We start from the raw sequence: 57671 nt of genomic DNA, 5'->3' as shown, positions 1-57671 counted from the left end.
CCGGATCACATAATTCACACCGTCCCCCGTTCCGCTATTCTCATCATGGTCAGCGCCGACAGCTGCGCGCGTTCGGCGAGGCTGTCGACGATCAGAAATTCGTCCGAGCTATGGATCGCGCCGCCGCGCGGGCCCATCGTGTCGACCACCGGCACGCCGCACGCAGCGATATTGTTGCCGTCGCAGACGCCGCCGGTCGCCTTCCAGCGGATCGGTGGCAGGCCGAGCGCCGCGCCGCAATCGCGCACCAGCTCGAACAAGCGCGTCGCGGCCGCGTCGAGCGGCTTAGGCGGGCGATTGAAATTGCCGTGGATATGGCAATGCACGTCATGCTCGCGGGAGACTGCGGCGACCGCGTCGCGGAGCGCGGCTTCAGCCGCCGCCATCGCCTCGGGAGTCGAAGGGCGCAGGTTGACGCGCAGGATCGCAGAATCGGGCACGACATTGTTCGGGCCGCCGCCGTCGATCTTCGCGGGATTGACCTTGAGGTCGGGCGATTTCAGCGCGTTCAGCCGCAGCGCCAGATCGGCGGCGGCGATCAGCGCGTTGCGTCCGTCCTCGGGGTTGCGCCCGGCATGCGCCGACTGGCCATGCACGATCACCGAGAAATTGCCGCTGCCGGGCCGCGCGCCGGCAAGGCCCCCGTCGGGCAATGCAGGCTCGTAGGTCAGCGCGGCGGTCTTGCCCTTCGCAAGCTCGGCGATCAGCGCGGCCGAGGCGTGGCTGCCCGTCTCCTCGTCGCTGTTGATCATCACGTCATAGCCGATACGTGGCGCGAACGGCGAGGTTTCGAGCGCCTTAAGCGCCGCAAGGATCACCGAAATGCCCGCCTTCATGTCGGCGGTGCCGGGGCCGTTGAGCACGCCGGGCTCGAGCCATCGAAGCGTCTGGAACGGATGATCGGCGGGAAATACCGTGTCCATGTGGCCGGTCAGCAGCAGTTGCACCGGCGCGTCGGGCCGGACGCGCAGATGCAGATGGTCGCCGCGCTGCGTGGTCTTGATATTGCCCGCGGCATCGACGCTTTCGACCGGGTCGGGTGCGACGAGGCGGACGTCGCCGGGTAGCGCCGCAAAAGCATCGGCAAGCTGGCCCGCCACGGTCCTGAGTCCCGCAAGGTTGCCGGTGCCGCTGTTCACGGCTGCCCATTGCTCGACCTGCGCGAGCATCGGCGCATCGGCGGCCCGCTCGATCGTCGCGTTTTCGGTGGCGGTGAGGCTGGTCATCGCATGGCTATAGCCAGCCGAACCGGGCTTTGCGACCCCTTGTCATTGCCGGTCAAAGGGCACGCGCGAACCAGATGATGTGCCGCGGCCCCTTGCCGTTGCTGCGCGCCCGCACGACGACTTCCTCGACCGCGAAGCCCGATTCTTTCAGGCGGCGTGAAAATTTGGCGTCGGGCGCGGCAGACCAGATCGCCAACAGTCCGCGGGGCCGCAGCGCGGCCTTCGCGCGCGCAAGTCCGCCCATCGAATAGATGCGGTCGTTGCTCTCGCGCGTCAGACCGTCGGGGCCGTTGTCGACGTCGAGCAATATCGCGTCGAACGATTGCGCCGCGCCGCCGATCACGCCCGACACATCGGTGATGCGCAGCTCGACGCGTGGGTCGTCGAGCGCCCCGGCGGTCAGCTCGGCCATCGGCCCACGCGCCCAGTCGATAATCTCTGGCACCAGTTCGGCGACGGTGACGCGCGCGTCCGGGCCGAGCCGCGCCAGGGCCGCGCGCAGCGTAAAGCCCATGCCATAGCCGCCGATGAGCAGGTGCGGGGCCCCACCCTTTTCGGCGTCGCCGCGCAGCCGGTCGCAGCTCATTTCGGCAAGTGCTTCCTCGGAGCCGCTCATCCGGGTGCTCATCAGGTCGTTGCCATCGAGCGCGATCGTGAAATCCTTACCGCGCCGATAGAGATGGAGCGCGTCGCCGCCGGGGACGGGCGCTGTGCCGAGATGTTCGCGCGGTATCATGCCGGGGGCTATAGCGGTCGGCGCGGGTATTGGCACCCCATTGCCAAGCTGCCGCATTCGCGGCATAGGGCGGCGGCCCTTTCCTCCCCGGATTCCATTGCGCGATCGCGCTGACCAAAGGGTGCTTGAATGACTGATTTTCTCGACCGAAATGGCCTCTCTGTCGATTCGCGTCTGGTCGATTTCATCGAGACGAAGGCGCTGCCCGGCACCGGGCTCGATAGCGCCAAGTTCTGGCGCGATTTCGCGGATCTGCTCGGCCGGTTCGCGCCCGAGAATGCTGCGCTGCTCGCAAAGCGCGAGGATCTGCAGGCGAAGATCGACGCCTGGCACCGCGCGCGGGAAGGGCAGACGCACGACGCCGCCGCCTATCAGGCATTCCTGCGCGAGATCGGTTATCTCGTCCCCGAACCCGCGCCGTTCAAGGTCGGGACCGCCGACGTCGATCCCGAGATCGCGACGATGGCGGGGCCGCAGCTCGTCGTGCCCGCGCTCAACGCCCGCTTCGCCTTGAACGCCGCCAATGCGCGCTGGGGCAGCCTCTACGACGCCTTTTATGGCACCGACGCGCTCGACGCGGCGCCGGCGAAGCCGGGCGGGTATGACGCGACGCGCGGCGCGGCTGTGATCGCGCGCGCCAAGGCGTTTCTCGACGAGACCGTGCCGCTCGCATCGGGAAGCTGGGCCGAGTGGCAGGGCGGCCAGCTCACGCTGGCCGATCCGTCGCAATGGGTGGGCAGCAAGCCCGGCGGGATATTGCTTTGCCACAACGGCCTGCACATCGAGCTGGTGATCGATGAAGGCAGCGCGATCGGCAGGACCGACCCGGCGGGCATTGCCGATGTCATCCTCGAAGCCGCGCTGACGACGATCATCGACCTCGAAGACAGCGTTGCCGCAGTCGATGGTGAGGACAAAGTGCTCGGCTATACCAACTGGCTCGGCCTCATGCGCGGCGATCTCACCGAAAGCTTCGCCAAGGGTGGCAGCACCGTCACCCGCGCGATGGAGCCCGACCGCAGCTGGACCGCGCCCGATGGTACGGCGTTCACACTGCCGGGCCGCAGCGTGATGTTCGTGCGTAACGTCGGCCATCTGATGACGACGCCGATGATCCGCCTGCCGAACGGCGCCGAAGCGCCCGAGGGGCTGTGTGACGCGGTGATCACGAGCCTCTGCGCGCTCCACGATCTGCACAACCTCGGCAGCCGCAAGAACAGCCGCGCGGGCAGCATCTATATCGTCAAGCCCAAGCAGCACGGGCCCGAGGAATGCGGCTTTACGAACCGCCTGTTCGATGCGGTCGAGGATATGCTCGGCCTCGATGGCCACACGATCAAGGTCGGCGTGATGGACGAGGAACGTCGCACGAGCGCGAATCTCGCCGCGTGCATCGAGGCGGTGCGCGACCGCATCGTCTTCATCAACACCGGCTTCCTCGACCGCACCGGCGACGAAATCCACACCTCGATGCGTGCGGGACCGATGATCCCGAAGGGTGAGATGAAGGCGAGCGACTGGATCGCGTCCTACGAGGACCGCAACGTCCGCATCGGCCTTGCCTGCGGGCTTTCGGGCAAAGCGCAGATCGGCAAGGGCATGTGGGCGATGCCCGACCTCATGAAAGCGATGCTCGACGCGAAGATCGGTCACCCCAAATCGGGGGCGAACACTGCGTGGGTGCCGTCGCCGACCGCCGCGACGCTGCACGCGCTTCACTATCATATGGTCGATGTGTTCGCCCGCCAGCGCGAGATCGCGGGCGAGGCGGTGCCGTCGCTCGATCGGCTGCTGAACATTCCCGTCGCCACCGGGCGCAACTGGAGCGAGGCCGAGATCGCGCGCGAGCTCGACAATAATTGCCAGGGCATATTGGGCTATGTCGTGCGCTGGATCGATCAGGGTGTCGGCTGCTCGAAGGTGCCCGATATCGACGATATCGGCCTGATGGAGGACCGCGCAACGCTCCGTATTTCCAGCCAGGCGCTCGCCAACTGGCTGCTCCACGGTGTCTGCAGCGAAGCGCAGATCGATGCCGCGCTGGCGCGCATGGCGGCCAAGGTCGATGCACAGAATGCGGGCGATCCGCTGTACGAAAAGCTGACGCCCGACGGTATTGCGTACCGCGCCGCGCGCGCGCTGATCTTCGAGGGCGTGGCGCAGCCGTCGGGCTATACCGAGCCGTTGCTTCACAAATATCGGCAAGAGAAGAAGGCGGCCTGATCGAAAGCCGGTTGCCCGCCCGATCGGCGGCATGTAGAACATAGGTGGAACAAAAGGGAGTCCGCCATGTCCGCTGCCGTCGATGATGCCTATCGCCACTATGCCAAGGTCGGCAGGTTTGCGGGTCTGCGCGAAGCCGGCGGCGCGGCTCTCAAACTCTACCATCTGACCGCACCCGATGCGCCCGTTCCCGACGGCGTCGCGCGCCTGTGCGACGACTGGTTCGGCGGTAAGGCAGATGCGGCGGTCGAACCCGGCGATTGCGGCTTCGTGCTGCTCCATCGCTGCGGCGCCGATTTCTATTTCCTGCTCGTCTCGGTCTGGCGCGGGTCGAACGAGTTGTGGGAGGCGGTGTGGTATCGCCATGGCGACATGTCCGCCTTTGCGCCGTTCGATCCTGCCTATCCCGACGCGGCGGGGACGGTGCGGCCGACCTTTTGCGTCTGGGAGTTCGGAATCGTTGCGCACGAGGCGCTGGCCTGGGGCCGCTATCTCGCGTCGCCGCGCGACGCCGCCGCGCTCGCCGCATGGCGCGCCGACATATTTTCCGGAACCGTGTAGCGGCTGGCGCTGGAAAAGGCCGGGTCCTCGCCTATCTTGGCGGCGGAGAATGATATGCAGATCGCGGTCCTGACCTTCGACGGCTTCAACGAACTCGACTCCTTCGTCGCGGCCGCCATCCTCAATCGCCTGCGCCCGCGCGGCTGGGCGGCGCATATCACCGCGCCGAGTGCCGAGGTGACGTCGATGAACGGCGTGACCGTGGCGCGGCAGAAGCCGATCGCGTTCGCCGCCGAGGCCGACGCGGTGATCATCGGCAGCGGAACTCGTACCCGCGACTATGCCGCCGACCCCGAATTTCTCGACGCCATCCGCCTCGACCCCGCGCGCCAGCTGGTCGGGGCGCAATGTTCGGGAACGCTGTTGCTGGCGAAGCTCGGCCTGATCGGCGATCTGCCCGCCTGCACCGACCTGACCACCAAGCCCTGGGTGATCGAGGCCGGGGTCGAGGTGATCGACGCACCGTTCGTCGCGCACGGCAATGTCGCGACCGCGGGCGGCTGCCTTGCCTCGCAATATCTCGCGGCGTGGATGATCGCGCGGCTGGCTGGCGTCGAGGCGGTCGAGGAGGCGCTTCACTATGTCGCGCCGGTCGGCCAAAAGCGTCTCTATGTCGAACAGGCGATGGCGGCGGTGCGGCCGTTCCTGTCCGAAACGGTTGCGACGGCCGCCGCCTGAGCGCGATATAGGCTTGCCTTTCGGGCGCGGAGCCCGGACACAGACGCCTGCTCAGCAGGGGGGGGGGAAGGGCTTGTGGCCGCACCGTTCAATTTCGGGCAACTCAAATTCCTGAAGGCGCTGACCGAGGCGCTGTTCCATGGCGCCGAGATGAAAATCACGCCCGATCAGGTCGTCGCCAACATCAGCAGCCTGTTCGGCAAGGTCGGCGGGACCAAGCTCGACGAGATCCGCCTCTCGCTCACCGGGACCGAGATCGTGCTGGGGCCGATGTTCGCCGAGGTCGGCGTCGCAACGCGCGTCGAGCGGATCCGGAACCGCCTGCAGAACAGCCAGATCGACCTTTTCCAGGACATGGCGCGGCTGCGCGGTATCGTTTACGCCTGCTATTATGGTCACTGGATGCCGGGCGATCAGGATGCCAACCTGAATAACCCCGTCCACAAGCAGATCGGCTTCACCCTGCCGAAGCATCGCGTTCGCGGACCCGGCGAGCTGGAAATCAAGCGCGTCGAAGGCCGCGAGATCGACGATGCCTTTATATTGGATGCGGCGACGCTCGGCGATGAATATGACGTGATCGTCGTCGGTTCGGGCGCGGGCGGGTCGGTCGCCGCCTACAATGTCGCGGCGCGGGGCTATAAGGTGCTGATTGTCGAAGCGGGGCCCTTCTACCCCTCGCCGCGGATCGATCACCACGAACTCGACATGGTCGCGAACCTGTTCAAGCATGGCGCGCTCCAGACCTCGACCGATCGCGATTTCGTGGTGTTTCAGGGGCGCTGCGTCGGTGGGTCGTCGACGGTCAACAACGGTATCTGCCTGCGCGTCAATGAACCCGGGCGCACGCATCCCGACGCGGTCGATGTCCTCGACAAATGGGCCAGCATCGGCGCGCCGGTCGACAAGGCGGCGTTTCATGCGAGCTACGACGCGATCAGGGGGCGCCTCGGCATCGACACGGCCGAGCCGCGCAGCGGACGGCACAACGGGCCGCACCTGACGAACGGCTGGCACGCCTATGCCGCGACCTCGTCGGACCCCAGGGAAAAGCGCGCGGTCGCCGACTGGTTCGCGAAGAATTTCGGGCCGCCGAACACGCCCAATGCCTGCGCCTATTGCGGTTATTGCAACGCGGGCTGTCCCTATGGGCGGCGGATGGGGATGGCGCAGACCTATCTGCCCGATGCGTGCCGCGACCATGGCGCGCGCATCCTGCCGGGGACGAAGGCCGAGCGCATCGTCTGGCAGACGAGCATCGACGGACGCCGCGAGGCCGAGGCGGTGAAGCTGGTGCTGCCGGGCGGGTCCGAACGGCTCGTCCGCGCGCGCGTCGGGGTGGTCGTCGCCGCGGGGACGATCGCGTCGTCGAAATTCCTCGATCGCAGCGACATCAGCGGCACCGGTTATCAGGTGTCGCTCAACATCGCGTCGCCCGTCGTCGCGCTGATGCCGCCGGGCGTCGGCGGCAATGCGTGGGACGAGGACCAGATGACGAGCTATGTCGACTGCGGCGACTTCCTGCTCGAAAGCCATTTCCAGCCGCCGATGGCGATGGCGTCGCTGATGCCCGGCTGGTTCGGTGATCATGCGGCGCGGATGAAGAATTTCGGTCGCGTCCATTCGGCGGGCATCCTCTTTCCCGCCGACCGGCGCGGGCGGGTGACGGACGGCAAGCTCAAGTTCAAGCTGGATAAGGACGAAGACCTGCCGCTGCTCCGCCGCGCGATGGCGACGCTGACCAAGGTGCATTTCGCCGCGGGGGCGCTCGAATGCTATCCGGCGCTCACCAAAGGCCAGGTGGTGACACCCGACATGGATATCGACGATTTCTTCGAGGATGCGATCCGCGAAGCCGACGATGCGACGCTGTCGAGCAGCCACCCGCATGGGGGCAATGCGATCAACGAAGACCCGCAATATGGCGTCGTCGATCCCGAATGCCGCGTCCACGGGACGACCAATGTGCTGGTGACCGACGCCAGCGTCTTCCCGACCTGCATCCGCGTCAACGCGCAATGGACCACGATGGCGATGGCGCATTATGCGACCGCGCGGAGCGATCCCTTTCGGTAGGCGACCTAACACTATCCGTTCGTGTCGAGCGACGTCGAGACACCGTGAGGCCATGCGCCAACGATAGGCATCTCGACTTCGCTCGATGCGAGCGGGTAAGGGGAGCGCCCTATGACCTTCACCGTCGCCGCCTTCTATCGTTTCGCGCCGTTCGACGATCCCGCCGCGCTGCGCCAGCCGCTGCTCGACCTTTGCGCCGCGCGGGGGGTAAAGGGCACGCTGCTGCTCGCGCGCGAGGGCGTCAACGGCACGATCGCGGGCAGCGAAGCCGGCATCGCGGCGGTGATCGCCCATATCCGCGCGCTGCCCGGTTGCGCCGAACTCGACGTCAAATATTCGGCCGCCGCGGCGATGCCCTTCCAGCGGCTGAAGGTGCGGCTGAAGAAGGAAATCGTGACGATGAAAGTGCCCGGGGTCGACCCGGCGCGCGACGCCGGAACCTATATCGACCCTGCCGACTGGAACGCGGTCGTCGACGATCCGGGCACCGTGGTGATCGACACGCGCAATGCGTTCGAGGTCGGCTATGGCAGCTTCGACGGCGCGATCGATCCGGGGACCAAAAGCTTCGGCGATTTCCCCGACTGGTGGCGCGCCAACGCCGAGCGTTTCGCGGGCAAGCGCATCGCGATGTTCTGCACCGGCGGCATCCGCTGCGAGAAATCGACCGCTTTCCTGCGCAGCGAAGGCGTCGAGGACGTCGCGCACCTGAAGGGCGGAATTCTCGCCTATCTCGAGCAAGTGCCCGAAGCCGACAGCCGCTGGCACGGCAGTTGCTTCGTCTTCGACGAGCGCGTCAGCGTCGGCCACGGGCTGGTCGAGGTCGGCGAGAAGGAATAGCGCGGACCTTATGTCCTGGCCGCTTTGGCTGGACTCCAGGCCTTCGTCATCCCGGACTTGATCCGGGATCCACAGCAGCGCTCAAGTCATGGACCCCGGATCAAGTCCGGGGCGACGAAATATTGAATGTCCGCAACCGGCCGTCACCCCACCGTCAGCGTATAGGTCACGCGGTAGTCGCTGGCGTCGCCGTCCAGCGTCCGGGTGAAGGTGCCGGGCGTCGAACCCAGGTCGACGGTGCCGATATTGTCGCTGCCGCCGATGTCGTCGAATTCGCGGAGCTGAAAGCTCACCGGCTGTTCGAAGGTGAAATTCCGGTCGACGACCCAGCTCTCGCCCTTCTTGATCGAGAAAATCTCGCGCGACCCCTCGGGGAAACGCTCGCCGGTGTTGAAGCGCAGGAACAACTGGTCGGGCAGGCCGAGCCCGAGCCGCCCGGTCAGCTTCACCGCCTCGACGCGGATGTTCGAGAGCGTGTATTTCTTCGTCGCCGGAAGCGCCGCCGTCACCAGGGATTTTGCGGCGACCGGCGTGGCCCTGGGATTTTTCGCGAGGCGCGCGACGCTCTCGCCGGCCTGCGCCGCATATTTGCCCGACGGAAATTCGGCAAGATAGGCCTTAAACGCGCTGGCGCTGTTCTCGGCGACCGCGCCCTTCCACATCAGCTCTTCGAGCGCGGCGCGATTTCCTGTGGAAGCCTGACCCGCGCGCGGGACCAGATAGAAGGGCGTGCCGGTAATGCTGGCGCTGACGAACGGCCGCTGCCGGCCGCCGGTTGCGGCCAGCACATCGTCGCGGATCGCGCCGCCAAGCAATTGCACCGGCAGGTCGGGCTGCGGCAGGCGCTTCGCGAGCGAAGTCGCGAAGGGCGAGTTGCCGGCGGTGCCGTCGGCGGCGAGCTGGCCCGGCGCGGCGGCAAAGATCACGAGCACATCGTCGGCCTCGACGCCGGCGAGCCCCGTCTGCACCGCGCGCGTCCCCGATTTCCATGTGCGCCCGAAGGGGTTGTTGCGGCACGAATCGAGGATGACGATGCGGATCCGCGCGCCCGACACCGCTTCCATCATCCGGTCGAGGTTGATCGCCTCATAGGGCAGGTCGAGGTCGGATTTGAGCTGCGCGTCGGTCGGGATCAGCCAGTTCTTTCCCTGCGCCTCGATCCCGTGCCCGGCATAATAGACCATGGCGATCTCGGCCCCTTCGGCCTTGGTGCGAAAGTCGCGCATGACTTTCTGGAAATCGTTGACCGAAAGATTGGCCGCGACGGTCACATCGTCGAACCCCGCCTGCTTCGCCGACGCCGCGACCAGCTTGATGTCGTTCGGCGGGTTCGCGAGGCGGCTGGTGTTCGCATAATCGCCGTTGCCGATGACCAGCGCGACCTTTCGCGCCTCGGCGCCGGTCGGCGCGACCAGAAAGGCGGCGGAGAGAATGAAGAGCCACAAACGGATCATCGCGCTATCCTCCCGTCACGACGCGACGCGCGCGGCGCCATATTCGACCCAGCCAAAGGGGCGGGGCGTCTTGGGCATATAGGCCGCGCCCTGTCGGTCCACCGAAAAGCCGGCCTGTTCATACGCCTGCGATATCGGGCGGGTCAGGTGGCAATTGCCGCCGATGCGTTTCCACACCGGCTCGATCCGCCGCTGCCATTTGGCGACGCCGGCGTCGGGGGCGCCGCCATGCTCCAAGAACAGCGCTGTTCCGCCAGGTTTCAGCACGCGGCGGATTTCGCCGAGCACCGCCGCCTGATCGGCGACCGAGCAGAGGGTGAAGGTCGTCACCACCGTGTCGAAGCGCCCGCTCTCGAACGGCATCGCCTCGCCGATCCCGCCCTGGATGTCGGCTATCATCCCGCGCGCCGCCGCCGCCGCGCGGCTCATCGCGAGCAGTTCGGGCGAGGGATCGAGCCCGGTGAAGCTCGTCACCCGCGCGGGCTCGTAAAATTCCATGTTGATCCCGCCGCCGCAGCCGAGCTCGAGCACATCGCCCTGCGCGTGCGGCACGACCTTGCTCCGCGCCTTCATGATCTGCCCCTGCGAGCAGGCGCATTTGATCAGCCGCGGCACCCCATGACGTTCCCACCAGCTATTCATGGTCCTTCTCCTGGGCGATCCGGCCGGCGACGATGGCGAGCACATTATTCTGGATGTCGCCCAAAATCATCTCCCCCCACATCGCCGCATAGGCGTTGAGCGGCGTCGCGGCGCGATAGCGCGTCCACAACCGGATTTTCGTCCCGCCGTCTTGCATGGGAATCAGGTCATAACCCCCACTTTCGATCCAGAGATGGCGGCCGTGCGGGTCGATATGTTCGTCGGTGCGCAGGCGGATCGACGCGTCGGGAAATGAAAAACGCCATTGCAGCGCGCGATCGGGTTGCCAGCGCGTCACGATTTCCTGGAACCGCACCCCGCCCTCCCATTCTGCGTCGCGGACGGCACCTTCGCCCCGGCCGGTCAGCTTGGCGCCGGTTGGGCGGGGCAGGCCAAGAAGGCTCTGACTGAACGTCCAGACACCTTCAGCCGCGCCGATGTCGGGAATTGCAAGCAATTGCGGCCAGACCGCTTCCGGCGGCGCAGCGACGCTGATTTCACGAACGACCTGATAGCGAGCGGTCGGCGGCGCGACATGCTGATCGACGACCAAGGAAAGCAGCGGCAACAGCAAGAGCGCATTCGCACGAAAGATGCTGGAATCCACGCCATTGCTCTGTTTGCGATACTGATAGACCGGCCAGACGCCCAGCATTCCGAATAGAAGCCAAAGCGGCAACAGCATCAGGATGCAGACGATTCCTTCGCGAAATGCAACGGCGCCGATGACGGCGACGCCCACGCTCAACCAGACGGGCACGAGGGCGAAGGTGGAGCGCGGCCAGTTGCGTCCCATGCTGCCCACCCATGCGACGAAGGCCGACAGTGCGGCGGGCAGGATGACGAGAACCGTGTAGCCGATGGCCCCGGCGGTGCCCGCGGCGGCGGCGGTGTAGGAGCCAACGGCGACCGCGAAGGCAATCGCCAAGGCGGTTATCAGCACCCAGCGGTCGGGCCGCCTGCCCGCTCCCTCTCGCTGCTCGGATGAAATGTCCTTTTCCATGCTCCCCCTTGGCGCGGAAACTGACCCTTGCTAGCGCGGTTGGCAACACCCATCTGTGCGATCCCGCACAGGATTCGCCTCCGGACCCGAAAGACGATCATGCCCGCCACGCACCACACCAAAATGCTCATTCTCGGCTCCGGCCCTGCCGGCTTGTCGGCCGCCATTTACGCGGCGCGCGCGGGGATGAAGCCGATCGTCGTGCAGGGGCTGCAGCCCGGCGGTCAGCTGACGATCACCACCGACGTCGAGAACTATCCGGGCTTTGCCGAAGTGATCCAGGGCCCATGGCTGATGGAGCAGATGACCGCGCAGGCGACGCATGTCGGGACAGCCATGATCTGGGACACGATCGTCGACGTCGACCTGTCGCAGCGCCCGTTCAGGCTGACCGGCGACGGCGGCGATATCTATCTCGCGGAAACGCTCGTGATCGCGACCGGCGCGCAGGCTAAATGGCTGGGCGTCGAGGGTGAGCAGGAACTGGGCGGCAAGGGCGTCTCGGCCTGCGCGACGTGCGACGGCTTCTTCTATCGCGGCAAGAAGGTCGTCGTCATCGGCGGCGGCAACACCGCGGTCGAGGAAGCCCTTTATCTCACCAACCACAGCAACGATGTGACCCTGATCCACCGCCGCGACCACCTTCGCGCCGAGAAGATCCTGCAGGATCGCCTGTTCGCCAACCCGAAGATCAAGGTGCTGTGGAACAAGCGCGTCGACCGCTTTGTTTCGGGCGAGGGGGTGTCGGGTCTGGTCGGCGTCGACCTGATCGACACCGTCACCGGCGCGGCGAGCCACGAGCCGACCGACGGCGGCTTCGTCGCGATCGGCCACAGCCCGTCGACCGAGCTGTTCAAGGGCAAGCTGCCGCTCGACGACGACGGCTATCTGCAGGTGACGCCCGGCACGTCGTTGACCTCGATCCCCGGGGTCTTCGCTGCGGGCGACGTCACCGACAAGGTCTATCGTCAGGCGGTGACCGCCGCGGGCATGGGCTGCATGGCGGCGCTCGACGCCGAACGGTTTTTGGCCGAGGCCGAATATCACGCGATGGTGGATGCGTAGGCCGCGCGGCGGGTAACGACCGCAGGTGGACATTGACGGAATGGCTCTCTCCCCCGAAGGGGAGAGGGCTTTTGGTCCGCTCCCCAACCCGATGCTGCCGTCAGGCCAGCGCTTTCAATATCCGAGCAAAGAGCCAGTCGGCATCCTTGCCGGCAAAGCTGTGTGACGGGCTGGCGAGCTTTTCGACTCCGACGGTTGACGGGTTCGCCTCGATGGAGGCGAGTGACGGCGCCAGCGCGTCCATAAAGGCTTGCGCGGTGCGGTCGCCGGTAGCGAGCAGGATCGTTGCGGGGCAGGGCAGCTTGGCGATGTTGCTGGCGAGCCGGTCGGCGAGGCTGTCGGGTGCGGGCGGCTGCGGCGCCTGTTTCAGGGCGGAGAGGCCGCGAAACAATTTCCCTATGTCGATCTCGCCCTTCAGCAGGCGCAGCAGGCTTTTCGGATCTTTCAGCCGCGCCAGATAGCGCGCGCGGATCGCCGAAGCGGGCGGCAGCGCGGGTTCGCCGGCGTCCTCCTCGCCGTCTTCATAGGTCCACGGATTGGCAAGGATCAGGGCGTCCAGCGCCAGCGGCTGGTGCAGCAAGAGCGCGCTCGCCGCATCGCAATTGCCGAACGCGACAATGCGCGTCACATGGGGTGCGGCCTCGCGAAACGCCGCGATCGCGGCGGCGATGTCGGGCGCGCTGCTTGCATAGCCGCCGTTGTTCCCCTCGCTGTCGCCGATTCCGCGCCGGTCGAAGCGGAACACCGGATGCCCTACCGCCGCGATCCGCTGCGCCAGCATCGCCATGCCGCGATGCGCGCCGCTCCGTACCTCATTACCGCCCGAGACGATCAGCAGGCCGGTCGTGCCCGGCGCCTTGTCGATGGTCGCGGCGAGCGCTGCCCCTTCGCAGGCGAAACTCAGCTGATGCCGCATGTCTTGCTCCACGCGGCGACGTCGGCGGCGATCGCAGCCGCCATCGCCGCATCTTCGCCGGGCTCGGCGCGCAGCCACAGCGGCGTTCCCGCGACGCCGTCGGGGCCAAGGCCGATCGCGCGCAGCGGCGTGACCGGCTGCGCTTCGGCGGCGCCGAGCTGGGCGACCATCGCGGGCGACAGCGCATTGCCCGCGAGCAGCAGCGGCGCGTCCCTTGCCGCCGCCTGCAAGCTTTCCAGCGACGATTCGATCCCCGCCTCGCGATCCGCAGTCACGCGCGCGCGCAGCATCGTGCGCAGCAGCGACGCGCCGCCGACGGGGGCAAGCCGCCACCAGGCGACGGCCTCCGCGCGATGATCGATCAGCGCGCCGCCGCGAATCGAGGCGATCGCGACCGGTCCGTCGATTCCGGCCGCGACCTCCGCCAGCGCATCCCGCCAGCGTTCGAGATCGACGTCTTCCAGCGCGACCAGGCTTTCATTCTGGCCGGGGAGATCGGGCAGCACCGCCGCATATCCCTCCGCTGCCAGCGCGCGCATCGCGAGCGCTAGCGTCCGTCGCAGGCGGTTCGCCTCGTCAAACAGCGGCGGCACGAACAGGATGGTGGCACGGCTCGCGCCGGACGGAGCGATGCGGAACAGATGCTCTGCCATGCCCCCCGCGCCTGCCTCAACCGTTCACTTTGCACCGCGAAAAGGCGAGGAGATTGCCGTAGGTTTCGAAAATCTCGCCATCGATCTCGTCGTCGTCGATGATGATGCCGAGGCGGTCCTCCATCTCGGTCAGCACGGTCGCGACCGCCATCGAATCGAATTCGGGCAGCTCGCCGAACAGGCCGCTGGCGTCGGTCAGCGCCGCCGCCCGCTCTTCGCCGAGGCCGAGCACATCGGCGAGCAGCGCGCGAAGCGTGGCGTCGACGCCGGACGGTTCGAAGGTCGGTTCGGTCACGTATCTTTCCCCAGCATGGAACGCACAAAGGCTTTCGATGCCGGCCCCCATGCCGCGATGCGCGCCGGATTGAAAGCCTCGATCCGCCAAAGGGGCTCGTGCCGGTTCATCCAGTCGCGCTTGTAGGCGTCGTTTCCGGTGCCGAAATCGACGCGCTTCACGCCGTCGACCTCGATCACATGGCGGAAGAGCGCGGCCGAGAGCAGGGTGCCGGGCGACGCCTTCTGGCTGTCCTCGACATGCGCGAGCTTGTGGATGAAGGCGGTGCCGTCCTCGACCGTCCAGAACTGGGCGGCGACCGGCGCGCCGTCGATGCGGGCCAATCCCATCCGGAAGGTGCCGCGCGCGCTTTCGGCCTCGGCAAAGGCGCGCAGCAGCGCGGGATGGCCTTCTTCCGGTTTCCAGCTCGCGGCGTAAATCTCTTCATAGGCGGCCCAGCTTTCCGGATCGAAGCAGGTCAGCAACGCGATATCGACGATGCCCTTCTTCGCCTTGCGCTGGACGGTGCTGCGCAGCGCGCCGGGGCGGCTCGCCCACCAGCTGTCATGGTCCATATCGGAGAGGTCGAGCCAGTGGCGGTCACCCGCGGGGCGGGCGTCCACCCACCATCCGGCGGCGCGCAGCGCCGACTGGGTGGCGGTGCGATCACCGTCGCGAACGGGGTAGAGCGAAAGGCGCGCCGCCCGGTTGCGGATGTCGCGCAGAAGCGCGGTCAGAGCTACGCCCCGATCGCCGTCACCCTCGTAAAGCGGCCGGATCGCGAAGCTGTACCAGTTGGTCAGGCCCGCGAAATGACCCGATTTCTCGGCGCGCAGAGGAAGCCAGGCGGTGACGCCGCCGGCCGTCGCCTTTGCATCGTGCCGGCCCCCAGCGGCAAAGCCATGCGCCTCCAGCAGCGCGAACCATTCGGCACGGTCGAACGGCGATGCGCCATCCGCCGCGCGCGCTGCGGCGGGCAACGTCTTATCATTAGCGCGATCTTCACCGTTCCCTTGCATGCTGCGGCCCTCTATCAACTCTCTCCTAACAGCCGATGACCAAAGCCGAAAACCCACAGTCGTATCCGGTCGACCATCTCGCGCTTCGCGGCGCGGCGGATGCGCCTGCGCTGCTGACCGGCGACCGCGTGCTGAGCTTCGGCGAACTCGACGCGGGGGTCGGACGGCTCGCTTCCTGGCTGTTGGCCGAGGCCGGCGGTCCGGGCGAGCGCGTCGCGAGCTGGGGCGCGAAGTCGCGCGCGACCTGCCTGTTGCCGCTGGCGGCCGCACGCGCCGAGCTGATCCATGTGCCGGTCAACCCGCTGCTCAAGGGCGCGCAGGTCGCGCATATCCTGGCTGACAGCGGCGCGAAACTGCTCGTCACCAACCGATCGCGCGCCGACATGCTCGGCGACGGACTGCCCGATGATTGCGCGGTTCAGGATCTGAAGCTTGCCGAGGACGTCATCGATTCGGGCGGGGAGGGCCTGCCGCCGTCGATCGCCGAACCCGACGATCTGGCCGCGATCCTCTACACCAGCGGATCGACCGGACTGCCGAAGGGCGTGATGCTGAGCCATGCGAATCTGTGGCTGGGGGCCGAGAGCGTCGCGACCTATCTGAAGATCGTGCCCGGCGACCGCGTGCTGGCGGTGCTGCCGCTGAGTTTCGACTATGGTCAGAACCAGCTGTTTTCGAGCTGGTATGCGGGGGCTTCGGTGGCGCCGCTCGACTATCTGACCCCGCGCGATGTCGTGAAGGCGGTGGCGCGCCATGGCGTGACGACGCTGGCGGGGGTGCCGCCGCTCTGGGTGCAACTCGTCGAGAGCGACTGGCCTGCCGAGATCGCAGCGCTGCTCCGACGCCTGACCAACAGCGGCGGCGCGCTGACGCCCTCGCTGATCGACGCGATGCGCGCGACCTTTCCGAAGGCCGACATCTATCCGATGTACGGGCTGACCGAAGCCTTTCGTTCGACCTTCCTCGACCCCGCGCTCGTCGCGGCGCATCCGACCTCGATGGGCCGGGCGATTCCGCACGCTGAAATTCTGGTCTGCCGTCCCGACGGCAGCGTCGCGGCGGATGACGAGCCGGGCGAGCTTGTCCACGCCGGACCGCTGGTGGCGAAGGGCTATTGGCAGGACGAGGCGCGGACTGCCGAACGCTTCCGGCCGGCGCCTGCCGCGTCGCGATACGGCGGAACGGCGGTATGGTCCGGCGATACGGTACGGCGCGACAGCGATGGGTTGCTCACTTTCATCGGGCGCGACGATGCGATGATCAAGACCGCGGGCAATCGCGTCAGCCCGACCGAGGTCGAGGATGTCGCGGTGGCATCGGGCCTGATTTTCGAAGCCGTCGCGTTCGGCGTTCCCGATCCGCGGCTCGGCGCCGCGATCGTCCTGATCGTGCGCGGCAAAGACGGGCGCGAGAACGCGGCCGCGCTCTCGGCCTACCTCCGCCAGAACCTCCCCAATTTCATGCAGCCGCAGACGATCGAGTGGCGCGATGCGTTGCCGCGGAACCCCAACGGCAAGCTCGACCGCGTCGCGATCGCCGCCGACTGGGCGAAGGCGGTGGCGGCATGAAGCCCCACGGTCCGATCCCGCCCGGCTTTGCGGCCGACGCCGGGGGGATGCTGCTGATCGGTGGCGACCGCGCCGAGGCGCTCGCCGACGTCGCGGGCGACACCCCGCTCTTCGTCTATGACAGCGCGATGCTCGCCGCACGCGTCGCCGAATGGCGCGCCGCGATGCCGCCATCGGTCCAGCTTCACTATGCGATGAAGGCGAATCCCTATGCGCCGCTGCTCGCCTTCATGGCGCGGCTGGTCGATGGTTTCGACGTTGCGTCGGGGGGCGAACTCAAGGCCGCGCTCGCGAGCGGAATGGCGGCCGAGCACATCAGCTTCGCGGGGCCGGGAAAGCGCGACCGCGAACTCGAAGCCGCGATCGAGGCGGGCGCAACGCTCAACCTCGAATCCGCGGGCGAAGCCGAACGGGCGCTGTCGATCGCCGCGCGACTGGGCGTTGCGCCGCGGCTCGCGGTGCGCGTCAATCCCGACTTCGACCTCAAGGGATCGGGGATGAAGATGGGGGGCGGCGCCAAGCCCTTCGGGGTCGACGCCGACACCGTTCCCGCGCTCGTCCGCCACCTCATCGACGCCGGCGCCGACTGGCGGGGCTTTCATATTTTTACAGGATCGCAGGCACTTGATGCCAGTGCCATCGCCGAGACGCAGGCGCAGACCGTGGCGCTTGCCGGACGGCTGGCGGACGCGATCGGTGTCGCTCCGCCGCTTGTCAATCTCGGCGGCGGGATGGGCGTTCCCTATTTCCCCGGCGATGTGGCGGTCGACGTCGCGGCGGTCGGTGCCGCGCTCGGCGACACGCTTGCGACGCGCGACGCGGCGCTCGCGAACAGCCGGTTCGCGATGGAACTCGGGCGCTGGCTGGTGGCGGAGGCGGGCGTCTATCTGACGCGCGTGATCGACCGCAAGGCCAGCCATGGCGAGACCTTTCTCGTCACCGACGGCGGCCTCCACCACCAGCTCGCCGCGAGCGGCAATTTCGGCACCGTCATCCGCCGCAACTATCCGATAGGGGTAGCGAATCGCTTCGGCGCCGATCCCGAGGAGACCGTCTCGGTGGTCGGTTGCCTCTGCACCCCGCTCGACCGTCTGGGCGATCAGGTCGCGCTTCCGCGCGCGCAAGTCGGTGATCTGATTGTACTTTTCCTCGCCGGCGCTTATGGTGCGACGGCAAGTCCGGCGGGCTTTCTCGGTCAGGGACCGGCACGCGAAATGCTCGTATAGGGCCGTTTCTGTGCCGATACGGCACAGACTGTGGCAAACGCGGCTCGAACTTAGCGCAAGACTAACGGTATATTCACCCTTTCGAGCAATAGCGGAAGCTGACGCAATGGGTTTCTTTGCAGCCGTTTAGGGGCGGCAGAGGGCGCTCGGCCGCTCGAAAGGTGATTTGAATATGACGTCCTTCCCCTCGCTTTATGTCGCACGCCTTGCGCTGGTCGCGGGTATCGCCGCGACCGCCCTCGCGGGATGCATGGGCAGCACGGGGTCGGCGCCGCAGCTTCCCAGCGCCAATTTCGTCGCGAACCAGGAAGGGCCCGGCGAGGAATATATCATCGGGCCGCTCGACGAGCTGCAGATCTTCGTGTGGCGCAATCCCGAACTCGGCGGCAAGGTGCAGGTCCGCCCCGACGGCCGCATCACCACCCCGCTGATCACCGACATGCCCGCGGTCGGCAAGACGCCGACGATGCTGCAGCAGGATATCAAGCTGCAGCTCAGCCAATATATCACCGATCCGATCGTCAGCGTGATCGTCACCAGCTTCAACAGCACCTTCTCGCAGCAGGTGCGCGTCGTCGGCGCGACCGAGAAGCCGGCGTCGATCCCGTTCCGCGCCAACATGACCGTGCTCGACGCGATGATCGCGGTCGGCGGCCTCGGCGAATATGCGGCGGGCAACAAGGCGCGCCTCGTCCGCTATGACAAGGGTACCGGCAAGCAGGAGGAGTTCGGGCTCCGCCTCAACGACCTCATCAAGCGCGGCGACATCAAGGCGAACGTCCGCTTGCAACCGGGCGATGTGATCATCATCCCCGAAAGCATGTTCTGATCTTTGCCCCCACCGACATGATTGCCAAGGACTGACAGCGAGCGATGAACGGCCTATACGACGAAATCCGGGTGGCGGTGCACAGCGTCTGGACGCGCCGCTGGCTCGTGCTCGCGGTCGCCTGGGGCATCTGCATCCTCGGCTGGCTTGCGGTCGCGTCGATCCCCAACCGCTATGACAGCCGCGCGCGGCTGCTCGTCGAGGTCAACCAGATCCTGCCCGACGATGGCACCGGCGGCTCGTTCGGGGGCGGGCAGCAGATCGACCAGATCCGCGAGACGCTGACCAGCGCGCGCAACCTCGAAAAGGTTGCGGCGACGACCGGGCTGATCGGCGCCGATGCCGGCGAGCGCGACAAGGCGGGCGCGGTCGCGATGCTGCAGCAGAATATCAAGGTCGTGCCGCAGCAGCAGAATATCTTCGAGCTGACCTCTTCGGTCGGGATCGGCAGCCTGTCCGACGCCGACAATGCGAAGCTCGCGAGCGGAATACTCGACAGCCTGATCACCGTATTCCGCGACGATCAGTTGCGCGGTGGCCGCGTCAACACGCGCGAGGGCCTGAAATTCCTCGATTCGCAGATCGCCGACCGCGAAAAGGGCCTGCGCGAGATCGAGGCGCGTCGCGCCGCGTTCGAGGCGCAGAATATCGGCCTGATCCCGGGCGGCACCGGCTCGCCCGCGCAGCGCGTCGAGGCGGCGCGCGCCGAACTCGGCCAGATCGACAGCCAGCTCGTCTCGGCGCAGGCGCAGCTTGCAGCTGCGAACGGCCAGCTCGCATCGACCCCGCAGTCGGTCCCCGGCGCCGGCGGCGGCGTGGGCGGCAGCGTCGCGCGCCAGCAGCTTGCCGGGGCGCAGAACGAACTTTCCTCGATGCGCGCGCGCGGGCTCACCGATGCGCATCCCGACGTCATCGCGCTGAAGAGCCAGATCGCGTCGCTGAAGGCCATCGCCGACCGCGAAGGCAGCGGCGGTGGCGGCGGCGGGATGCAGAATCCCGCCTATGCCTCGCTCGCCGCGATGCGCGCCGAGCGCCAGGCGACGGTCAGCGCGCTGACCGCGCGCAAGTCGCAGCTGATGGGCGACATCGCGCGCATCACCTCGCAGCAGATCCAGAACCCCGGCGTCGCCGCCGAATATGACCGGATCAACGGCGAATATACCGCGACCAAGGCGCAATATGACAAGCTGCTCGCCCAGCGCGAGCAGGTGCGGCTGCGCGGCGATGCGCAGACCGAAACCGACGCGATCAAGATCGAACTGCTCGATCCGCCGTCGAAGCCGACCAGCCCCGCGGCGCCGAACCGGCCGCTGTTCCTGACGCTGGTGCTGCTGGCGGGGATCGGTGGCGGTATCGGCGCGGCCTTCGGCCTCGCGCAGGTCCGCCCGAGCTATGCCACCGCCGCGAAGCTCGAGCGCGCGAGCGGGCTGCCGGTGATCGGGTCGATTACCGAGGTGGTGACGCCCGACCGCCATGTCGAACGCCGGAAAAAGCTGGTGTGGCTCGCCAGCGGAGCGGGGGCGCTCGTCGGCCTCTACGCGCTGCTGCTGATCGCCGAATTCGTCCAGCGCGGCATGGTCGCGTGAGCGGGGAAGAGGACATGAACGACCAACGCCCCGTCAAGCGCCAGCCCTCGCTGCTCGAACGCGCCGCCGACATGTTCGGCCTCGATCCCGCGAAGAATGCGTCGACGATCGACGTGTCGAAGCTGCCGCCCGAGCCCGAGAAGCGCGCGCGCAAGGCGAAGGCCGAACCCGTCGCCGAAATATTGCCGCCGGACGTCGCGCCCGAACCCGCAATCGACGTGACGCCCGCTGTCGAGCCGGCGTCCGCCAAGCCCTCGCCGCGCAAACATGTCGCGAAGGCGGCGCCCGCGATCGAGCCCGCGCGCCACGGCCGCATCGACCGCGACCGGCTTGCCGCGCGCGGCATGGTCGTGCCCGGCGCCCCGGTGACCGGCATCGCCGAGGAATATCGCATCGTGAAGCGCGAGATCATCCGCAATTTCGCGGGGACCGCGAACCGCCCGGTCGTGCCGCGCGGCCACCGTGTGCTGATTGCCTCGGCGAACCCCGGCGAGGGCAAGACCTTCACCGCGGTCAACCTCGCGCTCAGCCTCGCGGTCGAGGCCGACCACGACGTGCTGCTGATCGACGCCGATATCGCGAAGCCGAGTGTGCTCGACGCGCTTGGCCTCGAAAATGGTCCGGGGCTGATGGACGCGCTCGCCGATCCGCATCTGCCGCTCGCCGACTGCCTGATCCAGACCGACATTCCGGGGCTGAAGGTCATGCCCGCGGGTACGCAGCATATGCACGATACCGAACTGCTCGCCTCGGCGCGGACCGAAGCGCTGCTCGCGCAGCTCGAACAGGGAGCGCCGGGCCGGATCGTCATCCTCGATTCGCCGCCGGTCCTAGCAGCGTCACCCGCGGCGGTGCTCGCCGGGCATGTCGGCCAGCTCATCATGGTCGTGCGCGCCGACCAGACGATGGAAAGCGCGCTGCGCGACGCGATCGGCCTGATGGGGGCGTGCCCGCACATCCAGCTCCTGCTCAACGGCGTGAAATTCTCGCCGGGCGGCCGCCGCTTCGGCACCTATTACGGCCAGGGAGGCGGTGCGTGATGTCTCCCCGTTTCACCCTGCGCACCGGGGCGGCGCTTGCCGCGCTGCTGCTCGCGGGAACCGCGACGAGCGCCGAGGCGCAATTCTCCGGCGATCCCGGCGCCGCGTCCGGCGATCCGGGCGCGAGCAGCGCGCCTTCGGCGTCCGAAACCGGCCGCAAGGCGAAGCGCGGCGAACGCAAGAAGCGCCAGCGGCAGGTCGACTTCAGCCCCTATCTCGAAGTCGATCAGGTGCTGACCGCCGACCTGAAGGGCGGCGACGGCGATGTCCTGACCTACACGACCGTCGCGGTCGGGGTCGACGCGGCGATCGTGACGCGCCGCGCCGAACTCGCGGGGACGATCCGCTACGAACATCGCTTCGGCGAAAGCGGCGGGCTCAGCGACGCCGATATCTTGAGCGGCCTCGTCCGCGGCCGGCTCGAAGCCGCGCAGGGGCTGAATCTGGAGGCCGGGGCGCTCGCGACGCGCGCTCGCGCCGACGGGCAGGGCGCCGACGGCGGCTTCTTCATCGGGGGCGGGACCAATGTCGCCGACCTCTATTCCTTCTACGCCGGGCCGACCTTCGCGCGGCGCATCGGCAATCTCGACGTCGGCGCCGGCTATCGCTTCGGCTACACCAAGGTCGAGGTCGACAATCCCGCGGTGCTCGCGCCCGGCGTCCAGCCGCGCGATGTCTTCGACCATTCGACCAACCATGTGGCGTGGGGCAGCATCGGCCAGCGGCCGGGCGACCTGCCGTTCGGCTGGCAGCTTTCGGGCGGCTGGGAACGCGAGGATGCGAGCCAGCTCGACCAGCGTTTCGACGGCAAATATGCGCGCGCCGACATCACGGTGCCGATCTCGCCGACCGTCGCGCTGCTCGGCGGCGTCGGTTACGAGGATGTCGAGATCGGCCAGCGCGACCCGGTGGTCGATGCGAACGGCGTGCCGGTGCTCGACGCGAACGGCCGCTATGTCACCGACACATCGAGCCCGCGCCAGCTGTCGTTCGACGTCGACGGGCTGATCTGGGATGCGGGCGTGATGTGGCAGCCGAGCCGCCGCACCTCGCTGACCGCGCGCGTCGGCCGCCGCTATGGCGATACGGTCTATACCGGCGGCTTCGCCTATCGCCCCGACCATGCGACCCTGGTCCAGGTCGGCGTCTATGACGGGCTGTCGAGCTTCGGCCGCGGGCTTTCGACGGGCCTTGCGGCGCTGCCGACGCAGTTCGACCCGACGCGCAACCCGGTGAGCGGCGAGGTCAACACCTGCGTCTTCGGCGAACAGACCGGCGGCTGCCTCAACAACCAGCTCGGCAATGCCGGCACCTTCCAGTATCGCAACCGCGGCGTGCAGGCGATCCTGAGTTCGAGCTACGGCCGCTGGAGCTATGGCGTCGGGGTCGGTTACGACCGCCGCCGCCTGCTCGTTCCGGCGGCGTCACCGCTCGCCTATCTCGATGGGACGAAGGACGAGAGCTATTATCTCTTCCTGACCGCGGGGCGCCAGCTCGATGTCGATTCGGATCTCAGCATTGCGGGCTATCTGAACTATTACGACAATGGCGCGCCGGGTGCGGGCGATGTCCAGTCGGCGGGAATTTCGGCAGCCTATTCGCGGCGCATCTGGCGTTCGCTGACGGGCAGCGCGGCGGCGGCGCTGAGCGCGTTCGACCAGGATGGCTTCAACAGCCGCCTGATCGGTTCGGCGCTGGTCGGCCTGCGGTACAATTTCTGATCGGGGAATTTCGATGTACGATCAATATTATGGTTTCACCGGTCGGCCCTTCCAGCTGACGCCCGATCCGGCTTTCTATTTCGAGAGCGGCACGCACCGCAAGGCGATGTCCTATCTCGGCTACGGCCTCGCGCAGGGCGAGGGGTTCATCGTCATCACCGGCGACGTCGGCGCCGGCAAGACGACGCTCGTCGGCCATTTGATGAACACGATCGATCCCAACCGCCTGACCGCGGTCAAGCTGGTGTCGACGCAGGTCGAGGGCGACGATCTGCTCCGCCTCGTCGCCGAACAGTTCGGCATCGAGTGGGAAGAGCAGAGCAAGGCGGAGCTTCTCCGCTCGATCGAGCAATATCTGCGCGAACAGGCGCGCGCCGGCCGCCGCACCTTGCTGATCGTCGACGAGGGGCAGAATCTTGCGATCTCGGCGCTCGAAGAGCTGCGCATGCTCTCGAACTTCCAGCTCGGCGACCATTCGCTGCTGCAGATCTTCCTGCTCGGCCAGCCCGAATTCCGCCAGACCCTGTTCCATACGCCCGCGCTCGAGCAGCTTCGCCAGCGGGTGATCGCGACGCACCACCTCGACCCGATGGAGCCCGAGGAGGTCGAACCCTATATCCTCCACCGCCTCAAGAAGGTCGGCTGGAGGGGCAATCCGAGCTTCGCGCCCGAGGCGTTCGAACTGATCTACGACTATAGCGACGGCGTGCCGCGCAAATTGAACGTGCTGGTGAGCCGCCTGCTGCTGTTCGGCGCGGTCGAGGAACTGCACCGCATTTCGGCGCAGCATGTCCGCAACGTGATCGGCGAGATCGAGGCCGACCGCGGGATCGACGAAGCAAGCCTCGCCCCGCTGCCGGTGGAGGAGGTTGTCGCGCACGCGGCCGCTGCCGCCGAGCCGCCGCAGGCGTGGTCCGACGCCGCGAACGACGGCCGCCCGCCCTTTGCCGCGCCCGCCGATTTCGCCGCCGCGCGGACGCTCGTCGCCGATCAGGCCGGGACGCCCGCCGCGGCCGACGACGTGACCGAGCTTGTTTCCGAACCCGTCGCTCAGGCCCCGGCCGCGCATGATGCGCAGATCGCTGCGTTGCAAAGCCAGATCGCCAGCCTCGAGGCGCGGCTCGTGGAGCAGGATGCGGCGCTGCGCCGCGTGCTCGACCTGCTCATCGAATGGGTCGAGCGCGATCCCGAAAATTCGCCCAACCCCACGAAGTCCGAAGTCTGGGCGGCGTGACGTTCCGTGCGTCATTCGCTAAGGGACTGATGAAGGTGAGGGACAATGCAGAACGGCCTGTCGGTCGATGTCGAGGACTGGTTCCAGGTCGGCGCCTTTGAGCGCACGATCGACCGTGCCGACTGGCCGACGCTCGAATGCCGGGTCGAGGCGAATTGCGATGCGGTGCTGCAGATTTTCGCCGAGGCGGGCGCGAAGGGCACTTTCTTCACGCTCGGCTGGGTCGCCGAACGCTATCCGGCGCTGATCCGGCGCATCGTCGCGGCGGGGCATGAACTTGCCAGCCACGGCTATGATCACAAGCGCGTCTTCTCGATGACGGCCGACGATTTCGCCGCCGACCTCACAAAGACGCGGGCGATCCTCGAAGATCTCGGCGGGGTCGCGATCCGCGGCTATCGCGCGCCGAGCTTCTCGGTCGATACGCGCACGCCGTGGGCGCATGCCGTGCTCGCCGAACAGGGCTATGCCTATTCGTCGAGCGTCGCACCCGTCGTCCACGACCATTATGGCTGGCCGCAGAGCCCGCGCCACGCCTGGCGCCCGCTCCCCGACAGCGAGCTTGTCGAATGGCCGGTGACGACCGCGCGCTTTGCCGGGCGCACGCTGGCGGCGGGTGGCGGCGGCTTCATGCGCCTGCTCCCCTATGGCTTCACGCGCTGGGCGATCGAGCGGATGAACGCCGAGGGGCATCCCGCGATCCTCTATTTCCACCCGTGGGAGATCGATCCCGGCCAGCCGCGCGTCGCCGATGCGCCGGTCAAGTCGAAGATCCGGCACTATACGGGTCTTTCCGGGATGGCCGGCAAGCTCAAGAAACTGCTCGCCGATTTCGAATGGACCCGCGCCGACGCGCTACTCCTCGCGCAGCAGGAGCGCGCGCAGCCGTGGCGCGCCGCCGCGTGAACGCGCCGATTCAGCCCCCGGTGCCGCTGACCGATGCCGACGCGTGGGACGCCTATGTCGCCGCGCATCCAGAGGCGACGCCCTTCCACAGCCGCGCGTGGTGCGAGGCGATCACGCGCGCGACCGGACACGTCTGCCACCTTCTGACCGCGCGCGGCGCCGACGGCGCGCTCACCGGAATCGTGCCGCTCCATCATGTCCGCTCGCCGCTCTTCGGGCAGGCGCTCGTCGGCAGCGGCTTTGCGGTCGACGGCGGTATATTGGCGGACAACGACGCGGTCGCCGCAACGCTCGCGCAGGGCGCGGCCGACATGGCGAAATCGCTCGGCGTTCCCTCGGTGGAGCTGCGCGGCGGGGCGCTTCCCGACGCTGACGGGTGGCACCGCGAGGAGGGTGTCTATGCCGGCTTCGTCCGCAACCTCGCCGCCGATGACGACGCCGAACTGCTCGCCGTTCCGCGCAAGCAGCGCGCCGAGGTGCGCAAGGCGCTCGAAAGCGAGCTGACGGTCACGACCGGCACCGATGCAGCCGAACGGCGCGACCATTATCGCATCTATGCGACGAGCGTCCGCAACCTTGGCACGCCGGTGTTCCCGAAGGCGCTGTTCGACGCGGTGCTCGACGCGTTCGGTGCGGACGCCGACATCCTGACGGTGCGTGCCAATGGCGCGCCGGTCGCGAGCGTGCTCAGCCTCTATTGGCGCGGTACGGTGATGCCCTATTGGGGGGGCGGCACCGCCGACGCGCGCAGGCTGCGCGCCAACGAGCTCATGTATTTCGCGCTGATGCGCCATGCGCGGGCGAAGGGTTGCACGCGCTTCGATTTCGGCCGCTCGAAACTCGGCACCGGGCCCTTCGCGTACAAGAAGAATTGGGGCTTCGAGCCCGAGCCGCTCGTCTATGCGCGCTGGCTCGCGCCCGGCGAGCGCCCGCGCGACACCAACCCGAACAGCGCCAAATACAGGCTACAGGTCGACCTCTGGAAGAAACTGCCGCTATGGGCGGCGAACCGCATCGGGCCGCTGATCGCGCGCGGGCTCGGGTAATGGCCGAGATCCTGTTTCTGGTCCACCGCGCGCCCTGGCCCCCCGACCGCGGCGACCGCATCCGCAGCTGGCATATGTTCGAGGCGCTGGCGAAGCTCGCGCCCGTCCATGTCGCTGCGCTCGCCGACACGGCCGAGGATGCCGCCGTCGCCGAGGCGAAACTCGCGCCGCTTTGCAGGAGCCTGTGCATCGAGGTGCGCGGTGTTTCGCGCCCCGTCGCGCTCGCGTCCGCGGTCCTGCGCGGCGAACCGGTGTCGAACCGCCTGTTTCGCAGCGCCGCGCTTGCCGAGCATGTCGGCGCGCTGCTCGCGATCGGCAAGGTGAGCCATATCGTCGCCTTTTCGGGGCAGATGGCGCAATATCTGCCCGCCGGGTTCGCGGGGCCGGTCGTCATGGATTTCGTCGACGTCGATTCGGCGAAGTTCGCCACTTATGCCGAGCAGGACAAACGCCAGCCGCTCCACTGGGTCCACGCGCGCGAGGCGCGGAGGCTCGGCGCCTTCGAAGACAAGGTCGCGCGCGCGGTCGATGCGAGCCTTTTCGTCAGCGAAGCCGAGGCGGCGCTGTTCCGCGCGCGCAGCGGGCTCGGCGCCGACACGGTGCATGCCGTCGGGAACGGCATCGACACCGGCCATTTCGATCCCGCGCTGTCGTTTGACCGCGTGGGCGAGGGCGACGGCCCGCTCGCGGTCTTCACCGGCCAGATGGACTATCGGCCGAACATCGACGCGGTGCGCTGGTTCGCGTCGGATATCCTGCCGCACATCCGCCAGCATCACGCGCAAGCGCGCTTCGCGATCGTCGGCCGCGCGCCGGCCGAAGAGGTGCGCGCGCTCGAAACGCTGCCCGGCGTGATCGTCACCGGCGAGGTGCCCGACGTCCGGCCGTGGCTCGCCGCCGCCGATGCGGTGGTCGCGCCGCTCCTCCTCGCGCGCGGGGTGCAGAACAAGCTGCTCGAGGCGATGGCGATGGCGCGGCCCGTGGTCGCGAGCGCGGCCGCCGCGACCGGGATCGACGCTGCGCCGGGCGAGCATCTGCTCGTCGCCGACGGTGCCGGTGCGATGGCCGACGCCGTCGTTCGCCTGTTCGACGACCCCGCCGCCGCCGCCGCGATGGGAAGGGCGGCGCGGGCGCAGATGATCGCGCGCTATGGCTGGGATGCGCAGCTCGCGCCGCTCGCGCGCCTGCTCGGGCTCGCGGCATGACGGCGCACACCATCGCCCGCCCGCGGGACTGGACGCGCTGGCAGCGGCACCTTGCCGCACTCGCGGGCGTGGCGGCGGCGATGCTCGCGGTCTTCCACCGCGACGCCGCCGATATGGCCGGCATCTGGTGGCACAGTTCGACCTTCACCCACTGCCTGCTGATGGTGCCGATGATCGGCTGGCTGGTGTCGCAGCGCACCGCGCTGCTGCGCCCGCTGACGCCCGCTTTCTGGTGGCCCGCGCTGGTCTGGATCGCGGGCGCGGGGCTGGTGTGGCTCGTCGGCGAGGCGGCGGGGGTCGGGCTGTTCCGGCAACTCGGCCTCGTGCTGATGCTGCAGGGCGCCGTGGCCGCGACATTGGGTGAGAAGCTGGTGCGCGGGCTGCTGTTTCCGCTCGCTTACGCACTGCTCCTCGTGCCGTTCGGCGAGGAGCTGGTGCCGCTGCTCCAGACGCTCACCGCGAAAATCTCGCTTGCGCTGCTGCATCTGTCGGGCCTTTCGGCCGAGATCGAGGGCGTGTTCATCACCACCCGCGCAGGCTTTTTCGAGGTGGCCGAGGCCTGTTCGGGGGTCAATTTCCTGATCGCGATGCTCGCCTATTCGGTGTTCGCCGCGCACCTCTGTTTCAAAAGCTGGACGCGGCGTATCATCTTCGTCGGCCTCGCGCTGGCCACGACGATCCTAGCCAACGCGCTGCGCGCTTATGGCACGATGGTCGCGGCCGAAATCTGGGGGATCGAGGCGGCGGGCGGGATCGATCATGTCTTTTATGGCTGGATCTTCTTCGGCCTGGTCATTTTGGTCGTGATGCTTGTTGCCCGCCGCTGGTTCGACCGGCCCGCGAACGATGTCGCGGTCGATGTGAGCGGGCTCGAAGGCGTGCTTCGCCGCGCCGGCAATGCTGCGGCTGTGCTGTGCGGGGCGATTGCCATTCCGTTGCTCTTCGTCGGCTGGGCGACGCTCGTCGGCGGGCGCACGGCAGAGTTGCCCGCAACGATTGCGGTCGCGACCCCGGCCGGATGGACCGCAGCCGCGCCCGAGCCTGTCGTCTGGGAGCCTCGCTTCGACGGCGCCGACCGGCGGGTCGTCGGCCATTTCGCCGATCGACAAGGCAACCGCGTCACGGTCGCGATCGGCGGCTATGAACGGCAGGGCGAAGGGCGCGAAGTCGTCGCCTTCGGGCAGGGCGCGATCGATCCCGACGGCAAATGGGCATGGAGCGCCGCGCTCCCCGCGGTCGACGGCGGCAAGACCGAACGCCTGCTCCACCCCGGCCCGCTGCTGCGCGATGCCTCTAGCTGGTATGTCGTGGGCGGCACTGCGACGGGCAGCGCGCGGACCGCAAAACTGGCCGGGCTGAAGGCGCGCCTGTTCGGCGGTGACCCCCGCGCGCTGTCGCTGATCGTCTCGGCCGAAGCGGCGCACGGCGGCCGCGATGCGATCGCCGCTTTCGTTTCCGCGTCGGGTGGAGCGCAGGCAATGGCTGACCGCGCGCTCGAAACGCGTTAAGACCGCTTTCTATATGTGCGGGATCGCAGGCATTTATCATACTGAGACGGCCAAGCCGGTCGATCCCTCGCGCCTGCGCGCGATGCTCCACCCGATGGCGCACCGCGGCCCCGACGGCAGCGGCACCTGGACCGCGCCCGGCGTCGGTTTCGGCCATCTGCGCCTGTCGATCATCGATATCGAAGGCAGCCCGCAGCCGATGGCGAGCGACGACGAGATCGTCACCATCACCTACAACGGCGAAATCTATAATTTCCGCGAGCTGCGCGCCGAGCTGGAGGATCGCGGCCACCGCTTCCGCACCAGCGGCGATACCGAGGTGATCCTCGCGGCCTGGCGGCAATGGGGCGTCGAATGCCTGTCGCGCCTGAACGGCATGTTCGCCTTCGCGATCCACGACCATGCGCGCGGCTGCCTGTTCCTCGCGCGCGACCGGCTGGGGGTGAAGCCGCTCCATCATGTCCGGCTGTCCGACGGTTCGCTTGCCTTTGCGTCGGAACTGAAGGGGTTGCTGCGCCATCCGTTGCTGCGGCAAGAGCCCAATCTTGCGGCGGTCGAGGACTTCCTCGCGCTGGGCTATGTCCCCGATGACAATTGCATCGTCGCGGGGGTCGAGAAATTGCCCGCGGGGCATTTTCTCCTCCTCGAACGCGGCAAGCCCTTTCCGGAGCCGCAGCGCTGGTGGGCGCCCGATTTCTCGAGGCGCGTCCGCGTCGGGGAAGCCGAGGCCGCCGAGCATCTCGTCCACCTGATGCGCGCCGCGGTCACCGACCGCATGGTGTCCGACGTGCCATTGGGCGCCTTTCTGTCGGGCGGCGTCGACAGCAGCGCGGTCGTCGCGCTGATGGCGGAGGCGAGCGCGCAGGCGGTCAAGACCTGCACGATCGGCTTCGACCAGGCGGCGCTCGACGAGACCGCTTATGCGCAAGCGATCGCCGAACGCTTCGCGACCGACCATCGGACGCGCACCGTCGCCGCGGCCGATTTCGCGCTCGTCGACAAGATCGCCGACATGTTCGACGAACCCTTCGCCGACGCCAGCGCGCTGCCGACCTACCGCGTCTGCGAACTCGCGCGCGAGCAGGTCACCGTCGCGCTCTCGGGCGACGGCGCCGACGAGGCGTTCGCGGGATACCGCCGCCTCGTCTTCCAGCATCAGGAGGAGCGGCTGCGCGGCCTCATCCCCGGCGTGTTGCGGCGCGGCCTACTCGGCCCGCTGTCGCGCGTCTGGCCGCAGATGGACTGGGCACCGCGCCCGCTGCGCGCGCGCGCGACGCTCGCCGGCCTGTCGAAGGGCGGGATCGAGGCTTATGCCGAGGCGGTCGGCGTGACCGGTCCCGCGCAGCGCGCGCGGCTCTACAACGACGCCGCGATCCATGCGCTCGGCGACCATATCGCCGAAGCGCGCTATTGGAAGGCGATGAGCGAGGCGCCCGCGCGCGAGGCGCTCGACCGCGCGCAATATGCCGACCTGATGATCTGGCTGCCGGGCGACATCCTCACCAAGACCGACCGGATGAGCATGGCGGTCAGCCTCGAGGCGCGCGAACCCCTGCTCGACTATCGTCTGATCGAATTCGCCGCGAGCCTGCCCGCGTCGATGCGGGTCAAGGGCGGGACGGGCAAGGCGATCCTCAAGCAGGCGATGGAACGCTATCTGCCGCACGACATCCTCTACCGGCCGAAGATGGGCTTCGTGACGCCAGTCACGCAATGGTTCCGCGGACCGCTCGCGGCGCAGGCAAAGGCGCTCGCGACCTCGGCGACGCTTGCGCGGTCGGGCTGGTTCGACATGGCCGAGATCGAGCGTGTCGTCGCCGCGCACCAGTCGGGCCGCCGCGATCATGGCCGGCTGATCTGGCAATTCTTCATGCTCGAAAAGTCGCTGGCGAAGCTGTTCGGTATCTGAACGCGCTGGCGTCTCGGTTGAGCGTTCCTCCCATCGTCACCCCGGACTTGATCCGGGGTCCATTCGAGCTCGTGCCTCAAACATGGATCCCGGATCGAGCCTGTCCTGAGCTTGTCGAAGGGTCCGGGATGACGAAGTTACAGACTTCGCGCTTGGACGAATTGCCACCTCCTCTTAACGCTTCGATGCTAGGATAACCGGCGATGACGGTCCATCCAGCCTTTCCGGTCAGTGCCACCGCAGCCGGGGATTCGGCGGCGCTCGCGGTGCGCATCGTCGACCCGCTGGCGCTGTCCGACGACCTCGCGGCAGCGTGGGACGGGTTGGCGGACGAGGCGAGCGAGCCCAATCCTTTCGTCGAGCGCTGGTGCCTGCAACCCGCGCTCCACCTGCTCGATCCCGCGCGCGAGGCGCGGCTGGTGATGGTGATGGGCGGCCGCGACGGTCCCCTGATCGGCGTGATGCCGCTCGCCTCGGCGGTCAAATACGGACCCTTGCCGCTGCGCCACGTCACCGGCTGGGCGCACCCCAATCACTTCCACGGGGCGCCGCTGGTGCGCGCGGGGATGGAGCATCTGTTCTGGTCGATCCTGCTTGGCTGGTGCGATGCGGCGAGCTGGGCGCACACGCTGATCCATGTGCCGCGTCTGACCGAGGACGGACCGCTGCACCGCGCGCTCGCCGACGTATCGCGCGATCGCGGCGCGGCGGCGGAGATCGTCCACCGCGAGGAGCGCGCGCTGCTCGAGAGCGACCTTTCGCCCGAAGCTTACTGGGACGTCGCGGTGCGCGCGAAAAAGCGCAAGGAGCTGCGCCGGCAGGCCAGCCGCCTTGGGGACGAGGGGCGCGTCTCCTTCCGCCGCTGGACCGGCGAAGAGCCGATCGAACAATGGATCGGCGCCTTTCTCGATCTGGAGGCGCGTGGATGGAAAGGCCGCGCGGGCTCGGCGCTCGCCAGCCACGGCGACACCGAGGCGTGGTTCCGCGCGATCGTCACCGCGGCCGCGGCGGCGGGCAAGCTCGACATGCGCGCGCTGGTGCTGAACGACCGGCCGCTCGCGATGCTCGTCAACTTCCTCGCCGTCCCCGGCGCCTTCTCCTTCAAGACCGCGTTCGACGAGGATTATTCCCGCTTCTCGCCCGGCGTCCTGCTCCAGCAGGCGAACCTCGACCTGCTGGGCGATCCGCGCATCGCATGGGTCGACAGCTGCGCGGCGCCCGATCACCCGATGATCGACAGCGTCTGGCGCGAACGGCGGCATCTCGTCTGGGTCAACGCGCCGCTGGGCGGCAGCGGCGACCGGCTGCGCTTCCACGCGCTCGCGAAGGCCGAACGACTATGGCGGCGTTGGAAACGCCCCGCTGCGAAGGTAGAAGACCAGCCATGACCGGCCAGCCCATCATCGACCAGCCCGCCAGCGACCGGCGCGTTTTTCCGGCGGAAACACTCGCGCGGATGGAGGCGCTCTATCCGGCGCAGGCGGGCTTGCTGCACCACCGCCTGCCCGAGCATCGCCTGCTGTCGCTCGACGCGCTTGCGGCGCTCGGCGAGAATCTGCCCGCGGGCCAGGTCGAATATAATCCGGGCGATGTGCCGATCGGGATCGCGCCCGAGGATGTGCCGTCGAACGGCCTGTCGATCGGTGAGACAATCCGTACCATCGACACCAACCGAAGCTGGGCGGTACTCAAGAATATCGAGACGGTGCCCGACTATCGTGCGCTGCTGATGGACCTGCTCGGCGAACTGGCGCCGGTGGTCGAGCCGCGCACCGGCGCGATGCTGACGCCGCAGGGCTTCGTCTTCATCTCGTCGCCGGGATCGATCACGCCGTTCCACTTCGACCCCGAGCATAATATCCTGCTCCAGCTGCGCGGGGCCAAGGTGATGCACGTCTGGCCCTCGGGCGACGAACGCTTCGCGCATCGCACCCAGCACGAGCGCTATCACACCGGCGGGCATCGCAACCTGCCGTGGCAGGATGAGTATCTCGGCGCCGCGCAGCAGGTGCCGCTCGGCCCCGGCGACGCGGTGCTGATGCCGGTGATGGCGCCGCATTTCGTCGCCAATGGCGACGCGCCCTCGATCTCGCTGTCGATCACCTGGCGCAGCGAATGGAGCTACCGCGAGTCCGAGGCGCACGCCGCCAACGCCGCGCTCCGCCGCATCGGCCTCGACCCGAAGATGCCGCCGCGCTGGCCGAGTTATGCGCGGGCCAAGACCGTCGGCTGGCGCGTCGCGCGAAAGCTGCGCATTGTGAACTAATTCCCGATTGCTCCCAAATCGCAGCGGCTTATTGTTCGGCCGCAGGGAATGGGGGAATGATGAGGGCATTGGGGTTCATGCTGCTTGCGCTGGCGGCAGCGATCATCCGTCCGGCGACGGCCGCCGCGCAGACGACGGCGGCGACACCTCCGGCACGGATCTCTACCGAGGAACTGGCGCGGCTTCCGGAAATATCGAACGCGGCCTTGTCGCCCGATGGCAAGTCGATCGCCTTTCTCGGCCGGATCAAGGGTCGGCAGGCAATCCTGTATCGCGCCGTCGACCAGGAGGCGATGTCGCGCGTCGACCTGCCCGAAAAGGTCGATTTTCGCTGGCTGCGGTGGGCGGGCAACGACAAGCTTCTGATCAGTATCGAACGCAGCTCGCGCTTCATGAATGTCGATGTGCGCCAGACGGTGTTGTTGCTCCACGACTTCGCCACGAAGACCAACAAGGCGCTCGGACGGGTCGGGCGTTCGCTGGAGGGTGACGACGTGCTCTTCATCGATCCCGACGGCCATTATCTGCTTCTGTCCATGCAGTCGGACATGTTCGATTATCCGTCGGTCTTTCGCGTGTCCCTTCCCGACGGGGCGATGACCGAACTCATCCGGCGGCGTGCGCCGATCTGGGAATGGTATGCCGACGATACCGGTATCGTCCGCGCCGGCGTCGGTTTCGAGGCCGGCAAGCTCAAATTCTACTACCGGCGCTCGGACGGCGAGAAATTCGATCTGATCGCGGCGGTGAAGCCGAGCGACGAGAACGCCTATTTCCAGATCGCAAAGATCGTCACGGGATCGGACGAAGGCTATGCGCTCAGCGACAAAAATGGCCGGCAGGCACTGTATCGCTTCAATTATCGCACGCGCGAACTCGGCGAGCTGGTCTATGGCAACGACCGTTACGACATCGACGATTATTGGCTGAACCTTGGTGGAACCGCGCTCGAGGGCGTGTCCTACACCGACGATCGCGATCGGGTCGAATGGTTCGATCCGGCGAACAAGAAGCTGCAGGGGCAGCTCGATCGGGCCATTCCCGGCCGCGAGGCGTGGGTTGCGTCGCGCAGTCGCGACGGCAAGCAGATGCTGGTCCTCGCGACAGCCCCCGACGAACCGGGCCTATATTATTTCCTCGACCGCGCCGCCGGTCAGATGTCGCCGATCGCCGCGATGCAGCGGGCGCTCGACCCGGAACGGCTCGCGGTGACCAGGGCGGTGCATTACGCTGCGCGCGACGGAACCGACATCCCCGCTTATCTGACGCTGCCGAAGGGGCGCGAGGCGAAGAATCTGCCCTTGATCGTCTATCCGCACGGCGGCCCCTATGGCGTGCGCGACAAGCTCGAATATGATCCGCAGGTCCAGTTTTTCGCGAACCGCGGCTATGCGGTGCTCCAGCCCAATTTCCGCGGATCGGGCGGTTATGGCACTGCGTTCGGCGATGCCGGCATCGGCCAGATCGGGCGCAAGATGCAGGACGATCTCGACGACGGGATGGACTGGCTGGTCAAGGAGGGCATCGTCGACAAGGGTCGGGTGTGCATCGTCGGGGCCTCCTATGGCGGCTATGCCGCAATGTGGGGCGCGATCCGCAATCCCGAACGCTATCGCTGCGCGGCGAGCCTGGCGGGGGTTGCCGATTTGAAGGCCATGCTCAAATATAACCGGCGCTATCTCGACAAGGAGGCGGGCAAGCGCTGGCGCGCCCGCGTCACCGGCGAACCCGAATTCGATCTCGCTTCGGTTTCGCCGACGCAGCAGGCCGCGCGCCTGCAGCGGCCGTTGCTGATCGCGCATGGCGAGGATGATGGCACGGTCCCGATCGGCCAGTCGCAGAATCTGATCGCGGCGCTGAAGGCCGCGGGGAACGGCAATTTCGAATATGTCGCCTATAAGGAAGAGGGCCACGGATTCTCGAATCCGGTGAACCTGAAAGACTGGTTCGACCGCCTCGATGCCTTCCTCGCGAAGCACAATCCGGCCGGATGACAGATTGCTTTCAATTGCCGTCATTTGGCGTTATGGGCCCGCATCCTGATATTTCGAGCCCATAGAGGATAGATGGCGAAAGAAGAACTTCTGGAAATGCGCGGCCAGGTGGTCGAACTGCTGCCCAACGCGATGTTTCGCGTCAAACTCGAAAATGACCACGAGATTCTCGGCCACACGGCCGGCAAGATGCGCAAGAATCGCATCCGCGTTCTGGTGGGCGACGAAGTGCTCGTCGAACTCACCCCCTATGACCTGACCAAGGGTCGGATCACCTATCGCTTCAAGTGAGCGGCGCGGCGACCTCTCCCGCGCTGGTACTGGCATCGACCTCACCGCGCCGGCGCGAACTGCTGGCGCGGATCGGCCTGACGCCGGCGCGCATCGCGGCCCCTGAAATCGACGAGACCCCGCTGAAGGGCGAGCTCCCGCGCACCTATGTCGCGCGGCTCGCCGAAGCGAAGGCGCTCGCGGTCGAACGCGCGGCGGGCGAAGTGGTGCTCGCGGGGGATACGACCGTCGCGGTCGGCCGCCGCATCCTCGAAAAGCCCGCCGACGAGGCCGATCTGCGGCGGATGCTGGGGCTGTTGTCGGGGCGGCGTCACCATGTCTGGTCGGGCGTGTGCGTCGTGGGCGCCGACGGCAAGCCGCGCGTCCGGGTTGCCGACACGATCGTCGCCTTCAAGGCGCTGAGCGCGGCCGAGATCGACTGGTATGTCGACAGCGGCGAGGGGATGGGCAAGGCGGGCGGCTATGCCATCCAGGGCAAGGCCGAGGTCTTCGTGCGTTTCCTGTCGGGCAGCCATTCGAACGTCGTCGGCTTGCCGTTGTTCGAGACGCGGTCGCTGTTGGCCGCCGCCGGGGTGCCGCTTGGCTGAGTGGCTGTACGAGGACGGCATCGGCGAGCGCCGCGCCGCGCTCGTCGAGGACGGAGAGATTATCGAAGCGCGGATCGAGCGCGACGGCGAAGGCCCGCGCGTCGGGGCGGTCGTTCAGGCGCGGCTGGTCGAGGCGGGGAGGGGCGCGCGCGTCACGCTCGACCTGCCGGGCGAACCGCAGGCGACACTGGCGTCGGTCCCGCCCGGAACCTCGATCGGCGCGCGCCTCAACGTCGAGATCGTTCGGATGGCGCTCAGCGAACGCGGGCGCGACAAGCCGGCGCGGGCGCGTATCACCGATGCGGCGCCAACCGACGGGCCCGACTTGCGCGCCCGGATCGCGGCGAGCGGATGGCCCGTTACCGAAGTGTCGCAAACCGGTCCCGACCGGCTGGAGGAGGCGGGCTGGTCCGAACTGATCGACCGGGTCCGCACCGGCCACGTCCCTTTTCCGGGCGGCGCGCTGTGGGTCGATGCGACCCCCGCAATGCTGTTGATCGACATCGACGGCGAGAGCGATGCATTTGTGCTGGCGAAGGCGGGGGGCGCCGCGGCGCTGCGCCTCGTCCGCTGCTGCGATGTCGGCGGATCGATCGGCATCGATTTCCCGTCGCTCGCCGGCCGCGCCGAGCGGCAGGCGATCGACGCGCTGGTCGACGAACTATTGCCGCAGCCTTTCGAGCGTACCGCGATCAACGGCTTCGGCTTTTTGCAGATCATCCGCCGCCGCGAACGGCCGTCGCTGATCGAGCAGGTGCGATTCGATCCCGTCGCGACCGACGCCGCGCTGCTGCTGCGCCAGGCCGAACGCGCGCGGGGCGTCGGCGCGCTGCAACTCGCCGCGCGCCCCGCCGTTGCCGACCATATCGCCGCGCACCCGCGATGGATCGCCGAGCTGCAACGCCGCACCGGTCGCCCGATCGAGCTGGCGCGCGACGTTCAGGTGAAAGGAGTCGGCCATGCCCAGTGAAACCCCCGCAAAATCCGGCAAATGCCCGCTCTGCGGCAAGCCGCGCGTCCAGCAATATCGCCCCTTCTGCAGCCGCGGCTGCCGCGACCGCGATCTCAACCAATGGTTCAACGAGGGCTATCGCGTTCCCGCGCACGAGGGGCCCGACGGCAATACCGACGACGGGAAATTCGGCGGCGACTGAGGCGCGATTTTAGCCAAGAAAGTCACTGGACAGGACGAAACACCCTGCCTATAGCCGCCGCTCGCCTGCACGGCCGACCGGCCGAAGCGGTGCTGCCCGGGTAGCTCAGTTGGTAGAGCATGCGACTGAAAATCGCAGTGTCGGCGGTTCGACCCCGTCCCCGGGCACCATATCTCCAGACCGATTTCAGGCCACCGGCGCGGCGGCGATTCAGACGATCGACAGCGCGAACAGCAGCGATGCGGCAAAGCTCGTCAGCGACGCCAGCAGTACCGGCACCGCCGCGCGCCAGCCCATCTCGAGCAGCAGCTCCAGCCGCGTCCGCATCGCGGTCGCCGTCACCGCGAGCAGCAGCAGCGCCTTCGACCCGGTGAGCGCGGCGGCGCGCATCGCCTCGGGGATCGGCGCCACGCTGTTCAGCGTCACCATCGCAAAGAAGGCCGTGATGAACCAGGGCAGGGCAAGGCGCCGCCAGATGCGCGTGTCGCCACCGCCCTCGGGCTTCAGCAGCAGCCCGACGAGCGCGACGACCGGCGCGAGCAGCGCCACGCGCGCGAGCTTGACGATCGTCGCGCTCGCTCCCGCCGCGTCGGAAAAGGCATAGCCGCCGCCGATCGCCTGCGCGACATCGTGGATCGACGCGCCGATCAGGAAGCCCGCCTGCTTGTCGGTGAGGCCGAATTCGCCCGCGAGCAACGGATAGATCGTCATCGCAAGCGCGCTCGCCAGCGAAACGCCGACCAGGGTCACCGCGAACTGCGCCTGCGACAGCCGGTTCTTCCCGATCACGCCATAGAGCGCGAGCGCCGCGCTCGCGCCGCAGATCGCGGTCGCGCCGCCCGCCAGCAATCCGGCGTAGGGCGTCTGCCCCGACAGCCGCGCGCCCAGGAACCCGGCGCCCATCGTCAGCGTCATGATCACGATCAGCGCCGCGAACGGCACCGGCCCCAGCACCGCGATCTGGCCGAAGGTGACCTGCAGCCCCAGCACGACGATGCCGATGCGCAGGAAGGTGCGCGACGCGAAATCGAGCCCGCGGTGCGTCACCGCGTTCGCCGAGACGAAGTTGAGCGACAGCCCGACAAGCAGCCCGAGCAGGATGATCGGAAAACCATAATGGTCGGACAGCCACGCCGCCGCCGCCGATCCCGCCGCGCAGGCGGCGAGGCCCGGAAACAGGCTGCCTTTCGGCGCGGTTCCCGCCTTGACCTGCGCCAGGTGCAACTCGCCGAACAGGTCGCCGCCGCTCGGCAGGTCGTTCCAGTGCGCGTGCCGCATCGAGGTGCCGACGTTTCTGTCTAACGTTGTCATAGGATCGCGCCATATCGCGAGGCGAGGGAAGGGCGCAAGGCTTCTCTTGCGGTGCGCGGCGCGACGCGCCAAAGCAGACAGCGATGGTCAATCGGCGGGACGGGGAGATGCGCGGCCGTGACAGGGACTTGCCAGCCGGGGACGGAGCGTTTGCGCGGATGACCCGGGCGACGATCAAGGATGTCTCGCGCGTCGCGGGGGTGTCGATCAAGACGGTGTCGCGCGTCCTCAACAAGGAACGCTATGTCAGCGACGACATGCGGCAAAAGGTCGAGGAGGCGGTCGCACGGCTCAACTACCATCCCAGCCTCGCCGCGCGCACGCTCGCGGGGCGGCGTTCGTTCCAGATCGGGCTCATCCACGACAACCCCAGCCCCTATTATATCTTCAACATGCAGGCCGGGGTCGGGCAACGGTGCCGCGAGGCCGATTTTCGCATGATCGTCCAGCCGTGCGACATCAACTCGCCCGGCCTCGTCGACGATATAGGCGCGCTGATCGATCAGGCGCAGCTCGACGGTATCATCATGACCCCGCCGGTCACCGACGTCGGCACCGCGCTCGCCGAGCTATTCCGGCGCAAGATCCCCGTCGTCCGCGTCCAGCCGGGCACCGACCTCACTGCGACCTCGGCGGTTTACATCGACAATGTGCAGGCGGCCGACGACATGACCGCCTATCTCATCTCGCTCGGCCATCGGCGCATCGGGCTCGTCACCGGGCACGCCAACTATTTCGCCAGCGGCCAGCGGCTGACCGGCTACCGGCAGGCGCTCCAGCGCGCGGGCATCGGCTTCGACGCGTCGCTCGTCTTTCCCGGCCAGTTCGATTTCCAGTCGGGCGCCGCGGCGGCCGAGGCGCTGCTCGCGCTCGACGAGCCGCCGACCGCGATCTTCGCGAGCAGCGACGACATGGCGGCGGGCGTCCTCGCGGCGGCGCACCGCATCGGCATATCGGTGCCCGGCCAGCTGTCGGTCGCGGGCTTCGACGACACCGACCTCGCGCAGGTCGTCTGGCCCGCGCTGACGACGATCCGCCAGCCGATCCGCGACCTCGGCTACGCCGCCGCCGACCTGCTGCTCGAATTCGGCGAGACGATCGAGCGTCGGCAATTGCCGCACGAACTGATCGTCCGCGGATCGACCGCGCCGCCGCGGCCAATGGATCCCGGATCAAGTCGGGGATGACGAAGGCCTGAAAACGACCGGTTGTGGACATAAGATCCTCCCCATCGACTTGCGATGGGGAGGGGGACCGCCGCGAAGCGGTGGTGGAGGGGCGGCGGGCGTTAGCGAGCGCTGCGCGCTCGGCCCCTCCGTCAGCCCTTCGGGCTGCCACCTCCCCATCGCAAGTCGATGGGGAGGACCATATCGTCCACTCCCCACCCCATTCCCGCCACCATCGAAAAAAACCGGCTATCAATCCGGCTATGACAACGTTATCTCATCGGCCAAACAGATTCGGGGAGAGACGATCTTGGCGCAAATCGCCGACAAACGCCGCTGGCTCGTGGTGGGGCTCGTCTTCGTCGCGATCGTCCTCAACTATGTCGACCGCCAGATCCTCGCGCTGCTCAAGCCGACCTTGCAGGCCGAGTTCGACTGGACCGACCGCGATTACAGCCACATGGCCTCGGCGTTCCAGTTCGCCGCAGCGCTCGCTTTCCTTGGTACCGGCTGGTTCATCGACAAGGTCGGCCTGCGCCGCGGCTTCGCGATCGGGGTCGGCGTGTGGAGCCTCGCGGGCATGGCGCACGCCTTCGCTTCGACCGTCGCGGGCTTCGTCACCTCGCGCGCCGTGCTCGGCGCCGCCGAATCGATCGGCACCCCCGCCGCGGTGAAGACCGCCGCCACCTATTTCAACGCGAAGGAGCGCAGCTTCGTCCTCGGGCTCGGCGGCATCGCCCCCAATGTCGGTGCGATCCTCACGCCTTTGCTCATCCCCCTGATGGCGATGATGTGGGGCTGGCAGGCGACCTTCCTGATCGCGGGCGGGCTCGGGCTCGTCTGGGTCGTCGTCTGGCTGATGGTGCGCATCCCCGAACAGCCGAACGCCGCGCGCGACGCCGCCGCGCCGAAGATCGCGTGGGCCAGCCTGCTCCGCGACCGCCGCCAATGGGCGGTGATCCTTGGGAAAGCGCTCACCGACCAGGTCTGGTGGTTCCTGCTCTTCTTCATGCCCGACCTGTTCCACCGCGTCTTCGGCCTGACGCAGGGCACGCTGGGCTTGCCCGTCGCCTTCGTCTATTTCATGGCGGCATTGGGCGGCATCACCGGCGGCTATCTGCCGTCGTACCTGATGGGCCGCCGCGGCTGGAGCGTGAACGCCGCGCGCAAGACGACGATGCTCATCTACGCACTGCTCATCCTGCCGGTGCCCTTGCTCGTCGGCGTCGACAGCGCGTGGGTCGCCGCGATGATCCTTGGCCTCGCGCTCTTCGCGCATCAGGGCTTCTCGACCAATCTCTTCGGGCTCACCACCGACGTCTTCCCGGCGCGAATCGTCGGCTCGGCGATCGGCATCGGCGCTTTTGCGGGCAACCTCTCGGGCATGGCGATGATCGAGTTCGCGGGCTGGTCGCTCGACACGGGCAGGGGGTATCTGCCGATGATGCTCGTTTGCGCTGTCACCTATCTTGTCGCGCTCGCTGCCATCCACCTGATCCTGCCGCGCATCGTCGCGGTCGACGAGGAGGATGGCGAGGTGCAGGTGCTGGCGCATTGATCGGAATGCTGGCGCATATTTTATGTTCCCCGGCGAAAGCCGGGGCCAATCTCCTGCCGCTGAATGGACCCCGGCTTTCGTCGGGGAACACGAAGGGCGAAATTTAACGAACCGCAAAACCGCATACGAAACCCGCTTCCCTCGACCTGACTTATGGAGTATATGACAGCGATGTCAGACTATCTTCCCGCTCCCGCCGACGTGACCCTCGCCGGTCATGAAGTCTCCCCCATTGCCTGGGGCATGTGGCGCTTCGCCGGCGTCGATATTTCGACTGCCCGCGCGCGCATCGACGCCGCGTTCGAGGCGGGCGTCACTTTGTTCGACACCGCCGACATCTACGGCTGCGACACCCCCGGCGGTTTCGGTTCGGCCGAGGCGCTGCTCGGCGAAGTCTTCGCCGAAGCCCCCGACCTGCGTGAAAAAATGGTGCTCGCGACCAAGGGCGGCATCATCCTCGGCGTCCCCTACGACAGCAGCGCAACTTATCTGACCTCCGCCATCGACATCTCGCTGAAACGCCTGCGCACCGACCATGTCGAGCTGTGGCAGATCCACCGCCCGGACCTGCTCAGCCACCCGCAGGAAATCGCGCGGACCCTCGAGGAAGCGCATCGCGCGGGCAAGATCGGCGCGATCGGCGTGTCGAACTTCACGCCGTCGCAAACCGCGGCGCTCGCCAAATTCTTGCCCGTTCCGGTGGTCAGCCATCAGAGCGAATTTTCGCCGCTTCACCTGAACCCGCTCTTCGACGGCATCTTCGATCAGTCGATGGCCGAGGGCATGAGCTTCCTCGCCTGGTCGCCGCTCGGCGGCGGCCGGCTCGGCGATCCGGCCGACGAGCGCACGCGCGCAGTCGCCGGACTGCTCGATGCGAAGGCCGCCGAGTACGGTGTCTCGCGCGCCGCCGCGACCTACAGCTGGGTGATGGCGCATCCCGCGCGCCCGATCCCGATCGTCGGCACGCAAAATCCGGACCGGATCAGGGAAATTCCGCAGGCCTTCGCCCCGCGCTGGACGCGTGCCGAATGGTACGCGGTGCTGCAAACATCGATGGGGGAGAATCTGCCATGACCGACCGCAGTTGCGAAGTCAGCTGGTTTTCGGCGCTCTGCGACGACGACTATGAATTCCTTGGCGTTCCCGACCCGATGCTCAAATCGAGCTGGGAGCATTGCCGTGATATCGTGATGCAGGCCGATACCCAGGGCTTCGACAATATCCTGCTTCCCTCGGGTTATGCGCTCGGCATCGACACCACCGCTTTCGCTGCGGCGATCGCGACGATGGTGAAGCGCATCCGCCTCTTGATGGCGGTTCGCATCGGCGAAAGCTGGCCGCCGCAGCTCGCCCGCCAGATCGCGACGATCGACCAGATCCTCGGCGGCCGGCTGACCGTCAACATCATCTCGTCGGACATGCCGGGCGAGACGATGGACTCCGGACCGCGCTACCGCCGCACGGTCGAGGCGATGCACATATTGAAGACGCTGCTCAATGGCGAAGCGCTCGACCATGACGGCGAGTTCTGGAAGCTGCAGCTCGATCCGCCACGCGTCGGCACCGTGTCGGGCAAGGCGCCGCCGCTCTACTTCGGCGGCCTCTCGCCTGCCGCGCGCGACGCCGCCGCGAAGGGCTGCGACGTCTTCCTGATGTGGCCCGACCGCGAGGAGGTGGTGAAGGACATCATCGCCGACATGAGCGCGCGCGCCGCCGCCTACGGCCGCACCCTCAAATTCGGCTACCGCGCCCACATGATCGTGCGCGACACCGAAAGCGAAGCGCGCGCCGCCGCCGACCGCCTGCTCTCGAAACTCGACGCCGCGAAGGGCGCCGAGATCAAGGCCAAGTCGCTCGATTCGCAGTCGTTCGGCGTCAACGCGCAGGTCGCCTTGCGCGAAGCCGCCTCCGACGACGGCTATGTCGAGGACAATCTCTGGACCGGCGTCGGCCGCGCCCGCTCGGGCTGCGGCGCCGCGATCGTCGGCGACCCCGACCAGGTGCTCGCGAAACTGAACCGCTATCAGGACATGGGCATCGAGGCGTTTATCCTCTCGGGCTATCCGCACGCGGCCGAAGCCGACCTCTTCGCGCGCCATGTGCTGCCGAAGATGAAGCACGGGCCGCTGGAGGTCTGATCTGGCCGAATTGAAAGCTGCGTGCCCCCGCGAAGGCGGGGGCCCATCTCCGGTCGGCGCAAGATGGATCCGGCGCAAGATGGATCCCCGCCTTCGCGGGGACACGGATAAGTGGTGATGCGCGGCAACCAAACCCCGCCACCCCGGACTTGATCCGGGGTCCACGAGAGCTAGCACCGCGATCGAAGTCATGGATCCCGGATCAAGTCCGGGATGACGAGGGCGGGAGGGGGATGCCCCGCCCCCACGTTTGAGACGTAGGAGAGAAGGGGACGGGGCGAGCACGCTTAAGCAGGGCGCGACTTACTCTTTGATGAACAAGAGATTTTACCCAGCCCAAACCTGCGCATAGAGCATCGCCATTTCCTCGCGATCCGGCACACGCGGGTTGTTCGCGGGCGATCCCGACGCCGCCGCCTGCGCGCACATCGTCGGGACCAGCGCGTCCCAGCGCGCCGCGTCGATGCCCCATGCCGCGGGCCCCGGCACCTCGAGTTCGCGGTTGAGCGCCGCCAGTTCGTCGAGCAGCCGCGCCACCGCCGCCTGATCGCCCTCGGCCCCGTCAGCCACCCCCATCGCCCGCGCGCAATCCGCGTAGCGTCCGAGCGCCGCCGGTGCCGACCACGCCGTCACCGCAGGCAGCAGCATCGCGTTCGACAGCCCGTGCGGGACATGGAAATGCGCGCCGATCGGCCGGCTCATCCCGTGCACCAGCGCGACCGAGCTGTTCGAAAAGGCGATCCCCGCCTGCGTCGCGCCCAGCATCATCGCCTCGCGCGCCGCGGCGTCCATCGGGTCGCTGCACACGCGCCGCAAATTCGGCGCAATCGCGCGCATCGCGAGCAGCGCCATGCCGTCGCTGAACGGGTTGGCGCGCTTCGACACATAGGCCTCGATCGCGTGTGTCAGCGAATCGATGCCGGTGTCGGCGGTCAGCCTTTTGGGCTTCGTAAACGTCAGCTCATAATCGACGAGCGCCGCGACGGGCAGATAGGCGAGCCCCGGGCACAGCATCTTCTCGTCGGTCGCCTCGTCGGTGATGATCGTGAAGCGCGTCGCCTCCGACCCCGTGCCAGCGGTCGTCGGGATCGCGATGACCGGCAGCCCGGGCGCGTCCTGAACATGCGGCGCCTTGTAATCCGCCATCGCCCCGCCGAACCGGCCAAGCAGCGCGATCGCCTTCGCACTGTCGAGCGGGCTGCCGCCGCCGAAACCCACGACGCAGTCATGCTCGCCGTCCAGCAGATACGCCACCCCCGCATCGACCGACGCCACTGTCGGGTCGGGTACCGTCTCGGCGAACACCCGCGCTGAAATCCCCGCCGCCGTCAGCCCGTCGACCAGCTCGGCGACACGCCCGCTGCTCACCAGCCAGCCGTCCGTCACAATCAGCGGTCGCGACAGCCCCAGCATCGCCAACACGTCGGGAAGCTCCTTCGACGCGCCGCCGCCGATACGAAAAATGCGGGGCAGGGCAATACTCGCGATGCTCAACTCACCATCTCCTCGCGGATCGAACTCCGCGCCAGCCAGAACAGTCCCGACGCCACCGCGCCGAACATGATGAAGATCATCAACGACCAGCGCACGCCCTCGGCCGACCCTAGCCCCATCGGTCCGCTGATGAAATCGCTGACCGCACCGACGCCCAGCGGTCCCAATCCCAACCCGATCAGGTTGATGATGAACAGCAGCACCGCCGACGCCGTAGCGCGGGTCTGCGGCTGCACCAGCCCCTGCACCGCGGCATAGCCCGGCCCGTACCACATCGTGTTCAGCACCGGCGGAAAGGCGAACATGATCAGCGCGAACACCGCTGAATCGGCAAGCAGGCCCGCGATATAAAAGGGAATGCCCAGCAAGGTCGAAACCGCGGGAATCGCGACATAGAAACGCAAGTCGCGCGCGCCATATTTATCGGCGAGATAGCCGCCCATCCACGTCCCGACCGCCCCGGTCAGCCCGAGCACGATCCCCAGCGCAACGCCGAGAAAGCCCGTCAGCCCGAGCCCGAAATCTTCGGCGATCACGGTTAGTTCGGCCGCATGGTTGCGGAAGAAGAAGGGCGCCAGAAACGCCGCGGCGCCATAGCCGATGAACGCCTTGATCGCGGCAGCAAAGGCGATCAGCCAGAAGGTCCGCTTGCCCTTGATCTCCGCCATCGCAGTCTTGAAGTCGGGCCGCGCGGCCTTCAGCGCAGCCAGGTCGACATTCATCTGCCGCCGCGGCTCGCGCAGCGTCGTCCACGCGATCAGCGCCATCAACAGCCCCGGCAGTCCCGCAAACAGAAACGCCGTTCGCCAGCCATAGGCATCGGCGATCAGCCCGCCGAGCGCGAGCCCCAGCAATCCGCCGAGCGGTGTCCCGAGTGCGTAGAAGGCGAGCGCCGACGCGCGCTTCTCACGCGGCGTGTAATCGGTGATCAGCGAATGGGCGGGCGGCGTGCACCCCGCTTCGCCGATTCCCACCCCGACGCGGCACGCGACGAGTTGCACGAAATTCTGCGCATAGCCGCACGCCAGCGTGAACAGGCTCCACAGCCCCGCCGCCACCGCGATGATCCGCGGCCGGTGCCCCGTCTCGGCATAGCGCGCGATCGGGATGCCGAGTACGGTATAGAACAGCGCGAAGGCGAGGCCGGTCATCACCCCCAGCTGCCAGTCGGCGAGGCCGAGGTCGTGCTTGATCGGTTCGGCGAGGATCGCGACGATCTGCCGGTCGAGGAAATTGAGGATATAGATGACGAGCAGCACGCTCAGCGCGTAGCGGCGATATGCTTTCGACGCCGGCGCGATGGCCGGCGGGGCGGGGACTTCGGCGGTCATCTCATCCTCTCACTCTTCTTCTTTTCTTCGTCACCCCGGACTTGATCCGGGGTCGATCTGCCCTCGTCACGTCCCAATGGATGCCGGATCAAGTCCGGCATGACGCGGTTAGGCAACACGCAATTGACTCCCGCCCCCGTCACGATATGACAGCGTTGTCTGAAAAGGAAGTCCATGCCCGAATTGCTCGTCCTCCAGTCGGTCTGGGGCCTCGACAAATGCCCCGGTTTCGACATCGACAACCGCCTCGACGACGCGCTCGAGCAAGTCGTCGCCGCGGGCTTCGACGGTGTCGGCGTCAACCTCGCCCGCACCGCGCGCACCGACGGGGTCGCGAGCGCGATGAACCCGCTCGGCCTGGCATGGGAGGGGCAGGTGCTCGTCCATGACGCCGACCAGCTCCGCCACTGGATCGGCGAGGCGCAGCGGCTCGGCGCGCATCATCTCAACGTCCAGATCGCCGGTCCGACCGCCGACTTCCGCGCCGCGCTGCGCCTGATCGACAGCCTGATCGCAGCGGCGAAGGATGCGCCGCTCCCCGTCTGGTTCGAAACCCACCGCGGCCGCCTCACCAACGATCTGCTCTTCACGTTGCGCCTGCTCGAGGAACGCCCCGGACTGCCGCTCACCGCCGACCTCTCGCACTATCCGGTCGCGGGCGAGATGGAGCTGCCGCTTCGCCCCGACCAGCTCGCCGCGATCGAAACCATCCTGCAGGGCAGTCATAATTTTCACGGCCGCGTCTCGACGACGCATCAGGTTCAGGTCGCGATCGACGCGCCGCAGCACCAAGGCTGGCTCGACCAGCATATCGCCTGGTGGCGCCGCGGCTTCGAGCTGTGGCTCGAACAGGCGCGCGCGGGCGACGCGCTGACCTTCATGTGCGAACTCGGCCCGCCGCCCTATGCGATCACCGCGCCCGATGGCAGCGAACTGACGAACCGCTGGGACGAGGCGCAGCGCATGCGCGACATCGTGCGCGGTCTGTGGCGCGAGGTGTCGGGTAACTAACTCCGCGCCCCCGCGAAGGCAGGGGCCCATCGCCGGCCCTTTCGTTGCCAAGCAGCCGGCGGCGGATAACAGATGGGTTCGATGATGGACCCCTGCCTTCGCAGGGGCACAGGGAAGGGCGTTTCTCACACCGCCACCGCCTCCCGCCAGCGCGCAAACGCCGCATCACCCTCGTCGCGCGACACCCTCGGCAGAAACTCCGCATCGTAACGCGCCAGCCGCTTCAGCTCGCTTTCCCCGAACAACCCGGCGCCCATCCCCGCCGCCAGCGCCGCGCCATAGGCGCTGGCCTCGCGCACCGCATGGCGCCGCACCGGCCGCTGCAACGCATCGGCCTGCAACTGCATCAGCGTATCGCTCGCCGACAGCCCGCCCGCGACGGGCAGGGCTTCGGGGACCGGCAGCGCCGCGGTGATGACCTCGGCAATCTCCCGAAAGCGGAAGGCGATGCCCTGCAACGCTGCGCGCGCCACTTGCGCTGGCCCGTCGGCAAAGCTCAGCCCCGCGATGAGCCCGCGCGCCTCGAACTTGCCGTGCGGCGCGCCCATGCCCGCGAGCGACGGCCGCACCACAACCTTTCCGGCGTCGGCCACCGAAGCCGCCGCCGCTTCGAGCGCCGCGGGCGAGGCAAACAGCCCAAGCCCCCCGCACAGCCACTCGATCATCGACCCGGTCGTGATCACCATCCCCTCGACACAGAAGCGCGGCTTCCCGCCCGCGAACGCCAGCGCCTCGGCGGGCATGCTGCTGTGGATCGTCTGGGGCACCTCGCCGGTCCCCGCCATCAGCACCCCCGACGTGCCATAGGTCGCCTTCCAGTCGCCGCGCTCCAATGCGCCATGCGCGACCATCGCGGCCTCCTGATCGGCGATCAGCGCGGTGATGGGCACCCGTGCCCCAAGCACTGCGGCGTCGCTCTCCGCAATAGCGCCCCAGCTTTCGACCTGCGCCGGAAACATCGTCGCGGGCAGCCGCTGGTACCTCAGTAACGCTGCATCCCATCCCGCGCCGTTCGCATAATCATAATAGCCCGTCAGCCATCCCGCCGAGGCGTCGGTGACATGCGTACCGCTGAGCTTGTAGATCAGCCAGCTGTCGAGCGTCCCCCATTGCAGCCCGGCGGGATTGCGCCCCGACAGCGCGATCGCCGCGGGCAGCTTTGCCGACGGCACCTGCGGCCAGCCGGCAAACCCCGCCGCGCGGAGCCTTTTATATTCGTCCATCCCGCGCAAATCGCTCCACACCAGCATCGGCGCGACGGGCTCGCCGGTGGCGCGATCCCACAGCACGACGCTCGCGCGCTGCGTCGTCACCCCGATCGCCGCGACGTCGGCAATGCTGCGCCCCGCCGCCGCGAGCGCGCCGTCGATCGCCGCGCGGCAGATGGTCCAGACCTCGGCGGCATCCTGTTCGACAAGACCGGGCGCGGGAAAGCGGCTGGCGATCGGCCTTTTGTCCACCCCCAGCACTGCGCCTGCCGGATCGACCAGCATCGCGCGCGCGCCGGTGGTCCCCGCGTCGAGCGCAAGGAGGAGGCCTCCCTCCATGCCCATCCGTTACGTGATCCCCGGCGAAAGCCGGGGCCCATGGCACTCGTACGCAACGCTGGCACAGCCAAGCTGGACCCCGGCTTTCGCCGGGGTACACAGGCTGTTTCGCTCAGCGCGATGGTCAGGCATCGGGTATCAGATTGCCCGGGTTCATGATCCCGTCCGGATCGAGACAAGTCTTCACCCGCCGCAGCAACGCAACGCCGCTTTCGCCCAGGTCATGGTGCAGATACGGCTTCCGCAGCCGCCCTGCGCCATGATGGTGCGCGACCCCGCCGCCATGTTTCGCGGTCGCTTCCATGATCGCGCGCCAGCCGGCGAAATAGGCGGGTTCCATCTTCGCGCTGTCCTCGAAGGTCGCGGCGAAGCTGAAATAGAGGTTGATGCCCGACCGGTAAACGTGGCTGCTGTGCGCCGACGCGTTGATCACGCCGGGAATCTCGTTCAGCGCCGCAATGCTGTCGTCATAGATCGCGCCTATCTCGCTCCAGCGCCCCGAAATCTCGACCGTGTCGGCGACATAGCCGCGCTCGAACATGTCGCGCCAGCTCGGCACATGGTTGCGCTTTTCGATCCATTGTTTCGCCGCCATCGGATCGCCCGCATCGAGCCCCGCCGAGCCGCAAATCTCGTGCATCGCCGCCAGTTCGGCATCGACGCGCGCTTTCGGTCCTTCATGGACCATCAGCAGCATCGCCTTGCCGTCCCATTCATAATCGCGAAACAGCCGCCGTACCTCGCGCCCGTCATACTGGCGCATCACCGGCGGGCGCCAGTCGGCGCGGACGATCTGGCGCTGCGCCTCGAACCCCGCGCGCATGTCGTTCGCATAGAAGATGCTGTAATCGCGGTGCGATGCCTTGGCGCGGAGCGAGAAGGTCACCCCGGTGATCACCCCCATGGTTCCTTCGGCGCCCATCAGCAGATGGCGCAGGTCGGGTCCGGCGGCGGCGCGCACCGCCTTGCCCAGCGTCACCAGCTCGCCGTTCGGTAGCACCGCCTCGATCGAATGGATGATGTCCTCGATATTGCCGTAGGCGGTCGAGAATTGCCCCGACGCGCGCGTCGCGACCCAGCCGCCGACGCTGCTGATCGCGATCGACTGCGGCCAGTGGCCGATCGTCAGCCCGTGCGCCGCGACCGCCTCCTCGGCCTCCATGCCGTTGAGCCCGGCATCGAAGCTCGCGAGCAGGTCGCCCTCGTCGATATAGCGAACCTTGCTCATCGAACTCATGTCGAGCAGGATGGCATCCGGCGTCGGCTCGATCCCGCCACAGACTCCACTGCCAAGCCCATAGGGTATCAGCGGCACGCGCTTCTCCGCAGCCAGTCGCACGACCTTCTGCACGTCCATCACCGACTGCGGCCGCACGACGCACCCCGGCGCGGGCACGGCCGCGCCGCGCCAGTCGCGCAGATGCTTGACCGCCCACTGGTCGTAGCGGCGGGCATTCAGCGCAGCGGCATCGGTCGCGACGCGGTCGGCGCCGATCGCGGCGGCAAGGGCTTCGGCAATCGAACTCACGCTATTTCTCCCTCAAAGCCCTTTGCATCCTTCCACTCCGTCGCCCCGAGCGAAGACGAGGGGCTCGTTCGGGGAAGCGGGTTGTTGGATGTCATCTCTCTGTTGCCGCGAGCAGCCTGCGGCTTTCCTCGTTGATCTGTCGGCAATGTGCGATCTCGGCCGCCGTCATGGCGTCGTCCCAGCCGAGTAACGCGCCCATCGCCTCGGCGGCGGGCGCCAATGTGGCCAGCCCCGCATCCTCGTCGAACCACGCCCGCGCGCTCCGCCGCACCCAATAATCTTCAAGGCTGGCAGCGCCCTCGTGCGTGACCGCGCGTGCGGCTTCGGCGGCGACATCACAGCCCGCGATCACGATCTCGTTTGCCTCGTCGCCATACAGCCCCGCCAGCCGCTCGGCCGCCAGCGGATCGAGTCCGGCAAGTCGCAACTCGCGAAAGCCGCCCGGCAGCGGCACCTCGGCGGTTGCACAGGGCAGGGCGCTCTTGCCCAACCGCTCGACCGCCAGATCGACGACGCGTTCGGCCATCGCGCGATAGGCGCTGAGCTTGCCCCCCGCGATCGAAACCAGCCCCGCGGGCGAGGTCCAGATTTCGTCCTTGCGCGACACCTCGTTCGCTTTCTTCCCCGGCTGCGCGATTAGCGGCCGCACCCCCGACCAGAGCGAGACGATCTCGGCGTCGCGGATCGGATCGATGGCCAGCGCCGCTTCTGTGGCGCGCAGCAGATAGTCGATGTCGTCGCGCGTCGGCGCGGGCCAGTAATCGGCCCCCTCGTGGAACACATCGGTCGTCCCGATATAGGTGAACGCCCCGCGCGGCACGACGAAGATGCTGCGCTTGTCGGGCGCGCGAATGATCAGCGTCGAATGGACCGGGAGCCGCGCGCGCGACAGCACCAGATGGATCCCGCGGCTCAGCGACAGCCGGGTATCGCCTTCGCCCGTCTCGAGCCCGCGCACCGTGTCGACCCATGCGCCCGCCGCGTTCACCACCAGCTTCGCCTTGATCCGGGCGCCCAGCCCGTCGCCAAGCGTCGAGGTCGCGACGAGTCCCCCCTCGATCAGTTCCGATGCCGCCGCATGATTGACCACCACCGCGCCTGCACCCTGCGCGCTGCGGATGTTCGCGAGCACCAGCCGCGCATCGTCGGTCAGGAATTCGGGATAGATCACCGCGCCGCTCAGCCTGTCGGTGCGCAGCAACGGCTCGCGCCGTTGCAACGCCTTGAGCCCGATCACCTCATGCTTCTCGGCCTCGGGCACCCCGCCCAGTTTCTCGAAGGTCCAGAGGCCCGTCCGCAGCTTCGCGGTCATTGCCATGTTCGTCGTCGGGATCAGAAAGGGGGTCAGCCGCGTCAGGTGCGGCGCGATCCGCCGCAGCACTTGCCGCTCCGACGCCGCTTCCTTGACCAGCGCGATATCGCCCTGGCCAAGATAGCGTAGCCCGCCGTGGATCATCTTCGACGACCGGCTGCTCGTCCCGCTCGCATAGTCGCGCGCCTCGACCAGCGCGACCGACAGACCGCGCATCGCCGCATCGCGTGCGATCCCGGCGCCGGTGATCCCGCCTCCAATTACCGCCAGATCGAACGCCCGCGCTTCCAGCTCGGCAAAGACCTGTCGCCGCTGCCGCGTGTCGACCGCTGTTCCGCTCACGCCGCGACGATTCCGTCGAACAATGCGCTATCCGCCGATCCGGCCCGATAGAATACCGGCGGCTGCCCGAACGGCGCCGCGACGGTGACGTCCGCGCCGCCGCCATATGTCCGGCCCGACCAGACATGCACCCACGCGGCCCCCGCGGGCAGATAGGTCGTCCACTCGCGCTTCCCCGCCGCAATCACCGGCGCGACCAACAGGTCGGGGCCCAGCAGATAGGATGTCTGGATCGCATAGGTCTCCGCATCGTGCTCGAAATGCAGGAACAGCGGCCGCTGCACCGGCAATCCCGTCTCCGAAGCCTGCTGCGACAGCCGCCGCAGATAGGGCGCCAGATGCGCATATATCCGCGTCATCTTCGCAAAATGCGCGAGCAGGTCGGGGTCGTCGTCATATTGCACATTCTGCCGCGGCCGGTTGCCCTCGTGCGTGCGCATCATCGACGTGAACGCCGCCATCTCGGCCCAGCGCATCGCGAGCTCGGCATCGCGCACCGTGTCGAACAGGCTCGTATAACCGCCGCAATCGCTGTGATGATGGGCGTTCCCCAGCATCCCCGCCGACAGCGCGGCGCAGATCACGGTGCCGATCCCGTCGTGGCGCGAAAAATCGACCGCCTGGTCGCCCGCCCACAGCATCGGGCAATGGCCCTGCACGCCGGCGGCGCCCGATCGCATGAACACCATCATCTCGCCTGTCTGCCCGCGCCCGGCGATCCCCCTGGCATTGACCTTGCCCCACAGCGCCGGCCAGCGATTGTGCGCGGTCATCCCGCTCTCGCCATTCGCCAGTCGCACATCGACCGGCAGATACTCGCCGAAGTCGGCCATCCAGCCCGACAGCCCGAAATCGATCATCTTCTCGCCGATGATCGTATCGGCGAACCAGGCCGCCGCGGCCGGGTTGGTGAAGTCGACATGCCCGCAGTCGAACTCGCCGAAATCGATGATATAGGGCTCGTCGCTGTCGGGCCGCATCACCATGAAACCCTGCGCCGCCGCCTCGGCATAGAGCGGCCCGTCGACCGCCAGATAAGGGTTCACGTAGCCCAGGAAGCGGATTCCGCGTTCGCGCAATTCCGCAATCCGCGCCGGCAGGTCGGGGTAACGCTCGGCGTTCCACTGCCAGTCCCAGAACAGCCGGTTGCCGAAGCTGGTGATGCGAAGGCCCACCCAATCCTCGCACCACAGCCCGGACACCGCGACCCCGGCCTCCTCATAGGCCTTCAGGCGCGCGAAACTGTTGTCGCCGTCCTTCAGCCCGATCACCGCGCCCTTCAGCAGCCATTCGGGCAGCGGCGGCTGGCGCCCGAAGCGCGCCGACAGCGCCGACACCAGCTCGGTGAACCGCGGCCGCGCCCACAGCTCGATCTTCGCGGGAATCTCCCACACCTCGACCTCGTGGTGATCGTCATGGCGGAAATCGAACGCGGAGTAGGCAAAGCTGTCGACATGCAGCGCATAACGCCGCGAACTCACATAGGTCGGCTGCGGATAATTGGTGTGGGCATAGCTGCCGCCGCCGCCCTTGCGGTGCGCCTCGACCTGCCGGAACAGCGCCGACGAGGGATCGCGGCCCACGCCCGGCTCGCTCGACCAGAGCGGGAAATGCCGCCCGCGCAGGTCGAAATAGGAGAATTGCTCGCCGCCCCCCCATACATGCTCGCCCGCCTCGGCGGGGATGCGCAGCCACAGCCGGTTGAGCGCCGGGTCGAGCGCGGTCAGCGCGATCTCGGCATCCTCGTCATCGCTCGATACAGTTGCTTCGAGCAGCCACGGCTTCCCCGCCGCCTCGGCGAAACGCAGCACATCGCCATCGCCCTCGACATGCGCCAGCGCGATCCGCTCGATCACCTCCTGGCTCACGTCGAAATGCCCGAGCTTCGCATGGACATGCGGCACCCCGCGCCCGACCGCGAAACAGGGCGTGCCTTCGCTGTGCGTCAGGATCGCCCGCCCGCCGAGACGGATCGCAAAACCGGTGTCGAGCGCTTCGAGCGCCATGGAGCAGGATCCTTTCAAAGCCTTATACGATCCTCCCCATCGACTTGCGATGGGGAGGTGGCAGTCGCGTAGCGACTGACGGAGGGGCCGTAACGTCGCCGCCCCTCCACCACCGCCTGCGGCGGCGGTCCCCCTCCCCATCGCAAGTCGATGGGGAGGATGTTTTCAGCCTCAGAAATTCACGCGGCCCGTCACCCCGAAATAACGCTCGGCGTCGCGCGGGGTGATCTGGCGCATGAAGCTGGTGCCGTTCGGGATGCGCTGGATCACGAACTGCTTGTCGGTGATATTCTTGACGATGAACGACAGGCTGTACTTGTCGTCCGACGTGCTCACGCGGATGCCGCCGTCCCAGATCGCATAGGCGCTCTGAAAGGCGTTGGGGTTCTGGTTGATGTCAAAATTGGTCTTGCTCTGATAGACGAGCGAGCTGTTCAGATCGACATTGAACCCGTCGAGGTTCAGCGGCAGGCGCCAGTCCATCGTCACCGTGCCCTTGTATTTGGGGGCAAAGGGCAGCGGCTTGCCGTTGATCGCGTCGGCGCAGGTCACCGCCGCGCCGGTCGGACAGATGAACTTGTTGATGTGCGCGTCGGTATAGTTGACCCCGCCCGACAGCGAGAAATCGTCGGTGATCGCGGCGTTGAAATCCAGCTCGACGCCGCGCGTCGACACCGTGCCCGCATTGGTCAGGCGCGTGACGACCTGCCCGGCGACGATGTCGAGGAAATTCGCCTGATAATTGTCATATTTGGCATAGAAGGCGGCAAGGTTCAACGTCAGGCGGCGGTCGAAAAGCCGCGTCTTCAGGCCCGCTTCATAGGCGTTCGACTTTTCGGGGTCGATGCGGCCGGTGTCGCGCGCCTGCATGTTGAAAAAGACGTTGAGCGCCGGTCCCTTGTAACCGCGCGTGTACATGCCATAGGCCATGACATCGTCGGTCACGTCATATTGCAGCCCGGCATTGCCCGACCAGCCGTGATCCTTGATCGATCCCGATGCGGTGAACGCCGGATTGACCCCGGGGAAGGCGGTCAGCGAGGTCGAGCGGCGCGCGAAGTCATAGGACACCTTGTCCTCGGTATAGCGCAGGCCCAAAATGCCGCGGAACGCATCGGTGAAATTGAGCGTGCCCTGGCCGAACGCCGAATAGCTGGTCAGCTTGGTCGTGAAATCGGCATTGCCCTCGTTGGTGGTATAGGTCGACGACCCCTGCGCGCACGGCGTCAGCCCGCCGACGGTCGGCAGCGTCGATGCGGTGCACGCCGTGACCGTGCGGTTGAAGAAGTCGACTTCCTTCGTGTGGTAATAATAGAGCCCCGCAACATATTCGAAGAATTGCGGGTTCGACGACGCGATGCGCAGCTCCTGCGTGAACTGGTCGAATTTCAGGTCGCCGCGGTCGTGCGAGCGCACGTCGCCCGATGCGGTGCCGGTGTTGACATATTTCGGCGCGTCCGACCGGAAATCGCCGTCGCGCTGCTGGAAATTATACCAGTGGCGATAGGCGGTGATCGAGGTCAGCGTCGCGCCGCCAAGGTCGAGGTCGAACTGCCCCGACACACCGCTGTTCTTGTCCTTGGTATAGGGGTCGAGGTCGTTGTCGATGTCCTTGTTCTTGCCGTCGAGCACCAGCGGCGCGAGGCTGGGGATGAACACCGCATTGTTGAATGCCGAAGGGAAAACGGTGCCGATGCTGTCGGCATAGCCATTGTCGCTGTTCTTCGAATAATCGGCGATCAGCGTGATCTTGAGCGCGTCGGTCGGCTCGGCGATCAGCTTGCCGCGCACGCCCCAGTGCTCGTACCCGTTGACCTTGTGGCCGTTGAACACGTTGCGGCCGTTGCCGTCGTACTGCGACCAGAAACCGGTGAGCGACGCCTTGACGCTGTCCGAAAGCGCGCCGCCGACGCTGCCGCGGATGCGATATTCATTGCCCTCGTACCAGGCGGCGTCGACATAGCCGCCCAGCGTGTCGCCGGGTTCGCGCGTGACGATGTTGATCACGCCCGCGCTGGCATTCTTGCCGAACAGGCTGCCCTGCGGGCCGCGCAGCACCTCGATGCGCTCGACGTCCAGAAAGTCCGACGTCTGCTGGCCGGTGCGCGCATAGACGACGCCGTCGATCACCGTCGACACCGACGGTTCGACCCCCGACGAAAAGCTGATCGTGCCGACGCCGCGGATCGACAGCGCCGAATCCTTGTTGGTGTTGCCCTTGCGGAAGGTCAGGGTGGGGACGCGCTGGAACAGCTGCTCGGCCGAATTGACGTTCGCGCGCTCCAGCATGTCGCCCGAAACGACCGAGATGGCGACCGGCACGTCCTGCAGATTCTGTTCGCGCTTCTGCGCGGTGACGATGATGTCGTTGCTGGCGAACGGGGCATCGGCTTCGGCCGGAATGGTCTGGGCGTGGGCCGGGGCGGCGGCCAGCGCCAGTCCCAGTGCCGATGTGACCGCAAGATACGCTTTGGCGTTCGACGAAATCATCCTCAAATCCTCCCTTGGATGCGCTGCTGAATCAATTTCTCAATCGATTTGATTGATAATCATGGGCGACCCATGCGCGCAAATATGTTTGTGGTCCAATAGGGAAATGTCGCGATGCCATGTGCAAATGCTACGATCTGCGCGACGGGGCGGCGCGCGACGCGATCGCGTTCTGCTCCCCACCCGGCATAAGGCATCGACGTCTCCCCATGTCATCGCGGATCGTCCGTCCGCTTCGACTTGCAAGCCGCGGTCGGGGCATTGCCCACGGCCGCGAATCGACTGACCGGCGCCTGCGCCCGTCAGCCTGCACAGGGATGCGCGCCAATATCATTGCAGTCCAATCGAGAAATATCGGTATAGTATGTCCAAATGCTATGACCTGAACAATGGCGCTCGGCCGGTCCGGGGTGGGGAGCGGACCTTGCCGATCCTCCCCGGCACGGGGAGGGGGACCATGCGAAGCATGGTGGAGGGGCACGTGCAGTCTCTGGCGCGGCCTATGACCTCCCGTACCCCTCGACCACCCTGCGGCCTCGCGGGACGCAACGCGCCCCGCGCGTTCCTTCGACCCGCTCGCTCCCCCTCTCCCGGGGAGGGGCCGCTTGGGGTGGTTTCCAGACATTCGTCACCCCGGACTTGTTCCGGGGTCCACGACTTCAACGCCGCGCTGGATCCCGGATCAAGTCCGGGATGACGAAGAGGGAGTTTATCCTCCCCATGGCTGCGCCACAGGGAGGAGCGAAAGGCAGCTTCCGGTCGTTTGCAGCCATAGCGTTCGGAACAGCTGTTATTGGCTGAAATGGGGTGGATTCCAGCCTTTCAATTCTCGTCATGCTGAACTTGTTTCAGCATCCATGGACTGAGCGTTCGTCCGGCGCGGCGCTTAAGGAAATGGCGGACCATGGATCCTGAAACAAGTTCAGGATGACGACGCTAGAAATGTCAGCTTCCGGTCGTTTACAGCCATTCCGTCCAGATTGGCGATGAACGGCGACTCT

The 57671-nt window shown here is 67.3% G+C and carries 48 protein-coding genes and 1 tRNA gene (1 of these 49 running past the window's edge); 31 read left to right on the top strand and 18 right to left on the bottom strand.

All coding sequences use genetic code 11. The annotated features are described in order from the left end of the window. The 3 genes in view from QOL79_RS17005 to QOL79_RS16995 are tightly spaced (at most 52 nt apart) and all read right to left on the bottom strand, a layout consistent with a single transcriptional unit that may run on beyond the window. A protein-coding gene (locus tag QOL79_RS17005) for an arginine N-succinyltransferase (RefSeq protein WP_058457598.1) crosses the window boundary here: on the bottom strand, positions 1–18 show its 5' portion. It extends 984 nt beyond the left edge of the window; only the first 18 of its 1002 coding nucleotides appear in the window; its start codon is at positions 16–18; the stop codon falls past the left edge of the window. Next, the gene (locus tag QOL79_RS17000; RefSeq protein WP_283420245.1) at positions 15–1226 is read right to left on the bottom strand and encodes a hydrolase; all 1212 of its coding nucleotides are present in this window, start codon (positions 1224–1226) and stop codon (positions 15–17) included. Before QOL79_RS17000 ends, QOL79_RS17005 begins: the two co-directional genes overlap by 4 nt. Before the next feature lie 52 nt (positions 1227–1278). Then, on the bottom strand, positions 1279–1962 hold the full coding sequence (locus tag QOL79_RS16995) for a spermidine synthase (protein WP_058457610.1): 684 nt from the start codon (positions 1960–1962) through the stop codon (positions 1279–1281). Between the two features lie 129 nt (positions 1963–2091). On the opposite strand from QOL79_RS16995, the gene QOL79_RS16990 reads away from it, so the two are divergent. The 5 genes from QOL79_RS16990 to trhO all read left to right on the top strand — a co-directional run bounded on the left by QOL79_RS16990 (position 2092) and on the right by trhO (position 8340). Beyond that, a complete protein-coding gene (locus QOL79_RS16990) occupies positions 2092–4185 on the top strand; it encodes a malate synthase G (RefSeq protein WP_283420244.1) in 2094 nt (697 codons plus the stop codon). Positions 4186–4251: 66 nt separating this feature from the next. Next, positions 4252–4746 carry a hypothetical protein gene (locus tag QOL79_RS16985; RefSeq protein ID WP_058457595.1) on the top strand — a complete coding sequence of 165 codons (495 nt, stop codon included), beginning with the start codon at positions 4252–4254 and terminating at the stop codon, positions 4744–4746. A 54-nt stretch (positions 4747–4800) separates the two neighbouring features. Further along, positions 4801–5424: a DJ-1/PfpI family protein gene (locus tag QOL79_RS16980; protein WP_058457594.1), complete on the top strand. Its 624-nt coding sequence runs from the start codon at positions 4801–4803 to the stop codon at positions 5422–5424. A 75-nt stretch (positions 5425–5499) separates the two neighbouring features. After that, positions 5500–7500 carry a GMC family oxidoreductase N-terminal domain-containing protein gene (locus QOL79_RS16975; RefSeq protein WP_283420243.1) on the top strand — a complete coding sequence of 667 codons (2001 nt, stop codon included), beginning with the start codon at positions 5500–5502 and terminating at the stop codon, positions 7498–7500. A 111-nt stretch (positions 7501–7611) separates the two neighbouring features. Next, positions 7612–8340 (top strand): oxygen-dependent tRNA uridine(34) hydroxylase TrhO, encoded by a 729-nt coding sequence (gene trhO, locus QOL79_RS16970; RefSeq protein ID WP_349306427.1) that lies wholly within the window; start codon positions 7612–7614, stop codon positions 8338–8340. A gap of 143 nt (positions 8341–8483) precedes the next feature. On the opposite strand, the gene QOL79_RS16965 is transcribed toward trhO, so the two are convergent. The 3 genes from QOL79_RS16965 to QOL79_RS16955 are packed head-to-tail and all read right to left on the bottom strand — an operon-like array spanning position 8484 to position 11439. Beyond that, entirely contained in the window at positions 8484–9794 is a 1311-nt protein-coding gene (locus QOL79_RS16965; protein WP_283420242.1) for a caspase family protein, read from the bottom strand. Positions 9795–9809: 15 nt separating this feature from the next. Then, on the bottom strand, positions 9810–10436 hold the full coding sequence (locus QOL79_RS16960; protein WP_283420241.1) for a class I SAM-dependent methyltransferase: 627 nt from the start codon (positions 10434–10436) through the stop codon (positions 9810–9812). Beyond that, a complete protein-coding gene (locus QOL79_RS16955) occupies positions 10429–11439 on the bottom strand; it encodes an SRPBCC family protein (RefSeq protein WP_283420240.1) in 1011 nt (336 codons plus the stop codon). Before QOL79_RS16955 ends, QOL79_RS16960 begins: the two co-directional genes overlap by 8 nt. A 99-nt stretch (positions 11440–11538) precedes the next feature. Between QOL79_RS16955 and trxB the strand changes: the two genes are divergently transcribed. After that, positions 11539–12504 carry a thioredoxin-disulfide reductase gene (gene trxB / locus QOL79_RS16950; protein ID WP_283420239.1) on the top strand — a complete coding sequence of 322 codons (966 nt, stop codon included), beginning with the start codon at positions 11539–11541 and terminating at the stop codon, positions 12502–12504. Positions 12505–12604: 100 nt separating this feature from the next. On the opposite strand, the gene QOL79_RS16945 is transcribed toward trxB, so the two are convergent. The 4 genes from QOL79_RS16945 to QOL79_RS16930 are packed head-to-tail and all read right to left on the bottom strand — an operon-like array spanning position 12605 to position 15327. After that, on the bottom strand, positions 12605–13420 hold the full coding sequence (locus QOL79_RS16945; RefSeq protein ID WP_283420238.1) for a hydrolase 1, exosortase A system-associated: 816 nt from the start codon (positions 13418–13420) through the stop codon (positions 12605–12607). Further along, complete coding sequence (locus QOL79_RS16940; RefSeq protein WP_283420237.1) at positions 13405–14073, bottom strand: alpha/beta hydrolase family protein; 669 nt, start codon at positions 14071–14073, stop codon at positions 13405–13407. The genes QOL79_RS16945 and QOL79_RS16940 overlap by 16 nt, the downstream gene beginning before the upstream one ends. A 16-nt stretch (positions 14074–14089) precedes the next feature. Next, a complete protein-coding gene (locus QOL79_RS16935) occupies positions 14090–14368 on the bottom strand; it encodes a phosphopantetheine-binding protein (RefSeq protein WP_283420236.1) in 279 nt (92 codons plus the stop codon). Further along, the gene (locus tag QOL79_RS16930) at positions 14365–15327 is read right to left on the bottom strand and encodes a GNAT family N-acetyltransferase (RefSeq protein WP_283420235.1); all 963 of its coding nucleotides are present in this window, start codon (positions 15325–15327) and stop codon (positions 14365–14367) included. The genes QOL79_RS16935 and QOL79_RS16930 overlap by 4 nt, the downstream gene beginning before the upstream one ends. Positions 15328–15401: 74 nt before the next feature. On the opposite strand from QOL79_RS16930, the gene QOL79_RS16925 reads away from it, so the two are divergent. The 20 genes from QOL79_RS16925 to QOL79_RS16830 all read left to right on the top strand — a co-directional run bounded on the left by QOL79_RS16925 (position 15402) and on the right by QOL79_RS16830 (position 37606). Next, a complete protein-coding gene (locus QOL79_RS16925) occupies positions 15402–16934 on the top strand; it encodes an acyl-CoA ligase (AMP-forming), exosortase A system-associated (protein WP_283420234.1) in 1533 nt (510 codons plus the stop codon). Beyond that, positions 16931–18160 (top strand): pyridoxal-dependent decarboxylase, exosortase A system-associated, encoded by a 1230-nt coding sequence (locus QOL79_RS16920; RefSeq protein WP_283420233.1) that lies wholly within the window; start codon positions 16931–16933, stop codon positions 18158–18160. The genes QOL79_RS16925 and QOL79_RS16920 overlap by 4 nt, the downstream gene beginning before the upstream one ends. Before the next feature lie 172 nt (positions 18161–18332). Then, entirely contained in the window at positions 18333–18989 is a 657-nt protein-coding gene (locus QOL79_RS16915) for an XrtA/PEP-CTERM system exopolysaccharide export protein (RefSeq protein ID WP_283420232.1), read from the top strand. A gap of 44 nt (positions 18990–19033) precedes the next feature. After that, the gene (locus tag QOL79_RS16910) at positions 19034–20575 is read left to right on the top strand and encodes an XrtA system polysaccharide chain length determinant (RefSeq protein WP_204991582.1); all 1542 of its coding nucleotides are present in this window, start codon (positions 19034–19036) and stop codon (positions 20573–20575) included. A 14-nt stretch (positions 20576–20589) separates the two neighbouring features. Beyond that, a complete protein-coding gene (locus QOL79_RS16905) occupies positions 20590–21615 on the top strand; it encodes an AAA family ATPase (protein ID WP_283420231.1) in 1026 nt (341 codons plus the stop codon). Then, positions 21615–23336 carry a hypothetical protein gene (locus QOL79_RS16900; protein ID WP_283420270.1) on the top strand — a complete coding sequence of 574 codons (1722 nt, stop codon included), beginning with the start codon at positions 21615–21617 and terminating at the stop codon, positions 23334–23336. The genes QOL79_RS16905 and QOL79_RS16900 overlap by 1 nt, the downstream gene beginning before the upstream one ends. A 13-nt stretch (positions 23337–23349) precedes the next feature. Then, positions 23350–24570 (top strand): XrtA/PEP-CTERM system-associated ATPase, encoded by a 1221-nt coding sequence (locus QOL79_RS16895; protein WP_283420230.1) that lies wholly within the window; start codon positions 23350–23352, stop codon positions 24568–24570. A gap of 45 nt (positions 24571–24615) precedes the next feature. Beyond that, complete coding sequence (locus tag QOL79_RS16890; protein WP_283420229.1) at positions 24616–25476, top strand: XrtA system polysaccharide deacetylase; 861 nt, start codon at positions 24616–24618, stop codon at positions 25474–25476. Next, positions 25458–26522, top strand: coding sequence for a FemAB family XrtA/PEP-CTERM system-associated protein (locus tag QOL79_RS16885; RefSeq protein WP_283420228.1), 1065 nt, complete (start codon positions 25458–25460; stop codon positions 26520–26522). Before QOL79_RS16890 ends, QOL79_RS16885 begins: the two co-directional genes overlap by 19 nt. Continuing rightward, positions 26522–27727, top strand: coding sequence for a TIGR03087 family PEP-CTERM/XrtA system glycosyltransferase (locus QOL79_RS16880; protein WP_283420227.1), 1206 nt, complete (start codon positions 26522–26524; stop codon positions 27725–27727). The genes QOL79_RS16885 and QOL79_RS16880 overlap by 1 nt, the downstream gene beginning before the upstream one ends. Continuing rightward, on the top strand, positions 27724–29235 hold the full coding sequence (gene xrtA, locus QOL79_RS16875) for an exosortase A (RefSeq protein ID WP_283420226.1): 1512 nt from the start codon (positions 27724–27726) through the stop codon (positions 29233–29235). The genes QOL79_RS16880 and xrtA overlap by 4 nt, the downstream gene beginning before the upstream one ends. A 13-nt stretch (positions 29236–29248) precedes the next feature. Next, positions 29249–31144: an XrtA/PEP-CTERM system amidotransferase gene (locus QOL79_RS16870; RefSeq protein ID WP_283420269.1), complete on the top strand. Its 1896-nt coding sequence runs from the start codon at positions 29249–29251 to the stop codon at positions 31142–31144. Between the two features lie 203 nt (positions 31145–31347). Further along, complete coding sequence (locus QOL79_RS16865) at positions 31348–32532, top strand: GNAT family N-acetyltransferase (RefSeq protein WP_283420225.1); 1185 nt, start codon at positions 31348–31350, stop codon at positions 32530–32532. Continuing rightward, positions 32529–33410: a cupin-like domain-containing protein gene (locus QOL79_RS16860; RefSeq protein WP_283420224.1), complete on the top strand. Its 882-nt coding sequence runs from the start codon at positions 32529–32531 to the stop codon at positions 33408–33410. Before QOL79_RS16865 ends, QOL79_RS16860 begins: the two co-directional genes overlap by 4 nt. Before the next feature lie 56 nt (positions 33411–33466). Continuing rightward, a complete protein-coding gene (locus tag QOL79_RS16855) occupies positions 33467–35404 on the top strand; it encodes an alpha/beta hydrolase family protein (protein WP_283420223.1) in 1938 nt (645 codons plus the stop codon). Positions 35405–35476: 72 nt separating this feature from the next. Further along, complete coding sequence (infA, locus tag QOL79_RS16850) at positions 35477–35695, top strand: translation initiation factor IF-1 (RefSeq protein ID WP_010162480.1); 219 nt, start codon at positions 35477–35479, stop codon at positions 35693–35695. After that, complete coding sequence (locus QOL79_RS16845; protein ID WP_283420222.1) at positions 35692–36282, top strand: Maf family protein; 591 nt, start codon at positions 35692–35694, stop codon at positions 36280–36282. The genes infA and QOL79_RS16845 overlap by 4 nt, the downstream gene beginning before the upstream one ends. Next, on the top strand, positions 36275–37252 hold the full coding sequence (locus QOL79_RS16840; RefSeq protein ID WP_283420221.1) for a ribonuclease: 978 nt from the start codon (positions 36275–36277) through the stop codon (positions 37250–37252). The genes QOL79_RS16845 and QOL79_RS16840 overlap by 8 nt, the downstream gene beginning before the upstream one ends. Further along, complete coding sequence (locus QOL79_RS16835; protein WP_282949954.1) at positions 37242–37436, top strand: DNA gyrase inhibitor YacG; 195 nt, start codon at positions 37242–37244, stop codon at positions 37434–37436. The genes QOL79_RS16840 and QOL79_RS16835 overlap by 11 nt, the downstream gene beginning before the upstream one ends. A 94-nt stretch (positions 37437–37530) precedes the next feature. Further along, positions 37531–37606, top strand: a tRNA-Phe gene (locus tag QOL79_RS16830). Between the two features lie 40 nt (positions 37607–37646). Here the strand turns inward: QOL79_RS16830 and QOL79_RS16825 are convergent. Continuing rightward, positions 37647–38747: a YeiH family protein gene (locus QOL79_RS16825; protein WP_283420220.1), complete on the bottom strand. Its 1101-nt coding sequence runs from the start codon at positions 38745–38747 to the stop codon at positions 37647–37649. A 158-nt stretch (positions 38748–38905) separates the two neighbouring features. Here QOL79_RS16825 and QOL79_RS16820 point away from each other — a divergent pair, with 158 nt between their 5' ends. From QOL79_RS16820 to QOL79_RS16805, 4 genes are all read left to right on the top strand, one after another. Beyond that, on the top strand, positions 38906–39934 hold the full coding sequence (locus QOL79_RS16820) for a LacI family DNA-binding transcriptional regulator (RefSeq protein WP_283420219.1): 1029 nt from the start codon (positions 38906–38908) through the stop codon (positions 39932–39934). Between the two features lie 289 nt (positions 39935–40223). Beyond that, entirely contained in the window at positions 40224–41471 is a 1248-nt protein-coding gene (locus QOL79_RS16815; RefSeq protein WP_282949956.1) for an MFS transporter, read from the top strand. Positions 41472–41642: 171 nt separating this feature from the next. Then, positions 41643–42545: an aldo/keto reductase gene (locus tag QOL79_RS16810; RefSeq protein ID WP_283420218.1), complete on the top strand. Its 903-nt coding sequence runs from the start codon at positions 41643–41645 to the stop codon at positions 42543–42545. Next, on the top strand, positions 42542–43609 hold the full coding sequence (locus QOL79_RS16805) for an LLM class flavin-dependent oxidoreductase (protein ID WP_283420217.1): 1068 nt from the start codon (positions 42542–42544) through the stop codon (positions 43607–43609). Before QOL79_RS16810 ends, QOL79_RS16805 begins: the two co-directional genes overlap by 4 nt. A 327-nt stretch (positions 43610–43936) precedes the next feature. Here QOL79_RS16805 and QOL79_RS16800 read toward each other — a convergent pair whose 3' ends face one another. Together QOL79_RS16800 and QOL79_RS16795 are read right to left on the bottom strand one after the other, a co-directional pair. Next, a complete protein-coding gene (locus QOL79_RS16800) occupies positions 43937–45103 on the bottom strand; it encodes an iron-containing alcohol dehydrogenase (RefSeq protein ID WP_283420216.1) in 1167 nt (388 codons plus the stop codon). Continuing rightward, positions 45100–46434 (bottom strand): spinster family MFS transporter, encoded by a 1335-nt coding sequence (locus tag QOL79_RS16795; protein ID WP_283420215.1) that lies wholly within the window; start codon positions 46432–46434, stop codon positions 45100–45102. Before QOL79_RS16795 ends, QOL79_RS16800 begins: the two co-directional genes overlap by 4 nt. Before the next feature lie 174 nt (positions 46435–46608). Between QOL79_RS16795 and QOL79_RS16790 the strand changes: the two genes are divergently transcribed. Beyond that, a complete protein-coding gene (locus QOL79_RS16790) occupies positions 46609–47445 on the top strand; it encodes a sugar phosphate isomerase/epimerase family protein (protein ID WP_283420214.1) in 837 nt (278 codons plus the stop codon). A 125-nt stretch (positions 47446–47570) separates the two neighbouring features. On the opposite strand, the gene QOL79_RS16785 is transcribed toward QOL79_RS16790, so the two are convergent. From QOL79_RS16785 to QOL79_RS16765, 5 genes are all read right to left on the bottom strand, one after another. Beyond that, positions 47571–48992 (bottom strand): FGGY family carbohydrate kinase, encoded by a 1422-nt coding sequence (locus QOL79_RS16785; protein WP_283420213.1) that lies wholly within the window; start codon positions 48990–48992, stop codon positions 47571–47573. Between the two features lie 124 nt (positions 48993–49116). Continuing rightward, complete coding sequence (locus QOL79_RS16780; protein WP_283420212.1) at positions 49117–50520, bottom strand: FAD-binding oxidoreductase; 1404 nt, start codon at positions 50518–50520, stop codon at positions 49117–49119. 91 nt (positions 50521–50611) lie between these two features. Then, on the bottom strand, positions 50612–52174 hold the full coding sequence (locus QOL79_RS16775; RefSeq protein WP_283420211.1) for a glycerol-3-phosphate dehydrogenase/oxidase: 1563 nt from the start codon (positions 52172–52174) through the stop codon (positions 50612–50614). Beyond that, entirely contained in the window at positions 52171–54180 is a 2010-nt protein-coding gene (locus QOL79_RS16770; RefSeq protein ID WP_283420210.1) for an alpha-glucosidase, read from the bottom strand. Before QOL79_RS16770 ends, QOL79_RS16775 begins: the two co-directional genes overlap by 4 nt. Before the next feature lie 171 nt (positions 54181–54351). Continuing rightward, entirely contained in the window at positions 54352–56670 is a 2319-nt protein-coding gene (locus tag QOL79_RS16765) for a TonB-dependent receptor (protein WP_283420209.1), read from the bottom strand. Positions 56671–57671: the final 1001 nt, after the last annotated feature.

It is taken from the genome of Sphingopyxis sp. Geo48, from assembly GCF_949769155.1.
Lineage (GTDB): Bacteria > Pseudomonadota > Alphaproteobacteria > Sphingomonadales > Sphingomonadaceae > Sphingopyxis.
Note: the sequence above shows the minus strand (reverse complement) of the source record. Positions and strands in the feature narration are given on the sequence as shown.

Bases quoted from the DNA above. Each gene is read 5' to 3' on its own strand.
- QOL79_RS16790 (WP_283420214.1), top strand. From the start codon at position 46,609: ATGCCCGAATTGCTCGTCCTCCAGTCGGTCTGGGGCCTCGACAAATGC.
- QOL79_RS16895 (WP_283420230.1), top strand. From the start codon at position 23,350: ATGTACGATCAATATTATGGTTTCACCGGTCGGCCCTTCCAGCTGACG.
- QOL79_RS16900 (WP_283420270.1), top strand. From the start codon at position 21,615: ATGTCTCCCCGTTTCACCCTGCGCACCGGGGCGGCGCTTGCCGCGCTG.
- QOL79_RS16905 (WP_283420231.1), top strand. From the start codon at position 20,590: ATGAACGACCAACGCCCCGTCAAGCGCCAGCCCTCGCTGCTCGAACGC.
- QOL79_RS16980 (WP_058457594.1), top strand. From the start codon at position 4,801: ATGCAGATCGCGGTCCTGACCTTCGACGGCTTCAACGAACTCGACTCC.
- QOL79_RS16890 (WP_283420229.1), top strand. From the start codon at position 24,616: ATGCAGAACGGCCTGTCGGTCGATGTCGAGGACTGGTTCCAGGTCGGC.
- QOL79_RS16965 (WP_283420242.1), bottom strand. From the start codon at position 9,794: ATGATCCGTTTGTGGCTCTTCATTCTCTCCGCCGCCTTTCTGGTCGCG.
- QOL79_RS16960 (WP_283420241.1), bottom strand. From the start codon at position 10,436: ATGAATAGCTGGTGGGAACGTCATGGGGTGCCGCGGCTGATCAAATGC.
- QOL79_RS16870 (WP_283420269.1), top strand. From the start codon at position 29,249: ATGTGCGGGATCGCAGGCATTTATCATACTGAGACGGCCAAGCCGGTC.
- trxB (WP_283420239.1), top strand. From the start codon at position 11,539: ATGCCCGCCACGCACCACACCAAAATGCTCATTCTCGGCTCCGGCCCT.
- QOL79_RS16820 (WP_283420219.1), top strand. From the start codon at position 38,906: ATGACCCGGGCGACGATCAAGGATGTCTCGCGCGTCGCGGGGGTGTCG.
- QOL79_RS16860 (WP_283420224.1), top strand. From the start codon at position 32,529: ATGACCGGCCAGCCCATCATCGACCAGCCCGCCAGCGACCGGCGCGTT.
- QOL79_RS16770 (WP_283420210.1), bottom strand. From the start codon at position 54,180: ATGGCGCTCGAAGCGCTCGACACCGGTTTTGCGATCCGTCTCGGCGGG.
- QOL79_RS16915 (WP_283420232.1), top strand. From the start codon at position 18,333: ATGACGTCCTTCCCCTCGCTTTATGTCGCACGCCTTGCGCTGGTCGCG.
- QOL79_RS16990 (WP_283420244.1), top strand. From the start codon at position 2,092: ATGACTGATTTTCTCGACCGAAATGGCCTCTCTGTCGATTCGCGTCTG.
- QOL79_RS16855 (WP_283420223.1), top strand. From the start codon at position 33,467: ATGATGAGGGCATTGGGGTTCATGCTGCTTGCGCTGGCGGCAGCGATC.
- QOL79_RS16945 (WP_283420238.1), bottom strand. From the start codon at position 13,420: ATGCGGCATCAGCTGAGTTTCGCCTGCGAAGGGGCAGCGCTCGCCGCG.
- QOL79_RS16825 (WP_283420220.1), bottom strand. From the start codon at position 38,747: ATGACAACGTTAGACAGAAACGTCGGCACCTCGATGCGGCACGCGCAC.
- QOL79_RS16805 (WP_283420217.1), top strand. From the start codon at position 42,542: ATGACCGACCGCAGTTGCGAAGTCAGCTGGTTTTCGGCGCTCTGCGAC.
- xrtA (WP_283420226.1), top strand. From the start codon at position 27,724: ATGACGGCGCACACCATCGCCCGCCCGCGGGACTGGACGCGCTGGCAG.
- QOL79_RS16880 (WP_283420227.1), top strand. From the start codon at position 26,522: ATGGCCGAGATCCTGTTTCTGGTCCACCGCGCGCCCTGGCCCCCCGAC.
- QOL79_RS16985 (WP_058457595.1), top strand. From the start codon at position 4,252: ATGTCCGCTGCCGTCGATGATGCCTATCGCCACTATGCCAAGGTCGGC.
- QOL79_RS16920 (WP_283420233.1), top strand. From the start codon at position 16,931: ATGAAGCCCCACGGTCCGATCCCGCCCGGCTTTGCGGCCGACGCCGGG.
- QOL79_RS16940 (WP_283420237.1), bottom strand. From the start codon at position 14,073: ATGGCAGAGCATCTGTTCCGCATCGCTCCGTCCGGCGCGAGCCGTGCC.
- QOL79_RS16835 (WP_282949954.1), top strand. From the start codon at position 37,242: ATGCCCAGTGAAACCCCCGCAAAATCCGGCAAATGCCCGCTCTGCGGC.
- QOL79_RS17000 (WP_283420245.1), bottom strand. From the start codon at position 1,226: ATGACCAGCCTCACCGCCACCGAAAACGCGACGATCGAGCGGGCCGCC.
- QOL79_RS16765 (WP_283420209.1), bottom strand. From the start codon at position 56,670: ATGATTTCGTCGAACGCCAAAGCGTATCTTGCGGTCACATCGGCACTG.
- QOL79_RS16910 (WP_204991582.1), top strand. From the start codon at position 19,034: ATGAACGGCCTATACGACGAAATCCGGGTGGCGGTGCACAGCGTCTGG.
- QOL79_RS16785 (WP_283420213.1), bottom strand. From the start codon at position 48,992: ATGGAGGGAGGCCTCCTCCTTGCGCTCGACGCGGGGACCACCGGCGCG.
- QOL79_RS16865 (WP_283420225.1), top strand. From the start codon at position 31,348: ATGACGGTCCATCCAGCCTTTCCGGTCAGTGCCACCGCAGCCGGGGAT.
- QOL79_RS16810 (WP_283420218.1), top strand. From the start codon at position 41,643: ATGTCAGACTATCTTCCCGCTCCCGCCGACGTGACCCTCGCCGGTCAT.
- QOL79_RS16795 (WP_283420215.1), bottom strand. From the start codon at position 46,434: ATGACCGCCGAAGTCCCCGCCCCGCCGGCCATCGCGCCGGCGTCGAAA.
- QOL79_RS16925 (WP_283420234.1), top strand. From the start codon at position 15,402: ATGACCAAAGCCGAAAACCCACAGTCGTATCCGGTCGACCATCTCGCG.
- QOL79_RS16955 (WP_283420240.1), bottom strand. From the start codon at position 11,439: ATGGAAAAGGACATTTCATCCGAGCAGCGAGAGGGAGCGGGCAGGCGG.
- infA (WP_010162480.1), top strand. From the start codon at position 35,477: ATGGCGAAAGAAGAACTTCTGGAAATGCGCGGCCAGGTGGTCGAACTG.
- trhO (WP_349306427.1), top strand. From the start codon at position 7,612: ATGACCTTCACCGTCGCCGCCTTCTATCGTTTCGCGCCGTTCGACGAT.
- QOL79_RS16995 (WP_058457610.1), bottom strand. From the start codon at position 1,962: ATGATACCGCGCGAACATCTCGGCACAGCGCCCGTCCCCGGCGGCGAC.